This window comes from Oscillatoria salina IIICB1 (assembly GCF_020144665.1).
In the GTDB taxonomy this organism is placed as follows: Bacteria; Cyanobacteriota; Cyanobacteriia; order Cyanobacteriales; family SIO1D9; genus IIICB1.
Genome location: NZ_JAAHBQ010000043.1, coordinates 1 through 54,007 on the forward strand (window position 1 = coordinate 1; position 54,007 = coordinate 54,007).

Consider the following 54,007-nt stretch of genomic DNA (forward strand, 5'->3'; position numbering starts at 1 on the left):
TAGTGCTGGTTTATTTGGTTGAGAATTCCTCAACTGTTCGAGAAACGCATCCTCTCCTTGATTAACAGGGAGTGGGTTCAACAGTCCACCACCACCAGGAGTCCAAAGGAAAGGAGCCACTCTACCAGCCAAACTTCCTAATCCCGAAAGAAGTCCCGACCCACTTAAGCTCAAACCTGTAGCTTCTCGAACTAATAACCCCGATGGGTCAGTATAAATTAGAGGACTATTTTTGATATTAATCTTAGTCCCACGTCCCAATCTTTTTTTTATCTACTCATCTATTACTACGGTAATTGAAAAACCAGAAAGATGAAGCCGAACGTTTTCGTCCTTTTCTTCCTTTTTCTGCATAAGAGCGTTACCCTCTTTAATCGCCACAACTTTTGCACCAGAATCAATCGCCGTGTTTACTTCGTCTAATCCAAAAAATGAAAGACCTTCTTCTCTCGAAATTCTTAAGCCAACTTTTAGTTCTTTCAATTTACTTCTCCAAATTTCTTGATTGATTCAATTGACTTGGCTTCATCCCTAACCAGATTTGTTGTCCTGTTTCCTTAAATCCTAATACTACCGCATCAATAGAGGCACCTACTGCTGGATACTCCGAAGGTTTCATAACACCTTCGTCTTTAAAATCTGTAATTTGAACAAGACCTATAAATTCTATGCCTGGAAGTAAAACGAATACCCCAAATGGCCAATGTTTTGTAACTACCCCTGTCAACTTAGTTCCTACTTTTAAATATTTTTTGATTTCACTCCATGATTGTGTATTGCTCATTCTATTCAGAAAGTCTCCTTATGGCATTATTTAAAACATCGAAGTCTTCATGTGGAATTGGAATTTCTATTGATGGTCCGCCTTGGTACGGACGTTCATGTTGTTTAATTCGCGCATCATAGGTATCTTTTTTTATATCAACTTCCAAGACTCCTTCATCATAATATTGTGCATATTCATCAGCCAAACTCTTTTGTTTGGCAAAGTAAGCTAAATTATCTCCTCCAGGGTCTGAGAAATCTTCGGGATGAAATCCCTGGGTGAGCAGCTTCTGTCCCATGCCTGGTTGCGGAGCTTTGTAGATAGTCACAATGTCATCGTCATCATCACAATCATTAAGATTATCTATGTCTGGTAATAGAATTTTGGGTTCTTCTTTGAGCTTGGGTGGAAGACTACGACGTACAGGAGGAGGTAACAATTCTGGTTTATTTGGTTGAGAATTCCTCAACTGTTCGAGAAACGCATCCTCTCCTTGATTAACAGGGAGTGGGTTCAACAGTCCACCACCACCAGGAGTCCAAAGGAAAGGAGCCACTCTACCAGCTAAACTTCCTAATCCCGAAAGAAGTCCCGACCCACTTGAGAGCAAACCTGTAGCTTCTCGAACTAATAACCCCGATGGATCAGTATAAATTAGAGGACTATTATTTACATATCGATAAAGATTAACATCCCCACCATCAAACCCAATCGGGTCTTCACTAATAAACCGCCCTACCCCAGCATCATAATACCGCGCCCTGTAGTAATAAAGTTCTGTCTCCTCATCCAACTCCCGTCCGGTATAACCAAAACGGAAATCCACATTCGGATTCGTCTCACTCTCTACCTGACCAAAACTCTCATAGGTAAAGTGATTAACAACAGTCCCCTCACTATCAATTACATCCCGAATCGTCCCCTGATTGTCCCCTAGCCCCCAAAATACCTCTCCGTTAGCATTTTCGGTCACAAGAACCTGGTCAATCTCCGTTCCATGCAGGAATCTTTCTGTCTGATTCCCCTCCCCGTCAAAAACTAAAGCAATATGGTCGCCATCATAGACAAACCTTTCAACCTCAGCAACTCCCGCACCATCCCCATCCGCATCTACCGACTTACTAAGACGATGGTCAAACACATCATAAGTGTATTCAGCTTCAGCAGTGACATTAGCCTCTACATCCTTAGTCACTACAGCAACTAACCGATTGCGATAATCCCAATCATACTCAGTAACTTCTCCAGTGGCTATCTCAACCCGACGAATCCGATTTCCCTCATAATCGTATTCATAGTTATAAATTCCATCCGAGCGTAACTGATTGTTTTCTCCTGTCACATAACCTGTATTGACTCGATTTCCATTCTCATCATAGGTATAACTCTCATCTTCTTGGTAATTGTAATCCGCATTCACCAACTGGTCAGTTAAGTCATAACTGTACTCAGAAGTCCCATCGGGAGAAACTAACTCAATTAGACGATTCCCAGCATCATAAGTCCAACTGTAATCGGCAATAACTTCACTATTGTTACGATGAGTTAAAGTCGTCAACCGTCCCACCTCATCATAAGTATAATTACTTTCACCGATTAACTGCGTCCCCGTCAAGTCCCCATAATGAGTCATTCGGGTCATTTGGTCAGCAGCATCATAATCCATCTCCACCCGCTTCTCACTGACACCATTCCCAGACTGCGTAATCTCAGTGACGCGATTCAAATCATCATAGCTAAACGCCTCTCTACCCGCTTGTAATCCACCGATAGTATCCGTCACTGATAGCAAATTATCAACAGCATCATAGGCGTAGTTAAGAACGACTGAGGGGACATTTGAACTGCCAGTATTATCCACTTCCACTAAGCGACCCTTCTCGTCATAACGGTAGCTGTAAGTCGCATCGGGGTCGCTGACTCCAATTAACTGACTGGCTGCATCATAGCTGTAGTCAATAGTTCGTAGTGGATTGTCTTCTACATCTAACCACACTTCTGAGGTCTGACGGTTAAGGTCATCGTAGGTAAATTCAGTCTGGTGCTGGTTACGGTCGGTGGTGGCTACCAAGTTTCCTACTCGGTCATAGCTGTAGGTAGAAGTTATAGCGCGTAGCGCTATAAAATATTCATCATTCAGTCTCTATATAGAGGGCAAAAATCTCGATTATGCAAATTTGCTCAAATTATGGGGGTGGGTTAGTTAGCCAACGCACCCAAAGTTACTTATCACCACGAATCTTGAGTTAACTGAGCTTCTAAATTATCTGATTGATCTCTCGATGTTCGCTAACTCCTTCGTAAGCATAGCGGTTGTAGTCGTTATCCACGATCAGCTTTTCGAGATAAGTAACTCGCTCGGCTGAAGCAGGATGAGTATCAGACCAACTTGTCGCTCTGTTACCTTCTCTTTGAGCCATAATAGCCATGAAATTACGCAAACCATCAGCAGCATAGCCTGCGGGGTTCAAGACTCTCGTTCCCAAAATATCAGCCTGTTGCTCTTGAGCGCGACTGTTTGCCTTCGAGCCTAACTCCAGGATCTGATCTAAAGAAATAGGTGTATTTTTCGGGAGTAAATCCTTAATAACCTGAAACACAATTTCTTCAACCATTGTCTCGTAAGTATGAGAGAACACAGAATGAGCAATTTCGTGACCGATTAAACCAGCCAACTCAGCTTGGGTATTAATAGCTTTGATGGCTCCGGTATTGATAAATATCTTGCCTCCAGGAAAAGTAAAAGCATTTAGATCGGGATCTTTAACAACGTAGTATTCGTAGTCAAAATCGCGTCCCATGTAGGGTTCGAGTCTGCCACCAATGCCTTTGATGTAATTAAGTAGTTCGGGGTTTTCTACCAATTTTCCTTGCGATCGCAATTTCTCGACTTCAGCATTGGCTAACTGTTCTCCAAATGCTGACTCACCCTTAAGCAACAGACCAATCATATTAATCGCCGAAACGCCTTGCGCCCAATCTCCTTGCGAAATCCCAAAACCACCTGTAATTGCTTGTAAAATGCCGAGCGCGATCATCTGCGCTTTAACATCGCTCAAAAAACGACCCATATACTCGTCCGCCATTTCGGCAAATTCGGGAGCATCAGGATGGTCAACTAGAATCAAAGCAAATTGACGTGCAGCAATAGAAGCTTCGAGGTATTTTTTCTTAGCCGCGAGAATTTTAACTTTGGTTCTAATTACTTCTGGTTCGGCTGGATATAATTCTGAAACTTGCTCCATAATTTCCGTAGGATCGATATCTTTGAGATATCTTTCACAAGCTTCTTCATCTTCCAGACAAGCTTCGGCTAGCTTTAAATGAGCGGGAATAAATTGAGGATAATCCTTGATCAGCCGTTGCAAATACAAAAATTTTTTGCTATCGAGATCTCTTGTGATTCCGTCTAAAGCATTTTCCCACAGTCGTTGACCGCCGCCTAATTGTTCGATCTCAAAAATTGGCTCTGGTACTGTGGAATTGCGAGTCGGAGTAGGAAACGATGGTTTAGCTTGTCGATAGTAAGCCATAGCTTGTTCTTGGTTTCCTTCTTGCCAAAGTTGGTCTCCTTGAGCTAACAGTTGTAAACGATTAGCTTGGGCTAGTTCAACGGCTGATTGGGATCTAACTGGGGCTGGCAAAAGTAAGTTGAGGAATGTACTCAAGCTAAGGAATAAAACCATTCCTACAGCTAGCCAGCGTAAGTTTCGCGTCGGTTTCATCGCTATTAAGTCCTGAGAATTCAGTCAGAGGATTTTTGGCTCCTCTATAGCGATCTCGTAGAAAAATTTCTTTTTTTATGCGTAAGTTCCCTTTTTGTAATATTTTGTAATTTTTCTGGGTGAATGAGGGCGATCGCCCTCACGAAAATCTAATTCAAGTTCAACTTAATACCCAATTAACGAGCGTACGAACGGGAAAACCAGTTGCTCCGGCATTATTAACACCGCTTTCTCGATCTGCCCAAACTGGACCCGCAACATCGAGATGCGCCCAAGGTGTTTTCTCAACAAATTGCTGTAAAAATAACGCTGCTGTGATTGCACCACCTGCGCGAGAACCAGTGTTTTTCATATCAGCAATGGGAGACTTCATTAACTCAAAATAATTAGTTTCCAAAGGCATTTGCCAGAATTTCTCACCAGCTTTGGATGCAGCTTGTTTAATTTCGGCAGCTAAATTTTCGTCAGTACTCCACAAACCAGAAATATCATCACCGAGAGCGACAATACAAGCACCTGTAAGAGTTGCCAGATCGACGATCGCATCAACTGCTAATTTTTCGGCAAAGACTAAAGCATCAGCGAGAGTTAAACGTCCTTCCGCATCAGTATTATTAACTTCAATAGTTTTGCCATTAGAAGCCTTAAGAATATCGCCAGGGTGCATCGCCTTACCACTAATCATATTTTCCGTAGCTGCACAGATAAAATGGACTTCTACATCAGGTTTAAGTTGCGCGATCGCCTTAGCCGCACCCAAGGTAGCTGCACCTCCACCCATATCCATTTTCATCGTTTCAATACCGCTACCAGAAACTTTTAAATTCAAGCCACCCGAATCAAAGGTTAAACTTTTACCAACTATTGCTAATTTACGCTTAGGCGTACCTTCTGGTTTATAAGCCAGGTGAATAAACTTAGGCGGCAAATCCGAAGCTTGAGCCACACCTAAATATGCACCCATTCCCAATTGTTCGCAAGCTGATTTTTCAAGAATTTCACTCGTTAAACCATATTCAGCCGCAATTTCTTCAGCAGTTTCAGCCATTGTAATTGGCGTAACTTCATTAGCTGGTGCAGCCACCAATTCTCTCGCTAAAATTACCCCAGAACAGATCGCTTCCGCACGCTGAATTGCTTCTGGTTGAGAATTTAAACCAATCAGATGGACAGTTTCGAGTTTTGCACCTTTATCTTCCGGTTCCGACTTAAAACGGTTATCCAGATGCAAAGCAAGAATCATACCTTCCGCGATTACCTGCGCTGTCGCGGCTGCGTCATTCTCAACTACAGGTAAACTCACACCGAGAGTCTTACTTTTTTCCTTCTTCGCGATCCGAGCGATCGCGGCGGCTGCCTTTCGTACTGTATCTAACTGTAACTCGTCAGCTTTACCCAATCCCACTAAAATAATTTTCCGAATCGGACTGTTACTACCAACGCGAGTCACCGTAGTGCTTCCCGCTTTACCTTCAAACTCTGATTCCGCAATTAACTCTTTAATCGTACCGGACAGTTTCTCGTCTAACTGAGCGAGTTCGTCAGTGACTTCCACCGCTTCCTCGAATAAACCAACAGCTAACGCATCTCCAGTCCAATCTAATTGTGGCGTATCAACTGCTCTAATTTGCATTCTGGGCTTCTATCTTGAACTACCTTATTTAGTTTAGAGGCGATCGGCGATCGGGGATTAGGGATCGGGTTCAGTTACCAGTGAACAGTTATCAGTTACCAGTTTATTCCCTAATTCCTCCAAGTCTTCCCCATCTTCCCCATCTTCTCCATCTCCCTTGTCCCCAATCAGGACTGATAACTGACAACTGATAACTGATAACTGGTCACTGAAAACCCCAGTCCCCAGTCACCACCTCCCCAGTCACCACCTCCCCAGTCACCACCTCCCCAGTCCCCAACGAGTTGAAATTAACTTGTTAGGCTAAGGCAGGATAAAGATATCATGGCTAGTATTGGGCAAACGAAGGGCAATGCTTAAGGAACGAACTAACAAAAAAATTCCGCTAGCGCTAAGTTTAGGCTTAGTTCTAGCCGCACTATTGGGGACTACCACGTTAGCTTTAAGATGGACTGGCTTGTGGGAGCGCTATCTTGGTGGTGAGTCTACACCCAAACAAACCTTAGTAGAACAGCAAGCAGATGAAGAATCAGAGGTCCTACCGCTAGTATCACAGTCAGCCGGAGAACGAGCTTCCAGCTTAAAAGCGATCGCCTCTGGAAAAAAGTCTCTCGATCGCAGTCGCGCTCGTTATTTGTTGGCAACCGATCTAATTAAACAACAGCGCGGACAAGAAGCGCTCAAATGGTTAAACGGTCTAGAGAAAGAATATCCTACTCTCGCGCCACAAATTGCTTGGAAAAGAGCAGAAGCTTATCAACTAACTGGGGAAGAAGATCGAGCTGAAGAAAACTTCAAAAAAATTATCGAAGATTATCCCGAGTCGCCAGTCGCCGCCGAAGCATTATATTTACTGGGACAAACTGAATCAGAATATTTAGAACGAGCGATCGCCGAATTTCCCTCTCATCCTCGTACTGTGGAGATAATTCGTCAGAAACTTGCCGAAGACCCGAATCAACCGCAGTTGATGATAACTTTGATCAAAAATGCACCTCAAGCAGAGGGTATTGAGACAGTTCGCGCTCGTTTAACTGACAAATACGCAGGTGAATTAGCACCCTCAGACTGGGAAGCGATCGCTGATACTTATTGGGAACAAATGGAATATGGGAGAGCCGCAGAAACTTATCGCCAAGCAACTCCCAATGCTGAAAATGCCTATCGCGTAGCTAGAGGCTACCACATCCAAAAGAAAAAAGATTTGGCTAAAAGTGCTTATCGCCAATTAATCGCCGAATATCCTGATGCTCCCGATACGGCTCAAGGTTTATTCCATCTGGCTAGTTTATCAGAACCTCAAGAAGCTTTAGGCTATCTAGACCAAATTATCGAAAACTTTCCTCAACGCGCCCCAGAAGCTTTGGTGGCAAAAACTGAACTCCTCAACGATCCCCAACAAACAGCTCAAGCTCGTCAGTTACTCTTGAGTAAGTATCCAACATCAGAAGCAGCCGCCGAGTATCGCTGGAGACTAGCCAAGGAAAGTGCTAATTCGGGGAACATTCTCGAAGCTTGGGAATGGGCGGGTCCGATCGCTACAAATAACCCAGACAGCGATCTTGCACCAAAAGCTGGTTTTTGGGTTGGTAAATGGGCGCAACAGCTCGAACGTACTGAAGATGCTCAAAAGGCTTTTGAGTATGTCATCGCCCAGCATCCCCAGTCTTATTATGCGTGGCGATCGGCAGTGTATTTAGGTTGGGATGTCGGTGACTTTGACACGGTACGGGACATGATTCCGGAAGTCGCCAAGCCACAGTTTCTACCTCGACCACCCGCAGGTTCGGATCTGTTTAAAGAATTGTTTCAACTCGGTCAAAATGAAGATGCTCAAACTCTCTTTCAAGCCGAAGTCGGCGGTAAAGAGGAACTCAGCGTCGGCGAGCAATTTACCGAAGGCTTGATTTTGTTAACCGAAGGCAAAAATCTCCAAGCGATCGACCGGGTTTGGAGTTTGAAACTGCGAGAATCTCCAGAAGAACAAGCAGAATGGCAAAAATTACGCGAAACGCCTAAATACTGGCAAGCTTTATTCCCCTTTCCCTATGACGATCTAATTATTCAATGGTCTAAAAAACGAGAAATCAATCCTTTACTGGTGACATCTTTGATTCGCCAAGAGTCTCGTTTTGAAAAAGAAATTACTTCTTCTGCTGGTGCAGTTGGTTTGATGCAAGTGTTACCAAGTACGGCGGAAGATGTGGCTGGCAGAATTAATCTGGAGGAATATTCGCTAACCGATCCTTCTGACAATATCAACTTGGGTACTACTTATTTGGACTTTGTTCATGAGCAGTACAACAATCACTCAATGCTGGCGATCGCTTCTTACAATGCAGGTCCGGGTAATGTCGCTAGTTGGTTACAAAAATATAGTTTCTCCGATCCCGATCGCTTTGTCGAACAAATTCCTTTCCCGGAAACGAAAGGCTATGTGGAATCAGTTTTTGCTAATTACTGGAACTATCTACGCCTCTACAACCCCGAAATTGCTCAGTTAATGTCTCAATAGGGAATTGGGGATTGGGGACCCTTGGATTGGGGACTGGTGATTGGGGACTGGTGATTGGGGACCCTTGGATTGGGAAACAAGGACGATAAACTGATAACTGGTCACTGTTCACTGGTCACTGTTCACTGTTCACTGATAACTGTTCACTGATAACTGTTCACTGATAACTGATAACTAGCAATTATGCCTCCCACAGAAGTAGAAACAGCACCAGAACAAGATCGCTATCTCGATGAATTACCCAACGATGTCGAGATGTCTCTTTTTGACCACCTCGAAGAGTTACGACTGCGAATTTTTTACTCTCTAATCGCTGGTATATTAGGTGTAATTGGCTGTTTCTTTGCTGTTCGCCCAATTGTTCGTCTGCTTGAAGTTCCTGCCCAAGGAGTAAAATTTGTTCAGTTGGCTCCAGGAGAATTTTTCTTTGTCTCTTTGAAAGTAGCAGGATATAGTGGTTTGCTCATTGCTAGTCCTTTTATCCTTTATCAAATTATTCAGTTTGTTTTACCAGGGCTGACTCGTCGGGAACGTAGCTTACTCGGACCGATAGTTTTAGGTTCAAGTATTCTCTTTTTCGTTGGATTAGCCTTTTCTTATCTTGCTCTAGTTCCGGCGGCGCTGAATTTCTTTATCAGTTACGGAGCAGATGTGGTTGAGCAACAGTGGTCAATTGACAAGTATTTTGAATTTGTGCTGCTGTTAATGTTTAGTACGGGTTTGGCGTTTCAAGTCCCGATTATTCAGTTACTTTTAGGGACTTTGGGTATTGTCTCCTCACAGCAAATGCTGGCTGGATGGCGCTTTGTGGTTTTAGGAGCAGTAATTTTAGGCGCAGTGTTAACCCCTTCTACCGATCCTGTCACTCAATCTCTCCTCGCTGGGGCGGTACTGAGTCTTTATTTTGGCGGTATCGGTATGGTTAAGTTATTTGGTAAGTAGCGATCGCCACTCACTAATTCTTTAAACGATCCATTCTGACTCGATCTCACCCAAATCTAAAGGAATACTGACAGCTTTTCCCAGTCGAGGGCGATCGCGCGTCTTCTCAAGATACTCTTCCACTTGAGCAACTGCTCCCCACGCTTCTAAATAACTAGAAACTGCATTCAAATGCTCGATATATTCTATTTCACTCAAAGGAAACGAGGCTTGCTCTAAATACTTCCACATCACCTGCACGTAAATCCTGCCTTTAATCTTCCTAAGCTGGATATCATAAGATTTTCCCCATTTGTTGAGCAGCAATTGTTGCAGTTCTTGTCCGGTCATGTACACTAATTTTTTGATTTTAACAAGGTTTATTTACAATTTTTTATAATTAGATTTTACCTCGGCTAATAAGCATTGAATACGGCTTAAGCTTTACTTCTTAATGATGTTGACAAACAAAAGAACAAACCACTAAGGTAAATTTTCTGCAATAATAATCCAAGACCTCGTAAACCTTTTTAAACAACAATGAGAGAGCAAACCGACTTGGTTGTCCAAGTATAGGTAGCTCGCAGACACAGACAAACTTAAAAATACCAGCACAGGTTTGAGCTAGGTCTAAACTGAGAAAAAGGTTAAGAAATGCAAGCTCTAGCGCCGTGCTGGCTTGAGAAAAGTATACGATTCCCTAGGAGTTATGGCACAAATTTCCGGATCTTCCGATGTACCCGATATGGGTCGTCGTCAATTCATGAACTTATTGACCTTCGGTACAATCACTGGTGTAGCAGCAGGAGCGCTGTATCCAGTTGTCAAATATTTCATTCCCCCTTCTAGCGGAGGGACAGGTGGTGGTGTCACAGCGAAAGACGCTCTAGGTAACGACATCGTTGTCAGTGATTTTTTAGCGAGTCACAGTACAGGTTCTCGGACACTCGCTCAAGGATTAAAAGGCGACCCCACCTATGTGATCGTCACAGAAGACAAAGAAATAGCTAGCTACGGATTAAATGCAGTTTGTACTCACTTAGGTTGCGTCGTTCCCTGGAATGGAAGCGAGAACAAATTTATTTGTCCTTGTCACGGTTCTCAATACAACGCAGAAGGTAAAGTCGTGCGCGGTCCGGCACCTTTATCCTTAGCACTGGTTCACACTAATGTCACCGAAAACGACAAACTGGTATTTACAGATTGGGAAGAAACCGACTTCCGTACAGGTGAAGACCCTTGGTGGACATAAAAAGAAAGATTGACGTTTGCTTGTAATTAATTTAGATACTGAATTTTGATTTCCTTTACACCAGAGATGAGAACACCTTCAATCACAGCAATAGGGCGCATCCTCAAACAGAGTATCGCCAAAACAACAATCATTGCGATCGCAATGATTGCTTTTTTCTTCGCTAGCGACATCGCCCTACCTAATTCGGCGGCGGCTTATCCCTTCTGGGCGCAACAAACCGCCCCAGAAACTCCTCGCGAAACTACAGGACGAATTGTTTGCGCTAACTGCCACCTCGCAGAAAAACCTGCTGAAGTAGAATTACCTTTGTCTGTACTACCAGACACCGTATTTGAAGCTGTCGTCAAAATCCCCTATGACTTAGATAGTCAGCAAGTGTTAGGCGATGGTTCCAAAGGCGGTTTAAATGTCGGTGCAGTCTTAATGTTACCTGAAGGCTTCAAGATTGCTCCCCCAGAGAGAATTCCCGAAGAATTGAAGGAAAAAGTCGGGGATACCTACTTTATGCCTTATAGTGCAGACCAAGAAAACGTAATTTTGGTTGGTCCACTACCGGGAGAACAATACCAAGAAATTACCTTCCCCATTCTTTCTCCCGATCCCAAAACTGACAAAAATGTTTACTTTGGTAAATATCCCATTCACCTAGGCGCTAACCGAGGTCGCGGTCAAGTTTACCCTACAGGTAATCCAAGCAATAACAACGTTTTCAACGCTTCGGTAGATGGTACGATCGCCGATATTAGCTTTGAAGAATATGTCGGCTACTCACTCAGCATTGAAACTCCCGACGGGGAAACAGTCGTCGAAAATATTCCCCCAGGACCCGAATTAATTGTTTCTCAAGGACAGCTAGTAACTGCCGGAGAAGCCCTTACTAACAATCCTAACGTTGGTGGTTTTGGTCAAGAAGATGCTGAAATTGTCTTACAAAGCCCCAATCGCATCAAGTGGTTGTTGATATTTATCGCCGGAATTATGCTTGCACAACTATTGCTGATTATCAAGAAGAAGCAAGTAGAAAGAGTCCAAGCTGCGGAAATGAATTTCTAAGTTTCTCCGCTTCAATTTAGTTAAGACTACAAAAGCTTTAAATGCTTTTGTAGTCTTTTTTTTGAGAATTGTTCTGGATTAATACCTTTTTCGCGCAAATGCTGTAATAATTTTTGGTAGTGTTGTTGTTCTTGTTCGAGTTGCGCGATCGCCTCTTCAGCCCGTTGTGCTAATTCCACCTAAGTGAGAAACTTAACTCCATCAGGACGATAAATTACAGCTATTTGTAAATTGTAAAAAGATGAGGGACTAGGAACTAACGATCGCTACTAATTATCAACTATTAACGAGCAACTGCTAAGATAAAAAGTTTTCAGTAGAATAGGGAAAAACCAGCGATCGCTGCTGAGACTAAAACTTGGTAAAACCGCAAAAAAACAGAGATGAATACAATATTAGCAGGTCGTTATCAGGTCGTGAAACACTTAGGTGGTGGGGGTTTTGGTCAGACTTTTCTGGCGAAAGATACTCATTTACCAGGTCATCCTCATTGTGTGGTGAAGCAACTGAAGCCAAAAATTGAGGATGCAGCTACCCTAGAGGTAGCCAAACGTCTTTTTGACCGCGAGGCAGAAACATTATATAAATTAGGCGATCGCGATCGCATTCCTCGACTGTTGGCTCACTTTGAGCAAAATCAAGAATTTTATCTGGTTCAAGAATATATTCCAGGTATTTCTCTCGACGAAGAAATTACTCCCAGTAAGCAGTTAAGTGAAACTCATGTCAGAACACTTTTAACCGATATTCTTGAAGTGTTAGCATTTGTTCATCAGGAAAATGTCATTCATCGCGATCTTAAACCTGCTAATCTGATTCGCCGCGAAAAAGATGGCAAAATAGTTTTAATTGACTTTGGCGCGGTTAAGTACAGCACGCAAGCAAGTAGTCTTCAAGGAGAAACCAGTTTAACGATCGCGGTAGGTTCTCCTGGTTATATGCCGAGCGAACAACAAGCTTTTAAACCTCGTTTTAGTAGTGATGTCTATGCGGTGGGAATTCTGGCTTTGCAGGCTTTAAGTGGTTTATCAGCCCGCGATCTACCTCAAGATGACAATGGAGAATTTGTTTGTCATTTATTACCCAATCGTACCCCAATCGATCCTAATTTCGCCGCAGTAATTGAAAAAATGGTGCGCTACGATTATCGTCAGCGCTATCAAAATGCTGGGGAAGCCCTCGCTGCACTGAAACAACTACCACCACTAGAGCAACAAGTAGGTTACGATACACCAACTATTTGCACTCCGGTTGCACCAAAATCACCGACAACCCCACAAAATAGCGATCTACCAACTCAACCTTTAGTACCTGCTAAAGCTGTAGTTAATAGCGACTTACCGACACAAAAATTAGCTCAACCGGAATCTAACCCAGAGGTAAACAGCTACACACCAACAGAAGTAATTAGTCAACCAAAAACCGCACCTCAAACTGAGAAAACCCCAAGCAAAAACTGTCCGAAATCCTTTCCGAAACCTTTAGCGATCGCAGGTATGGTAGCAGCAGTGGGTTTAAGTTTATTCCTGGGTACAACTTATCTATTTTCTGAAGATCCAGAAGCGTCTGTCGAGATTGCACGAGAGACTAACTTAAGCGCAGACGAACTTTTACTCAAAGCAGACGAATTGCGTAAAGCCGAAAAATATCTAAGAGCGATCGCCACTTACCAACAAGCGATCGCCCTAGACTCAGAAATTCCTGAAGCTTATTGGGGACTTTGCTACAGCCTGAACCAAACTTTAGCATCTCGACGCGCCCTCGAAGCTTGCAATCGCGCCCTCGAACTCAACCCTAACTATCCCGAAGCATTTTGGAGTAAAGGTACAGCCTTAGCAGACTTACAAAAACCAGCAGAAGCGATCGACGCTTACGATCGCGCGATCGCCCTCGAGCCTAATTTTGCTCAAGTTTGGAATAATCGCGGCACTGCTTTAATGGAACTAGAACTTTACCAAGAAGCTTTAACAGCCTTTGAGAAAGCAGCCGAGATCGATCCTAACTTTGTGGACGCTTGGGCAAACCGAGGTGGAGCATTATGGGCGCTGCAACGCTACGACGATGCGATCGCTTCTATGGATAAAGCACTGGAAATCAATCCCAATCATCCCAATGCTAACGATTTACGTCAGCAAGCCAGACGCGAACTGGGACGTTAACTTCCTCTCAATCTTAGTTGGACTTTAATCCCGACTTTGAGACAAAGAAGGAACCAAAGCCCAACTACAAACTTTTTTTAACTTCTGTTTGTTACCACAGCGCCCGAATTGGTTGTGGAGTTGTCGTTGTTGTGCGAGTTTGCGTTAGCGCCAAAACACGAACCCGCAGATTTCTCGGAAGTAACACCCGGTTAACAGTATGGATAACTCCATTACTAGCTTCAATATCTGCTTCAGTCACCCTCGCATCATTAACAACTACACCACTGTCACTCGTATTGATAGCTACACCACCACCAACAGTATTCAAACCACCACTTCTCAAATCGCTAGCAGTTTGCTTCCCTTGGACGACATGATAAGTTAAAACTTGTCTGAGTAGGGGTTTGTTTTCTGGTTTGAGTAGCGCATCTACAGTTCCTGATGGTAAAGCTTCAAAAGCATCATTAGTCGGAGCGAAAACAGTATAATTTTGACTACCAGACAAAGTTGTATCCAAATCGGCGGCTTCAACGGCGGCAGCAAATGTACTTAAGTTTTCATTCTCTTTGGCGACTTCTACCAAGTTGCCGACATTTCTGGTTTGAGCCAAGTAGGTGTCAATTTTGGTCGAGTTTGCTGGAGCATTGAAGAGAGGCTGACGAGATTCTACCTCCGCTAAAGCACTAGTGCTAGGAAAAGCACTTAAGCCGACTACCGCAGTTAAAGCAGTTAATTTCACGAACAATGATAAGTGGGAAACCCGTTTCATAGTTTGCAAGCATTTTCTCTAGTTTTGTTCACGATTTTACCTTATAAATCAAACTTGTAAATTCTTGACAAAAAATTTAATCGAGATTAGAGATTTTCCTCTCACTATAATGTCCAATAAGCTAATTTTACTTATCGATCGAAGAGGTTAGATTAATTCGATCTGAGGAAAGAAGCGCGTAAGTTAACTAGACCCTAGTTGATTATTGACACATAGCTTTTTTTGTGTAACTAAGATCTCCCATCAAAGACAATCTTACTCGGTAAAATTTCCTGTTTGTACTTCCATACTCTTGAATTAGATTAGATTTACAAAGCACAAGCCGAGATGGATGATTAAAATTCGAGCTAATCTGGAAATAATAGCTAGTAAGTGTGAGGGTCGGAAGTGCGTTATTTAATTTCTGCTCCAGATACGCCAGAAGAGGGAAGACATGAGTTAAAAATTGGTGTAAACACGATCGGACGCGCTCCAGATAATAGTATCGTGGTTATGCACGGCAGTATATCCCGTCACCATGCTGAAATCAACTTAACTGAATCTCGCTGTACGATCCAGGATCTCCAAAGCAGTAATCATACTTTTGTTAATGAGGTAAAAATCGATCGCTGGGATCTCAAAGATGGCGATCTGATTCGTTGCGGTAATGTGATTTTTAAGTTTGTTACTCTTCCTCTTTCCGCAGTAAATAATCGGGAAGAGGAAGAAATTCCAGCAACTATTGTGCGGCAATTTACTCCCGAACCTACCAGCGTAATGATGCAAGATTTGCTCGATGAGGGACAAGTTGCTGGTTCGGTTTTGCGAATTAAACAACATAACCGAGAACAGCGATCGCTGGATAAGTTACAAATTTTATTAGAAGTTAGTAAGGAGTTATCTTCTCCGGAAACTTACGATGGTTTGCTTTTCAAAATTCTCGATTTACTTTTGCAAATTATGAATGTAGATCGAGCCGCAATTCTCTTAGTTAATGAAACCAGGAAACAGTTAGAAGCGAAAGCGGTTAAATCTCGTCCTGGAGTAACTACTGATTATCAATTTTACAGTAAAAAGATTACTAATACAGTCCTGGAAAGTGGTAAAGCAATCTTAACTGCTGACGCGACAAGCGATAATCGTTTCAGTGGTTCTGAATCGATTTTAGCACAAGCAATTCAAGCTTCGATGTGCGTACCTTTAAAACCGCGAGATCGAACAATTGGAGTTTTGTATGTAGATAATTTGTCTGTCTCTAATCTTTATTCTGATGAAGATGTAGAATTTTTAACAGCCCTAGCTAATCAAGCCGCGATCGCGATCGATAATGCTCAACTTTTCCAAAAGATGCAAGCGGAAGCCAAGCTACGCGGTAAACTCGAACGTTTCTTTCCGGAAACTATTAGTAAAAAAATTAAAGAATCAGAAAATTTAGCTATTACTGAAGCCGAAGTTACTGCTGTTTTTTCCGACATTAGTGGCTACACGAAAATGTCTTCCCAAATGAGTCCTCGTCAAGTAATTGAAATGCTCAATCAATACTTTCAAATTATGGTCGAGGAAATTGTTTTTCCTTATGAAGGTACTTTAGAAAAATACATCGGCGATGCTCTTTTAGCAGTTTGGGGTGTTCCTTATCAACGCCCAGATGATGCCGATCGCGCTGTGCGTGCTGCCATTGAAATGCAACGGGCTGTTGGTCGCTTTAATAACAGTTGGATGCAGCAAGGAAATCAACCGATTTCAATTCATATTGGTATTAATACAGGTAAAGCCGCCGCCGGAAATATTGGCTCTAAAAGATTAATTCAGTTTGCCACAATTGGCGATACAACTAATGTCGCTAGTCGGGTTTGTACGGCGGCGGAAGCTGATGAAATTATGATTTCTCAAAGCACTTTTGATAAGCTTAAAGACCAAACTATTCCTTTAGAAAAACTACCTCCAGTTATGGTTAAAGGAAAAGATGAACCTCTACAGCTTTATAAGGTACTTTGGCAACAAATAAAATCTGTAGCCACCAATGTTTCTTGAATATAGCAATTATTAATTCTAACAATTTCGTGTTAATTTTAACTAAGTAGTTCTCATGAACTAAGAAAATTATGGTTTCCGAACTGCAATCTCCAAATCAAACCGAAGTCATCTATCCTGAGAGTGATGGTAAGCCGATGGCGGACAATACCAAACAGTTTCGCTGGATTGTCGTAATTAAAGAAAATTTAGAATGGCTTTTTGCTAGCGATCGCGATGTTTTTGTTGCCGGGGATTTATTTTGGTATCCAGTGGAAGGAAATAACCGGATTGTTAGCGCTCCCGACACAATGGTAGTCTTTGGGAGACCGAAAGGCGAGACTCCTTCGGAGACGCTTCGCGAACGCCCCTGCTACAAACAAGGGGAAGAGGGAGGAATCGCACCGCAAGTCGTGTTTGAAATTCGTTCCCCGACAAACAGCCGCACAGAAATGGACAGAAAGCTGTTATTCTACGATCGCTATGGGGTTGAAGAATACTACATCTACGATCGCGATCGCCAGAGTTTGAGCGGTTGGTTACGAGCAGAAGAAGGGTTAGACGCGATCGAGGAAATTAACGGCTGGGTTAGTCCTCGTTTGGGTATTCGTTTCGATCGTCTGGGGAAGAGTTAATAATTTATCGTCCCGACGATCGACAGTTTTTCTCTTATGGTCAACTTCTCGAACAAGAGAAACAACGAGCCGAACAAGCAGAGCAACGACTTCGAGAAACCGAAGCAATGCTACAACAATATCGAGAACGTTTTGGCGACTTACCTGAATCTTAGAGATAATTTCGTGGTGGCGATCGCTTTTATCCTTCCAGCGATCGCCACAGATCTTGCTCCTACTTACGTTCGGGATGTTCTTCAGCTTCGCAATGAATTTCCCATTGATTAATCAGAGTAATCATTTGATACAAGCGACCCAAATCTCTCTGATTAAAGTAAAAAACAATTCGAGGTAAATCGACAGTTTCGTCTCCCGCTTCTTCTGGTAAAGCCTCACTTTTAGTAATTTTTCCTTTGGTGAGAATATCGCTAAACTTATCGTTCAACTCCTCAACTTGTGCGTTTAAAAGTTCGTGATTGAGACGCATGACAAACAACTCACCCACATAGCGACTCGAATGATAAACTCGGTAAAACTTATCGATCGCCGCACAAGCAATCTCAACATCATCAGTAATCGTGTAGATACTCGGATCTTCCGGACTGACTAAACCTCTTTTAACTAAATGTTGGCAAACATAGTCATGCCAAGATGTCCAGTAGTCACCACCAGGTTTATCGATTAAAACTAAAGGTACAGGGCCATATCTTCCCGTTTGACAGAGAGTTAAACATTCAAAAGCCTCATCCTGAGTTCCATAACCCCCAGGAAAAAGCGCGATCGCATCACTTTCGCGCAGGAAAAACAGTTTCCGGGTGAAAAAATACTTAAAGTTAATTAACTTTTCATCCCCCTCAATAAAAGCATTTGCTCCTTGCTCGAAAGGTAATTGAATATTCAGCCCAAAGGAATGTTCTCTACCTGCTCCCTCATTACCCGCTTGCATAATTCCCCCACCCGCACCAGTCATCACCATATAGCCTCGCTTACTCAAGTAGCGAGCAAAATCCACTGCCATGAGGTATTCAGGAGTGCGATCGCCAATACGCGCACTACCAAAAATTGTCACCTTACGCACGTGACGGTAAGGATAAAAAATTGCAAACCCGCGCTCTAAATCTTCTAGAGATGCCGTCAAAATTTTCCAATCGAGGCGATCTATTTCTTCTGAAGCAATACGCACCAGCACGGCTAGCGCTCGTTGAATTAGTTTACTGTGTTTGACGTTCGGTAACTGCTCAATTAATTTAACTAATTCTGCACTTACAGAGTCCAAACTATGTTGTTCTGAAGGAGATAAGGGCATAAAAGGCTATTTTGCTGGCGGTCTTCTATTTTAGCGAAATTTAGAGGGATTGGAAGGGAGAGGATAAACTGCTAACTGGTAACTGCTCACTGATAACTGTTCACTGTTCACTGCTAACTGAACCCAATCCCCGATCGCCAATCGAGAAAACTGAAAAAAAGAACACAGGCTTCTCGCCTGTGTCAGAAGATCGCCAAGCTTTGAGTAGTTGCCCCGCTTAAGCTTAGAGGTACTTTTCGATCGTATTTGCCAAAGTAGTTTTCGGGACTGCACCAACAACCATATCTACTCTCTGCCCACCTTTAAAAATCATGAGTGTGGGAATGCTACGAATACCATACTGACTGGCTACTTGGGGATTCTCGTCTGTATTGAGTTTAACAACTTTGAGTTGTTCCTGATACTGTTCGGCAATTTCATCGACGACAGGTGCAACCATCCGACAAGGACCGCACCAAGGTGCCCAAAAATCAACTAAGACTGGAACTTCACTTTCGAGAACATCTTGTTTAAAAGTGGCATCCGTAACTGTTGCGGCTGCTGACATATCTGGAAATCCTTAACTAACGGCTATCTAAAGTTTATTTGCAATTTTACCATTCCTGTCGGCAAAGGTTTGCATAACCTAACGTTTGATTACTAGAAACGACAAAAAACGGCGATCGCGCTCTTCATTGACACAAAAATTGACCATTATTCGTCAAAAAAGTATATACTTTACGGAAAGTATGGGGCGGTACGCACGAAGTACCTCGGCGTAGCCATTGCGCTTGTTAACTGAGTGTAGCAAAAAAAAACCGCCCGAAGATTTCTTCGGACGGAGTGTGGTGTGAGGAGTGAACGGAAACATTTGTCTCCGCTATTTCTATTGTAAGCGACAGCTTTGAGTTTTCGCTTCTTTGGCTAGGAAATCCGGAAAAATTTTTTTAGAATAGCACAGATTAGCTAGTTTCGGTAGTCCCAGTTTCAGGTTTTTGCGAAAGTTAGTTGTTTTGCTCTGAGCTTTCTTCACGATTTGGAGTAACTGGGATCTCACCAGACAACTGTAAAATTTTGCTGTCTAATTTGCGGGCAACTTCTCCTACTGCTACGGGTGAGGCTTCTTCGTCAAGATACATTACGGCAGTAAAAGCTCCTACTGCGTTACGGCGAAAACTTGCCATGTCCATCCGAAAAGGTTTACCTTGCATCTTCACTGCCATTGTCATACCCGTTGAGGCATTTGCTAAGTTACTAAGCTGTGGCAGTACCGCATAGCTAGTAATTTCTACGGCACCAATGCTTTTGAGTCTCTCGCGCATTTGGGCTAGCATGGCTTGCTGCGCCGCCGGTTGCTGCAATTGTTGTAGGTTGGCATCAAAGTTTTTTTGCGCGGCTTCTGTGACTAAATCGCCAGTGTAACCGAGAACGACTTGAAACTCATCGGGATTGACAAAAACAAAGAAATTTTCCGGCTCTAGGCTATTTCCTCCCAAGTCGCCTCGGAAAAATTGAAACTGTGAGGCGATTTGTTCAGTTAGTTCTGGGGGAAGTTTCTGAAACCCGGAGGGTAAGTCTTCTAAAGTTAGAGCTACCACTGGTAAGCTTGGTGCTGGTGCAGTTTGTGGTAACGTTTGTACGGGATTTTCTGAATCGAACTGGGCAAGGTGAAAAGGTATTTCCGCTTTGGCACTAACAGCACTAAAGAAGATTCCTGTCAAGAGGCAAAGGGTGAAAGAAAGTTTTTTTGCCATTTCAATTTAGATCGTAAAAAACTTTATATTTGACTATCGAATTAGTGTAAATGTGCCGCGCGGTCAAGGAGTGAATCAGAGATGTGGGATAAATTACAGAAAACGCCAGGACTGAGATTAGTGGTTGCTGCCGCGATCGCCTTTTTTCTCTTAACTCTCTTTCTCACTCTCCACCGACACTACAGCTTTTACTCTTCTTACGATCAGGGTATCTTTAATCAAGTCTTTTGGAACAATCTTCACGGTCGTTTTTTCCAAAGTTCTCTCTCTTCTCAACTTTCCACCAATGTTGTCCATAATGATGAATTGCCGACGGTTTATTATCATCGTCTCGGACAACATTTTACTCCAGCACTCTTGACATGGTTGCCGATTTATGCACTGTTCCCCAATCCAGCCACCCTCACAGTTTTGCAGGTTATTTTGGTTACGGCGGCGGGTTTAGTTTTATACGCTTTAGCCAGACAATATTTAGCACCGAACTTAGCAGGATTAATTACAATTAGTTTCTACTGCGCCAACGCGATTTTAGGACCTACTTTAGCGAATTTTCACGACCTTTCCCAAATACCTTTATTTGTCTTTACTTTACTCCTAGCAATGGAAAAACGCTGGTGGTGGTTATTTGCCATTTTTGCCATCTTAATTTTAGCAGTTCGCGAAGACAGTGCGGTAATTTTATTTGGAATTGGAGTTTACATGGTAGTGAGTAAACGCTTTCCTCGTTTAGGATTAGCAATTTGCACTCTCAGTTTTAGCTATATTTTATTCCTAACTAATTTAATTATGCCGCTTTTTTCCGATGATATTTCCCAGCGATTTATGCTCGAAAAATTCGGTCAATATGTCGAGGGAGACGAAGCTTCTACTTGGGAAATTATTGGGGGAATGATTAGTCAACCTTGGCTATTATTAGTTGAGTTAGTCACTCCTGTAGATCGGACTTTCAACTATTTATTAGGTCACTGGTTGCCCTTAGCTTTTATTCCTGCAATAGCACCCAATGCTTGGATTATCGCCGGATTTCCTTTAATGAAACTATTTCTCGCCAAAGGACAATCAGTTTTAGCAATAAATATTCGCTACGCCATGACAGTTGTTCCAGGATTATTTTACGGCACAATTATTTGGTGGTCAAAACATCCTAACTTAGGGAAAAAAAGCTTATTTCGTCGCTTTTGGAGCTTTTGTCTGTGTCTTTCTTTAATTTTCACCTTTACCTCTAGCACTTCTGCCTTAAATCGTGCTTTTTACTTTCTTTTACCAGATTCATTTGAGCCGTGGGTGTATATTTCCTTACCAAAACAATGGCATCATGTCAAGAAAATGCGACCTTTACTAGCAAAAATTCCCGCCGAAGCCAGTGTTTCAGCTACCACTTATATTATCCCCCATCTTTCCAGCCGCCGGGAAATTTTACGCTTACCTTTATTAGCCTTGCGTAACGATAACCGAGAAATCACCAAAGTAGATTATCTCATTGCCGATCTTTGGCGATTACGAGAATATCAACCTGCTTTCAACCAAGAATGGGAAGAATTACGCGATCTCACCAACTTAATCGACTCAGTAACCAAACAAAAAGAATACGGCATAATCAACTTTCAAGACCAAGTAATCCTACTCCAAAAAAACACCAAATCCAACCCAGAAGCAACAGCAGCCTGGTTAAAATTACGACAACAAATCCAACCAATCTTACAACAATCAAGAGACTAAAAATAACTTCCTTTGCGTCTTTGCGCCTTTGCGCGATAAAAACCATGAAATGGCAAAAACAACCAGCAACCAAAGCAGTAATTCTCGTAGCGATCGCGTTTTTTCTCTTAACCCTAACTATCTCACTTCATCGCTACTACAGCTTATACAGCAATACCGATCACGGCATTTTCAATCAAGTATTTTGGAATAGTAGCCACGGCAAACTTTTCCAAAGTTCCCTTTCTTCCTCCCTATCTACTAACGTTCAACACAACGACGAACTTCCCACAGTTTATTATCAACGTCTCGGACAACATTTTACACCAGCACTCTTGCTTTTTGTGCCGATTTATGCGCTCTTTCCATCACCAGCAACCTTAAATGTTTTGCAAGTAATCTTGCTTACTGCTGCGGGCTTAGTTTTATATCTTTTCGCCAGAGAATATCTTCAACCCAATCTAGCAGCAATGGTAACAATTAGCTATTATGCAGCTAATGCCGTCATGGGGCCGAGTTTAGGTAACTTTTTCGATTTGTGTCAAATCCCGCTTTATGTATTTAGCTTATTATTAGCCAAAGAAAAACGCTGGTGGTGGTTATTTTGGCTGCTAATAATTTTCAGTTTAGCGGTGCGAGAAGATACAGGCGTAATTTTATTTAGTATTGGTGTATATTGGGTTTTAAGTAAGCGTTCCGTGCAACTAGGTTTAGCCGTTTGTACAGTTAGTTTGGTTTATATGATAATTGTTACTAATTTCGTCATGCCGCTATTTTCTGAGGACATTTTTAAGCGGTTTACGATCGAAAGATTCGGGCAATTTGCGGAAGGAGAAGAAGCTTCGACACTAGAAATTTTCTGGGGAATGATTAGTAATCCCTGGCGATTAATGGTAGAATTCGTAACTCCCTGGGGACGAAAAATTCAGTATTTACTAGGTCATTGGCTACCCGTAGCTTTTATTCCTGCTATTTCTCCCGCTACCTGGACTTTAACAGCATTTCCTCTGACACAATTATTTTTACAACAAGGAGATTCTCCTTTGTCAATTAATATTCGCTATGCCGTGGCAGTAGTTCCGGGAGTATTTTATGGGACAATTATTTGGTGGTCGCAACATCAAGAAAAGTTTCAGCCAAGAATTAGGCGTTTTTGGGCATTTTGCCTGGTGCTTTCTTTATTTTTTACCTTGACTTCTAATCCTCATCGAGCGTTATTTTTTCTTGTCCCCGATTCAATCGATCCTTGGATTTATAAACCTTTGACAGTGCAATGGCAGCACGTCGATAAAGTTAGCTCCTTGCTAGAGAAAATAGAGCCAGATGCTAGCATTTCAGTCACTAGATTTATTTTGCCCAAACTTTCCAGTCGTCGTGTAATTTTACGGTTTCCAGATTTCCAGTATCGAGACGATAATCAAGAAGTGGGTGCAGTAGATTATGTGTTAGTGGATTTGTGGCAGGTAGAATACGAAGCCATTTTTGAGAGCAGGCGTGAGGAATTAAAAGATAGAATTGATGAGATTGAAAAATTGAGAGCAGATGAAGATTATGCCCTAATTGGCTTTACTGAAGGTGTAGTTTTATTGCAAAAATCAGTTACACCAAAGCTAGAAGCTGAAACAAGATGGCAGAGTTATCAAGAAAAAATTGCGAAAATTTTGTCGGAATTTGGAGAAACTGGGGATTGAGCAAAGCCCAGCCCCCGAAAGTCTGCTGGCAATCTGTAATAATATGTAAACTTTTAAGTTTGAGGATAGCTGCTGATGAGAATTCTAGTGCTAGCGTGGGAATTTCCACCCCGCATTGTCGGGGGAATTGCTCGTCATGTGGCGGAGTTGTATCCAGAGTTGGTGAAATTGGGGCATGAAGTTCACTTAATCACGGTGGAGTGCGGCGATGCGGCTCGTTATGAAGAGGTAGAAGGAATCAAAGTGCATCGGGTTCCCGTGACTCAGGGCGATAATTTTTTCCACTGGGTGGTAAATATGAATGAAAGCATGGGTACTCATGGGGGTAAGTTAATTTTAGAAGAAGGACCGTTTGATTTGCTCCACGCCCATGATTGGTTAGTTGCGGATGCGGCGATCGCGCTGAAGCATACTTTCAAGATTCCTCTAATTGCCACAATTCATGCTACGGAATATGGTCGTCATAATGGTATTCACAATGACACTCAAGGTTATATTCACTCTCAAGAATATCAGCTTGCTTTTAATGCTTGGCGAGTAATTGTTTGTACTTCTTATATGCGCCAGGAAGTGGAACGAGCGCTGGATACTCCTTGGGATAAAATTGATGTGGTTTACAATGGTATTCGCCCGGAGAAAAAGGAACTCGATCCTCAATTTGACTATTGGAGTTTCCGTCGTCGCTTTGCTGCTGATGATGAAAAAATTGTTTATTATGTTGGTCGGATTACTTACGAAAAAGGCATTCAGGTACTTTTAAATGCTGCCCCGAAGGTGCTTTGGGATCTACAAAATCAGGTGAAGTTTGTGATTATTGGTGGTGGCAATACTGATTATTTGAAACGCCAAGCTTTTGCTTTAGGTATTTGGGAAAAATGCTATTTTACTGGTTTTATGCCGGAACCAGATTTAGATAAGTTTCAAACTGTGGCTGATTGTGCGGTTTTTCCCAGTCTTTATGAACCTTTTGGGATTGTTGCTTTGGAAAGTTTTGCCGCGCGGGTTCCTGTGGTTGTTTCTGATAGTTGCGGTTTTCCGGAGGTGGTACGACATACGAAAACTGGGGTTGTAACTCATGCAAATAATCCCCAATCTGTGGCTTGGGGGATTTTACAAGTGTTGCAAAATCCTGATTATGCTCAATGGTTGGTTGAGAATGCTTATGAAGATTTAGAAAGACGTTTTAGTTGGGTGAAAATTGCCAAACGTACTGAAGAAATTTATCGTCAAGTTTTGGCGGAACGCAATCAGGTTGAATGGTAGTTTCAATTGTTTATTGGTTAAATATATGGTTTGGATTCGCCCTTTTACGAAGTTTTTTCTATTCTTAATAAACTGCGCGCCATCATGTTAATTAGCAATGAAGAAAATTAATTTTGTCTGTATTTGAGGATACATTTGCTGTCGATTACTGTTAAATTATCTTCAGTGAAAACTGCGCAAGAAGATTGTAATTTTGCTAATAAAGGTGTTTCTCCTTTTTGAAGGCGATTTATGGTTTGCTGAGTTATTGGTTTATATTGTTCGATCCAGTTGCGATCGCGTAAAAATTCGGCTGTAAATGCTGAGTCATCAATAACCCAAAAGTCGATGTTATATTTTTCTATGAAAGCTGCTATTTCGTCCCAGTTGGTACTATAATGAGCTTTAATTAAGTCGATTACTCGCTGACGGTATTGATTGTAGTAGCCTAAATGGTAGGGAATTGCGTATTCACGACTTACTAAAATCGATCTTTGAGCAAAGCTGGGAATGTTGTCGGCTTCGTTGGCAAGGGAGGCGATGAGAATATCTTTGGGTTGCTGTTGTAAGTAGGTGTATAATCCGGGAAATTCGCCTGTTTTATATTTGGTAATTGGAAAATCGTTGCTAGTGTTGGTATAGAAAATTAAGCTAATTCCGAGGAAGAAAGTAAAGATAAATGCGATCGCGATTCTTAATTGAGAATTTTTCGCTTTTGTTTGCGCCCAAAGTAGAATTCTATCAAGAATAATTGTCAAAGCGATTCCCGTAGCTAAGGCAATAATAATCCGAAAAGTATAACCAGTATAGCGTCCGGGAAGATGCAATTTGAAGAGAAAAATATGGGCGAGAATAAACATTCCTACTGATGCTAGCAGCAGTTGCGGTAAGAGCAAAATTGGGGATTTAAGCTGCTTGACAAGGGGAAATTTAGCGGAAAATTTAACTAAAACAGGTAAGAATAAACCTACAAGCAAAGTTACAGGTGTAAATAGCGATCGCGGAAACATCCCGCTACGCCCTCCGGAAATGTAAAAATACCAAGCATTGTCGTGAAAAAATTCCGATCGCCCATCGTCAAGAAATTCTGGCATTTGTTTTGCTTGGGCGACAGTAACTACAGGGGCAAAATCTGAGCTAGCTAAAGCATAAGGTAACATGACCAGGAAAGCAACTACTAATCCCCACCAATAAATTTTATTTTCGCGCCAATTTCGCCGCCAACCGGATTTTAGCAAGCGTAGGAATAACAAACCAGCAGCTAAGAAAACTCCTTGAGGATAGAATAAATCCAAAAGTGCGATCGCGACTAAACAAGGTAGTAAAGAATTTCTTGCTAAATAATATAAAAAGGCGAACAATAAAGGATAGATAAATGCTCTTGGCGTACCGGAAATCAGATCGTCTTTATACCAAATTGTTTGATTGAATAGCAAACTAGCAATAAAACCCGTCATGGGTATGGGTAACATTTCCAGACAAAGGGCAAAACAATAACTGGTAGTAATTAAACCTAAAATTAGCGGTAAAATTTTATTCAACCACAGAGGATTTATCCCCAATTCGGCTGCTAAACGATACAAAAGAGTATAACCTGCCGGAGCTACCGACTGAAAATAATCGGCAATTAGATCGTGAGGAAATAATTCTGAATCGAGAAAGCGTAACATCCAAAAAACGTGCTGTCTCGCATCATCTTGAACTACATATTCACTACTAAAAGCTTTTTGTAAGGCTAAGATTGCATAAATAGCTGCGAATGTCAAGCTCAAACTCAACCAAAAAATTGCGCGCGGATGAGATAGTTTAGTTGTCGGTTTAATGAAAAACTGATGTAATTGCGCGATCGCCATTTATTCGACTAATGCTAGCATCTTTACTAATTGGCAGCATTATAACACTTTTTCAGCTAATAATTACTTAGATTTCAACTGACGCAACCTTGGTAAATATTGCCCTAAAAAAGGCAAACCACCAATCGCAGGTAGCAGATAACGAGAAGTACAAAGTATTCCCAAAGCCGCAGCCGTGGTTGCTGCAAAATAAGGTTCGTAAAAAGCAATTAAAGCCGCATCGCGAGTCCCGACACCAGCAAAAGTTAAAGGCAACAAACCTGCTAAAATTGCTAGAGGAGAAAGGGCTAAATTAGCTAGAAAAGGAGTCCAAGCATTTAAGGTGAGAATAAATAACCAAATTTGAAGTAAATGTAAAAACCAAATAAAAATCGAGGTTAAACTCACTTTCAATAACTGCTTTTTGTCGCGCCAGAAATAAGCGTGCATTTCTCGCCAAGAAGATTGCAATTTTTGTAATTTTAACCGCAAACTTTTCTGGGGTGCAATACTTCTTGCTACCAAAAAGAATACATCGGCGAAAGAGCGATAACTTAGTAATAATACCCCAACTATAAAACCGCCAGCGACACAAGCAGTCATCAACCAAAATAACCAATCTTTTTGGGGATATAATAGCAAACCAAAAGCACACCACAGCAATAAAGAAAGTAAATCGCAAGCTTTTTCAAAGACTACCAGCGATAAAGCTAAACCACCTGCTAAATGTCCCCTTTGCTTCAGAAAATAAGCTTTAGCAATGTCGCCCATTTTGGAAGGCAAAATCATGTTTAATACGCTAGCTGCGAGGATTAAGCGATTGGCTTCACCAAAACCTAATCTCGCCTTTTTCGGCATTAATTGTTGCAATCGCCAAGCGGTAAATGTAGTTAACGGAATTACCATTCCCAAACTAATTAGCAACCACCATAAGTTACAGTTTTCTAAGACTTCAATTAAGCCTTGGAAGTCAATTTTACCATAAATTATTGCGAGAATTACCAAGCTAACTGCCAAAGAAATTAAACGTTTCATTAACTTTTATCTGACTTCTAAATTGGAATTTGCCGTTACTGAAGTGATGAGAATTCGATCGTTAATTATTTCAAAGAGAATTGTTTCTTCGGAAGTACTAAAAATCTTTAATTCATCGACAATTCCCGTTTCGGTAACATTTAAAGTGGCTAAGGCTGTTTTACCATTGGGAGATACTTTAATCTCTAGATTATCGTAAGTTTGCTGATAATTTTTTGTCGTTTTAAAAGATTCTCCGAGATAGAAAAGATACTCGTCTCGATTGAAAATAAAGTTTTGTGAACCTGTCGGCGATCGCAGCGACATTTCGATGGTAATTTCTGGTGCAAGATATTTACTAATTTCCGCTAAGTTTTGATTATTCGCCGCTTGAGTTAATTCAGCAATTATCTCTTCAATTTCCCTTTCAGTTATAGTTGATGTTTGGGCGATAATTTGCTTAGTTTGAGTAGCAGAGGCTGGGCTAAGAAAAAAGCTTTGATTTTCTGGGAAAGGTGAGAAGAGAGATAACCCGGTAATGATACTAGCTAAAATTGTTGGTGTTTTAATTACAAAAATCATCTTTTTTGGGAAATAATTAAGATAAATTTCAGCTATTTGTGGCAATCAGCGCTAAAATTATAACTTACGTTGTAATTGTAAAGATTGTCTGGGAGCAAGTTGTTTGACTTTTGAGGTAAGATCGAGCCAAGGTTGTAATTGACCAAGTTGAAAAGTGCGACTCATGACTACATAAATTGAAGTTTGATCGCCGCCAATTTTTACACTCTTGACATTTTGCCAATTTTGTGAAACGAGTTCGTCTTTGACTATCCATTGATTATTTTCCCAACGCAATAAACGGTGAAATTGAAACGGTGCTTTTTGTTTACCAGTAATTAAGATTTTTTGCAAGATTTTGCGAATCAAATTTGGGAAAAAACGCCCAAAACTAAGCATCACGACGCGCAAAATTATTAACTTGATTGGTGTCATTTGAGTTTGTTTAGCCCAACCCAATTCACCTCGAATCGAGATTTCGTTTGCTGACACATTTACGGTATAGTTATCAATTAAATGAGCAACGGCATTTTTGAGTTTTCCCTTTTCTCGTACTACCAGAGAAAATTGCGTATCAGAAGCTACTAATTTTTGGTTGCGAAAGAGTTTGAAAACGCCACCTTTATTCAAAGCTAAGTATAATTCAATATTGTCGCGGCGATCGATAAGTAGTTGCGCTTCTTGCAACCAGATGCGACAATCGGGACGAGGAGAAATTTCCGGTCGATTGGGGATAAAATCACGCCACGCAAGGAGATAATTCCAGGTATGATGTCCAATTATGCGATCGTCAGCGTAACAAGGTGCAAGATTGTTACTAAGTCCGATTAAAAAGCGATCGTTAATTGCTAAAGCTGGGGGATACCATTTCCCGACTAATTCAAAGCCGTGGGGAAAGAAATTATAAGTATTGCGACTACTATATTCTCCCCCATAAGAACCATCTGGATGAATAAATTCTGCGGCTAAATCTACGGCTTTGATTAAGGCTTCTTTGATTCTCAGATCTTGAGTTAGTTCGTAAATTCGTGCTAAACAAGAAATAGTTAAAGTATGATAACCAGGATCGCAGCCTTCGTATTCTTGAAACCAACCTTCAGGATTTTGCCAGTCTAAGATTCTTTCTAAACGTAAGCTTTTTTGACGATCCCATTGAGTGGTTTGTAATTGTTTGGAAAGTAGTTCTAAACAAAGGACAATTAAAGCTTGATGATTAGTTAATCGTCCAGTTTCATGATGATTTGCTAACCAATTTGCGCGGGTAATAAAAAAATCGATCGCCGTTTGGTTATTCAATTCTAATTCAGTATAACTGTCTATGCAAGCTAGTAGAGAAAAAGCTGCTGCACCGCCAGCCCTTTCAAAAGGAAAATAGTCATCGCAAGAACCATTTTCATGAGAACTATAGGCGGCGTAAAGTATTCCTGCTTCTACCCATTGAGGGATTATTTGTTGTTGATAAAAAGGATTATCGGGGAGATTTGTATTGTAAGCTAGGGCGAGAGGTAAGACAAACTCTTGAGACATTCCACTAGGAAAATCAATAAGTTTGTACTGCCAAAAAGTGCGATCGCAACAACCATAAGTAGGACTGTGCGGATTGCGATCCATGAGAGTTAAAATGTTAGGTATCTGAGCAAGTGCTGTTTTAGCAAATAAGTTTTTTATCATACCAGTTTGTTTTGATTATCATCAGCATTTTGACGACGCAGACGCAATTGAATATCTTCCAAAAGTCGTCTGTTTGCTGCCATTAAATCGGCGACTAAACCAAACATCCAAAGCTGAAAACCGATTAAAATGAGGATGGCAGTAAGGATTAAACTAGGAATGCGAGTTCTTTCGGTACCGAGGAAGAAATAAATTAGCCAACGTATGCCTAATAAAAAGCCTAAACTAAAAGGTATGCTGCCTAAAATAAAGAAAAACCGCATCGGTTTGTAAAGCATAAAGATGCGGAGGATGGTAAATAGCGATCGCCGGACGTATGAGGGTATACTTTTAACTAGGCGCGATTTCCGTAACATCGGATTAACTCGAATTGGTACGGAGGTTATCGCAATTCCTTTTTGTCCTGCTTGAATAATAGTTTCTAAAGTATAAGTGTAGCTATTGAAAACATTAACTTGCATTGCGGCTTCTCGACTAAAAGCGCGAAATCCGCTTGGCGCATCTGGTATTTTAGTATTACTAGCGAGGCGAACTACCCAACTACCTAATTTTTGCAGTAACTTTTTAATTGGGGAAAAATGACGAATTTTTTGGATGGGTCTGGCACCAATGACAATTTCGGCTTGTTGGTGGAGAATAGGTTTAATTAATGTGGGAATATCGTCAGCACAATATTGATTATCGGCATCGGTATTAACAATTATATCCGCACCAGCTTGCAAAGAAGCTTCTAATCCAGCCATAAATGCTTTTGCTAGTCCTTGATTTGAGGGAAAACTGATAATACGATCTACACCATAAGCTTTAGCAACCTCGACTGTGCGATCGCTACTACCGTCGTCAATAACTAACCACTCAATAACATCTATACCGGGTAACTGTCTCGGTAATTCTTGTAAGGTTATCCCTAGGGAAGTTTCCTCGTTATAGCAAGGAATTTGGATAATTAGTTTCATTGTTGATTGGGAATTAGGGACTGGGGATTGGGTTCAATTATCAGTAAACAGTGAAAAGTTTATTCGCTAATTGCTTCTTGTCTCGAATCTTTACTGAAAACTGATAACTGATAACTGCTAACTGCTAACTGATAACTGGTAAATGCGGCTACGTGACAACTATTAACTGTTCGCTATTAACGTCAATCTAGGCAATTTATACCACAATCTGCCGAAAGTGGATCGAGAAGTTTTTTCCTTTGTCGAGTTTCACTGTTAGTAGCAGCGATCGCTACCCATCTCTATGCACACTAAATCTTTATTGTCAATACTTCGTTAGCAAGATATATCCACTTTTTCGCTCAATTGTAATTAAAGTAAAATCAAAACCAATAAGTAGCAACTTAATAATAATGCACTGAAATTTTAGCAACTGTTCACAATGCTTTTAGTTGGCTAAATTTGCTTTATTTCGCAGTTGAAGAAAATATTTTTTATAGTTACTAGCTTACGGAGAAAATCTGGCAAAGAAATAATAAATTTAATTGCCAATAAATCCAAATTGTGCTAAAGTTATTACTCGTAAATATTGCTAAGAAAAGGAGCGGTGTTGGTGCAAATGTTTAGACACCGTTGGTCGATTGCCTTGATCGCGATCGCGTTTTTCGGTAGTGGTGGAAAAGTCGCAGCCGAAGCCTGGAAAATAGGAAACAAAGAAGACGCGATCGCAGACGAATATAACTCAATTAAACTGGTAGAACTAGAAATCTCACCAGAAACATTCAGCTACCCAATTACAATAACGCAACTTCCTAACCCAGTTCCCCCCAGAACGCCCGAACAACCCACACCAACATTACCAACACCAAGAGAAGAACCCCTCGAACCTACAACTCCTATCCCAACAGTTCCAGAAATTCGTCCCGAAATTCCGGGAACAATAACCGTAACTCAATTTGAATTTGTCGGCAATACAGCCTTTAGTGACGAAGAATTAGCCGCAGTTTTAGCAGATTTTACCAACAAACCTCTAACATTCGCCGAATTACTGCAAGCCGAAGCAAAAATTAACGACCTTTATACCCAAGCAGGATATCTCAATTCAGGCGCATTTATTCCTGCCGAGCAAACATTAAACCCCGAACAAGCAACAGTTACAATTGAAATTATCGAAGGAGGAATCGAGGAAATAGAAATAACCGGAACCAATCGCCTCAACTCCAGTTATATTCGCAGTCGTTTAGCAGCAGCAACCGCAAAACCTTTAAATAGAGAAAGTTTATTATCAGCCTTACAACTGTTACAATTCGATCCATTAATTGAAAACTTATCCGCAGAATTAGCCGCAGGTTCTCGTCCAGAATTAAGTTTACTTTCAGTGAGAGTAACCGAAGCAGACTCATTTAAATTAGAAACATTTGTGGATAATAGTCGCGCGCCCAGTGTAGGTAGCGTGCGCCGAGGTGTAAGATTAACTGAAGGGAATTTGTTGGGAATTGGCGATCGCTTCTTTGCTTCCTACACCAACACCGACGGTAGCAACGCCTACGACTTCAGCTACAGCATCCCAGTGAATGCTCGGAACGGCAAAATCATTCTCGCAGGTGGCTTCACCGACACCGAAGTTGTCGAACCCCCATTCGATCGCATCGACATCACTGGCGACTCGCGCTACTATGAATTTACCTTTCGCCAACCCGTCATTCTTACTCCCACGCGAGAATTTGCATTAGGAATCACCGCCTCGCGTCAGGAAAGCGAAACCGAACTTTTAGGAGTCAATTTTCCTCTCTCCGCCGGGTCAGATGACGAAGGAAAAACGAAAATTTCCACATTAAGTATCTTTCAAGAATATAGCCAACGCAGTCCGCGATCGGTCTTAGCAATTCGTTCCCAATTTAACATTGGACTAGATTTATTTAACTCGACAATTAACGAAGAACCCCCCGACAGTCGCTTTTTCTCCTGGCGAGGACAAACCCAATATATTCATCTTTTAGCCCCAGATACTTTATTTCTCATTCGTTCCGATCTACAATTAGCGTCCAGAGCGATCGTACCTTTAGAACAATTTGGCTTAGGTGGTTTCCAAAGCGTTCGCGGCTACCGTCAAGACTTAATTTTAGCTGATAGTGGTTGGTTCGCCTCCACGGAATTACGCTATCCAGTTTTGCGTTTTGCTAGGAATGAAGGAGTAGTGCAAATTGTTCCTTTTCTCGACTTTGGTATCGCTTGGAATAACGGCGAAAAACTCGATCCCGACCCAAATTCATTATTAGGAATTGGTTTAGGTTTACAAGTAAATTGGCACGACCAACTTAGCGCCCGTTTAGATTATGGCATTCCTTTAATCAAGGTGGAATCAAGCGATCGAACTTTACAAGAACAAGGCTTATATTTCTCCGTAATTTATAGTCCTTTCTAAAGTTTGCTAGAACTCATCACCTTATAGAAACTGAAATTCAATGTATCTATATAAATCAATATTTTACAGTTTGCAAACAAAAAACTATTCCCAAATTGAGAATAGCTTGCGCACTATTAATCGTTAACTTTATTTTTTTTTTCAAGTTACTAAACTTCCCAGAAATTACGAACTAAAAAATCCTTCGTGGATCAATCCTTCAGCCTCCCAGATATCATCCTCAGTAAGGTTTAAAGACATACTACGAGACCATGCTAATAACTTAGCTTCTGTCTCATCAATTCGACCATCATCATTCAAACTAATCATATTCATGAAATCAAAGAACGCATAATTTGATTCCTCATACACGCTACGACGCAATACATCAGTCGGCACGAAGGGGGGAAAGCCTCCTTCTTTTACTTGTTTTCCTACCTCTTTGAAATTTGCTCGATCTTCAGGACTTAACATTTTTATCCTCCTAATTATTTACTAAAGTTTTTTCGAGTACAGTTCCAATTTATTCTTGGTCTTTAATAAGTTGAAACACACAACTGTCTTGAAATTCTGTTTCAAATTTTTCCACAAACCTTTTATTCTTCGCCCATAATCATTACCATCGTGCCACAATCGACTGGACGATCTGGAGTTGATGTTAAATATATACAATGATATGGAGAGACCTCAATAATCGCAACTGAGATATTGAAGGTTTGCCAAGGAGAACCATAAATAGTAGCTGTCGCTACTGGATTCTGAGAAAATGGTTGCTGAAACTCAATAAGGTATGTTCCCTCACTAATTTTACGTGATGAGCAAATATCTGGTGTACCCCATTGCTTATTTCCGTTCCGATCGATAAAGGCGGAAATCTGTCTCATAGTGGCATTTCCTCTCAAAAGTGGTGATTTTTGACCATAGCTAATATAAAACAGAAAACTAAAGCTAAAAATAAAAATTTTCTTAAGAAATTTATGTGGTATTAACAGTAAGTAGATGCAAATCGAAGGTTAACTTTACCAGACAGGAATAAACAAGTCAAGTTACTAATTTTTCCGGCTATTTTTGGCTTGATCAATCAGAAATACTAATCAGCGATCGTTAAAGTTACTTTACTTTTTCTTAGTTTTATCTTAAACTTTTCGCTTAGAAACTGAATTAACTATTCCCATGTTGAAGACAATTATCTCGATTCCTAATTAATATTTTGAGTTATCAAAAGAACAAGACTTTAAGAAGCTTTTTGTGAAAGTTTATTCAAATTAACGCGAATTTACTAAAATTGAAGACTTGAACACTTCCCTAATTTCGGCTTGATCGATCAGAAATACTAATCCGCAATTGTTAAAACAGCTTTTCTTTTTTTTAGCTTAATTTTAAACTTTTTGCTGACAAAATCACTAAAAAATTCTATTTTACGCAACTTAATCTTAATTTTTAATTAAATTTTAGAGTTTACGATCTTTTCATTTGTTCTTCGGCTTGAATAGCAGCTAATCTTTTCGCTTTTTTATCCATTTCTTCCCCAACAACTGCATTAAGTTGGTCGCCAATTAACATTACCAAAGAACTCATGTGTAGCCAAACCATTAAAACAATTACTGCACCAACTGCCCCATAAATTTTATTATAATTAGCAAAATTAGCCACATAAAGCCGAAACAAAGCTGACAATCCTGCCCAAGAAAATGCAGCTAACATTGCTCCTGGTAAAATCGGTCTTCCCTCTTCCCAACTACTGACACCAAAACGATAAATAAAAGCAAAAGTTAAAGCGACGATCGCTAAAGCCACGGGCCACCTAATTAGATGCCAAATTCCTAATAATAAAGAAGTGACATTTGGTGCCAGAATTGCTTCCATCAGCAGATCGCTAATAAATACTAAAAAAGAAGCTACTACCAAAAGCGCGATCGCTGCCATTGTGAGAATAATCGAAATTAATTTCGCTTTCCAATATGGTCGCCTTACTTTACGCGGAATTTGATGAATTTGATCGAGAGCATTCATTGCAACACTTAGCGCCCCCGACGAAATCCAAATAGCAGCAACAAAACTAATAGAAAATAAACTTTTATTTTTTCTTTGGGTAATACTTTCAACAAAATCCCTGAGTAATTGCCATGCTAAATCTGGTACTATTTCTCGATATTCGCTGACTTTCTCGCGCAGTGTAAACTGTAACGAATCTTCAAACAAACCGACTGCGGTGACGATCGCCAAAATTGCCGGAAATAAAGCTAACGTAGCATTGTACGCCATTTCCGCAGATAAGCCTGATAAGCGCCTTTCCGTAGCCCGGGAGAACGTTTTTTTCAGCGTCCTCCAGTTAAAATGTCTAAAAAAACCACAAAAGTGAACGGGTCGCATAATCCCCTAATTTTGGCGATAATCTGTTATATGCCCAGCTTGCCAGATTTTCCAACTTTACACCAATCTCTTAGTCAGTTTCCCAACTAGACCATCAGGAATTTTGGCGGGCTAAAATAAGCTAGGAGCGAGATAAAATGAGTCAAGAGGTAGTACAGTGGTTGGCTGAAATTCGGGCTTTGAGAGAGCAAATAGCCCAGTTACAAAACGATCTTAGCCAGGCTGACGAGAGTGCAGCTAATTGGCGACGGCGCTACTCAGATGAAGCCCAACAACGCCGCACTGAAGCGAAACTCGCTCAGCAGGAAATTAAACGCTTAAAAGCGGAAATTAAAGATTTGCAAACTAGAAGCTTACGTTTGAAAACTGAGCAGACTGAGAAAATGACTGAGATTGAAGAGGAAGTTTCTCAGTTACAAACGGTTGACGAACTCAAGCAAAAATTAATTGAGGCGATCGCCGAACGCGATAACCTCGCTCAAGCTTTAAAATTAGAACAGGAAAGTCACGAGCAAACTCGCCAAAGTTTGACTGCGGTTATTGGTGACACGATCGATCGGTTTTCTCACCAAAGGAATCAGGAGTAATTAGGGATTGGGGATTGGGGGAAGAGGGGGAGGGGGAAGAGGAGGAGGGGGAAGAGGAGGAGGGGGAAGACAAGGGAGACAAGGAGGAATTTGCAGCAAAGTTTTCCTAATCCCCAGTCCCCAGTCCCCAGTCCCCAGTCCCCAGTCCCCAGTCCCCAGTCCCCAGTCCCCAGTCCCCAGTCCCCAGTCCCCAGTCCCCAGTCCCCAGTCCCCAGTCCCCAGTCCCCAGTCCCCAGTCACCTAAAATCCCATAATCTTGGCTACGGCGGCTGAATTTGCCTTAACTCCTGCATTAAGCTGACTTTTACTGTGTTTGATTGCTGTATCGGGATCTTTTAATCCATTCCCCGTCAACACACACACCACATTTGCACCACTGGGTACTCGCTCTTTTACTTTCAGTAAACCAGCTACGGATGCGGCGGATGCGGGTTCGCAGAAAATACCTTCTTCTGAGGCGAGTAGCCGATAAGCGTCTAAAATTTCTTCATCGGTGACAGCATGAAACTCACCTTGACTAGCTTCAGAAACCGATCTTGCTTTTTCCCAATTCGCGGGATTACCAATTCTAATTGCTGTGGCGATCGTCTGAGGAGATGCAACTGGCTTACCGCTAATCAATGGGGCTGCACCTGCGGCTTGAAAACCCATCATTTTCGGTAATTTGCTACTTTTTCCTACTTGCTGATATTGACAAAAGCCCATCCAATATGCTGTGATATTCCCCGCATTGCCAACGGGAATACACAACCAATCAGGAGCATCGCCCAAAGCATCAACAACTTCAAAAGCGGCGGTTTTTTGTCCTTCGAGGCGATAAGGATTAACCGAATTGACCAAAGTTACCGGATGAGTTTCCGCCAGTTCCCGGACTATTTCTAAACAATCGTCAAAATTACCTTCAATTGCGATTACTTCCGCCCCATAAAGTAAAGCTTGCGCCAACTTCCCCAAAGCCACATAACCATCAGGGATCAACACAAAAGCTCGCATTCCCGCACGACGAGCATAAGCAGCGGCGGCGGCGGAAGTATTCCCCGTAGAAGCGCAAATCACCGCCTTTGCTCCGGCTTCTTTGGCTTTCGAGATCGCCATTGTCATACCTCGGTCTTTAAAACTTCCGGTAGGGTTTAAACCGTCAAATTTAACCGCCACCTCTACACCACGACCAATTTCAGCAGCGATCGCGGGTACGGGGATCAAAGGCGTATTTCCTTCTAACAGCGTTACCACCGGAGTAGACTCGCTCACTGGCAAATAAGGGCGATAAGCCTCAATTAAGCCCAGCCAACGCTTGCTGGTATTTTGCTTTGGTTCAGATAAGTTAGCCGCAGATAGCCTCAAAGCCACAAGCCTCGTTTAATTTTCAATAAATAAATCTAATTTTTTTAGCAGGAGACTTCCTGCTCGTTGAGATAACTATTAGTTCTTCTTAGTTTACCAGGTTGGGGTCAATCCGATCCCAGCAGAGTTAAGTTCTCCAACAAGCTCATCATCGATTACAGTCTTGGCTTCTTACAGATTAAGCTAAGCGCTTGCGATCGTCGGCTCGAAGTTCAAGAGAACAAACCAACTTGAGCGGGGATTTTAGACAAGTGTTTGGCACCAATCACCAATCCCCAGCTTACCCTTTATCGCGAGCGGTTAGCCGTTACCGACTTTTCTGAGCGAGAATTTGACTTGCGTTTGCGAATTTTGGGTCGTTCTACTTTTGGCACTTCCCAATCACCATTCATCCAATCAGGACAGCTAGAATCGTAAACCATCTGTAAAGCGGCGGCAGCGATCGCATGGGGATCGTATTCATCGCTTAACTGACGCACGATTGGCAAGAAAGAAGCCATCCGTTCGCCCATTAACACTTCTTTCACCTGAGCTTGCAGTTTGTCAATGCGTTGTGCTTCAACTTCTGCACGAGTAGGAATTTTGCGGACGACCAGGCTTTGACGTACTCGGCGTTCGATTTGCCGCAACATCCGACGGTCTACAGGCTGAATCAAAGAAATTGCCGTTCCTGTCTTACCTGCGCGACCTGTACGACCGATCCGATGAATATAAGTTTCGCTATTATCCGGCAAGTCAAAGTTTATTACGTGGCTCAAGTGTTCCACATCCAAACCCCGTGCCGCAATATCCGTAGCCACTACCCAGCGTACTTGACCATCACGAAAACGCTGTACTAAGCGTTCCCGTTGATTTTGAGAAAGATCCCCGTGGTATTCATCCACACTATGACCTGCGGCTTGTAACCTACTAGTAATTTCCGATGCCGAACGACGAGTCCGCACGAAAATCAAAGCTGCTTCTGGATCTTCAATCGTCAAAATCGGTTGTAAAGCTTTCATCTTCGTCCAACCGCGAGGAACCATATAGACTTTTTGCTCAATTTTCGCAGGTGCAGCTTGAGGTTGATCCACCGTCACCGTTACCGGATTGTCCAAAAACTGCTTCACCAAATCGCGAATTTCGCGCGGCATTGTCGCTGAAAAACAAGCTGTTTGGCGTTGTGTGGGTGCTTGGGACAAAATCTTCTTCACATCATCGATGAAACCCATGCTCAACATTTCATCGGATTCATCTAAAACTGCCCACTCAACCTGACTTAAATCCAGTTTTTTGCGATCGAGTAAATCGAGAACTCGTCCAGGAGTACCAACTACAATTTGAACTCCCTTGTCCAAACTGCGGATTTGGCGATCGATCGATTGACCACCACAAACTGTTAACACATAAAGTCTGCGTTCCCAGGAAAACTCTTTAATTGCGGCAGCTACTTGCTGTGCCAATTCTCGTGTTGGCGTTAAAATCAACGCTTGTACTGCCTTATTTTTTATGTCAATCCGTTCTAAAATTGGCAGCGAAAAAGCCGCCGTTTTTCCAGTACCTGTCTGGGATTGTCCGACCACATCGCGACCTTTAAGTAATTCGGGAATTGCCTGAGCTTGGATTGTTGTCGGAGATTGGAAGCCCAGTTTTTCAAGTTGCTCGCAACGAGAGTCAGAAATGCCCAGACTTTGGAATGTAATTGTCATATTTTGTTCTTGGTTGTTCGTTTGCCTGTGTACAGTTAGTGCCTAACTTGTGTTGAGGTAGTTATCTCGCTGATGCCTGTTTCCGGTTGATTGACTAATTTTTTGCTCTTAGTGGAGCTAACTAATCTGACGACAAGCTTGCGCTCGTTTTTACGCGACCGTAAAGGTCGTAAATATCGGCATCAGTAATTTCTACTTGCGCGATCGCTCCGAGCGTTGCTTCACCTTCTACAAACACCAGTCCGTCTACCTCTGGGGCAAAGCGTGCTGAACGACCGATTAATTCTTGGCTATGGTAATTTTCTTGTTCGATTAAGACATCTACTATTTTTCCTACCGATCCTTGATTTTTCTTAGCTGATATTGGTTGTTGGATTTCCATCACAATCGAGCGACGCTCGTCCATTACCTCTTGGGGAACTTGGTTGGGGAGGTCGTAAGCTTCCGTTCCTTCTTCTCTCGAAAAGGTAAATACGCCTACGTGGTCAAATTCGTGACGCTGGACAAATTCTACCAGATGTTGAAAATGCTTTTCTGTCTCGCCCGGAAATCCGACGATTAATGTTGTTCGCATCACTGCGTCCGGGAGCGCCTCTTTAATTCTCTCTATAATACGATCGTTTACCTGTCCTTGCCAAGGACGGTTCATGGCTCGCAGAATTTCTGGGTGAGAGTGTTGCAGGGGCAAATCCAGGTAGGGCAGCACGTTAGGGGTTTCTTCGATCGCTGAAATTACTTCTGGTGTTAGCCCGGTGGGATAGGCGTAATGGATTCTAATCCAGGGAATGTCTATTTTGCCTAATGCCCGTAGCAGTTCGGCTAGTTTCGGTTTTCCGTACAGATCGAGACCGTAATTGGTGGTAATTTGCGAGATGAGAATTAATTCTTGAACCCCTTGGGCGGCAAGTTCTTCGGCTTCGGTAACGAGCGACTCAATCGAACGCGATCGCTGTTTGCCCCGCAGATGGGGAATAATACAAAAGGCACAGCCGTAATCACATCCTTCGGCTACCCGTAAATAAGCTACCCCTTCGGTTGTAGTGCGATAGCGGGGAGTTGTCTCGTCAGCTATGTAGGTAGGTTCTGGGGAAACTTCTTTAACTCGTTCTCCCGTCTCCACCCGCTCAATTACCTGGACTATTTTATTGTAATCGCTGCTGCCCACGACTGCTACTGCTTCAGGTAACTCCTCAAGCAATTCTTCGGGGAAGTGCTGAACCATACAGCCTGCGATAATAATCTTTTTCTTGGCTTCTGCTAGTTCTACCAAAGTCCGAACCGATTCTTCTCGCGCTGCTTGGATAAAACTACAGGTATTGACGACTACATAATCTGCTAATTCTTCATTCGTATCTATCTGATAGCCTGCCTGTGCTAGCAGACCTAATATATGTTCGGAATCAACACGGTTTTTTTCACAACCTAAGTGAGAAAGTGCAATTGTTGGCTTTTTGCCCATTCTTTTATTTATCAATCAAATTTGTCAGTATAGGTTTTGCCATCTACGCCTAACGACGCTAGTTCCGAGCGCCGATAATTATCTTTTTTGCTATTTTCAGAGTTATTGGCTCTAGTCGTTCTTTATTGTAAAGAAAAATTTCACCAATGGGTTAGTTTTTACTCGTTCGGTTTTCCGTTAGCTATAACTCAAAAAAATAAGCATATACCATATATAATAGTATATGTCAAGAGATAAATAATAATTGGTAACTAATAACTACTAACTGGTAATGGAGATCGCGCTAATCGATAAAATTGTAACCAACAGCGCCGCTTTTCGATCTTCATCTCATCACCGAATGAGTAAAGAGGGTAGCGGCAGATTGTATTGGCGGTGCGTTCAGGTTAATGTGAAAGCGTGGATTTAGAACAAATTTTCAAAACACCGAATCCGATTATTGGCGTTGTGCATTTGTTGCCGTTGCCAAGTTCTGCTCGTTGGGGAGGTTCCCTCAAAGCAGTAATGGATAGGGCGCAAATGGAAGCAACAGCATTAGCGGCGGGAGGCGTAGATGGTATTATCGTCGAAAATTTTTTTGATGCGCCTTTTGTCAAAGACGAAGTAGACCCAGCAGTAGTAAGTGCGATGACGCTGATCGTGCAGCGTTTAATGAATTTAGTGATGTTACCAGTGGGGATCAATGTTTTAAGAAATGACGCCAAAAGTGCGCTCGCGATCGCCAGTTGCGTTGAGGCTCAATTTATTCGAGTAAACGTCCTCACTGGGGTGATGGCAACCGATGGAGGTTTAATTGAAGGTAACGCTCATCAATTAATGCGTTATCGTCGGGAATTAGGCAGCAATGTCCAGATTTTAGCAGACGTGCTGGTAAAACACGCCCGTCCCCTCGGCTCGCCAAATCTGACTACAGCAGTACAAGAGACAATCGAGCGAGGTTTAGCCGATGGCGTAATTTTATCGGGTTGGGCAACAGGTAGCCCACCGAACTTAGAAGATTTAGAGCTAGCAGTGGCGGCTGCCAAAGGAACCCCAGTTTTCATTGGTAGTGGCGCAGATTGTGACAACATCGGTAAACTGATGCAAGCTGCCGATGGGGCGATCGTCGCTAGTTCCCTAAAACGACACGGGCGAATAACGGAACCCATTGACCCAATTCGCGTGTCTCAGTTTGTAGAAGCTGCTAGAGAAAGCGTAAACTCGAAGGAGGAAGAAGTAGAAACACAAACCGTGTCTTCAGTCAAGCTTCCTTCTTGATGAAAGTCATCACTGTAACTACATAGGGAAATTTTTGAAGAAAATGAGCCGCCGACGTTCTACTCCTTGGATTCAACGCTGGTCGCGTCCGATAATTGGTGCGATCGCGATCGTAGGTGCAATTTTAACTGCTTATCTGACTGTGGTTAAACTCACTGGTGGTGAGGTTACTTGTGCTGCTGATGCTGCCGCCTCAGCTAGTAGCTGCAATGATGTCCTCAATAGTCCTTATGCTACGGTTTTTGGTCTGCCACTGTCTTTGTTTGGTTTTCTTGCTTATACCAGTATGAGTGTGTTTGCTCTTGGTCCTATAGCAATGAAGGGAGAAGGCAATAAACGACTCAAAAATCAACTCGAAAATTGGACTTGGTTACTACTGTTAGCTGGTGCGACATCGATGAGTGTCTTCAGCAGTTATTTGATGTACATTCTAACTACTGAAATTCAAGCAGTGTGTCTTTACTGCATCGGCTCGGCTCTTTTCTCCCTGAGTTTGTTAATTCTGACAGTTATTGGTCGGGAATGGGAAGATTTCGGACAAATTTTCTTCACTGGTACTTTAGTTGCAATGGTGACGTTGGTAGGAACTCTGGGAGTTTATTCTGGTATTAACTCTCCAGAAGTTACCTCATCCTCAGGTCAGACTGTTATTCCTGTAGCTACTACACAACCAGTACCGCCTTATGGTTGGGAAATTACGACTACCTCTGGCGAAGCAGAAATTGCCTTGGCTAATTATTTGACCGAGATTGGCGTGAAGAATTACGGTGCTTTTTGGTGTCCCCACTGCTACGAACAAAAACAATTGTTTGGTAAGAAAGCATTTGCGGAAATTGATTACATTGAATGCGACCCTCGCGGGGTAAATCCTCAACAAGAAGTTTGTCAAGCAACGGGGATTAAATCTTATCCAACTTGGGAGATTAAAGGTCAGTTATACCCAGGCGTAAAAACTCTGGATGAATTAGCTGAATTGTCTGATTATCAAGGTACCAAAAACTTTAAATACACAATGCCAGAAAGTTAACAGTTAGTAGCGATCGATACTCGCATCTACTAGTTAGTTAAGCAAAGACAAACAACTGCTTGCCGATCGCTGGAAATAGACGGCAAGCTCGGACAGGGTGCAAGCCTAACTAAAGTTAAATCTGAGGTTAGGAATTCGCTATGAAGGTATTGAAGATATTCAACTAATCAGCAAATAATCGTACTTGTTAGTTGGAAAAGTGCAAAAATTAGCAAACCCTGTCGTTTGATTACAGTAAATGAAAAAAAAGAGTTTGCGAGTAAGGCTGAAGCGGTGGTTGAGCGGCGATCGCCGCATATTACGCCGAGTATTACTGAGTGCTTTCAGCGTTGCAGGTGGAGTAATTATTTTGCGTTTGAATGGGTTGTTACTGGCTGGAGAATTAGCAGTTTACGACCAAATGTTCCGTCTGCGCGATTGGCGCGATCGCCAAACTTTCGACGATCGCTTTTTAATTGTTGAAATTAACGAGGAAGATATTCAACAGGTGGGAAAGTGGCCCATTCCTGATGGGGTGATGGCACAACTTTTGCAGAAATTAAATGCTTCACAACCACGGGCGATTGGTTTAGATATTTATCGGGATTTGGCAGTAGAACCGGGACATGAAGAATTTGTTGAGGTTTCTAGTCGAATTCCTAATCTGATTGGCATTGAGAAACTCGAAGCTAAAAATACTCCTGCTGTGCCACCACCGCCACAATTGAGTGAAAAAGATGGGGTGGGATTTAATAATGTGGTGACAGATGCTGATGGTAAAGTGCGTCGCTTTTTGCTTTACTCTCATCAACATGGCAAACTACACACCAGTTTTGCTCTCAAATTAGCTTTACTTTATCTTGAGTCTGAAGCAATTACTCCTCAACCAGCAACGATAAATCCGGATTATTTACAACTGGATAAAGGAGTTTTTCGCTCTTTTAAAACCAATGATGGTGCTTACATCCGAACTGATGCTAAAGGCTACCAAGTATTAGCAAATTATGTCCATCCCGCTAAGTTTCGGAAAGTGTCGATGGGTGATGTTTTGTCCGATCGAGTATCAGCAGATTTAGTACGCGATCGCCTAGTTTTGATCGGTTGGACGGCATCAAGTGTTAAAGATTTCTTTTTGATCCCTTACAGTACTAGTTTCTCTCAAGATCCTCAACTGTTTTCTGGGGTAGAGTTACACGCTAATTTTATTAGTCAAATTCTCAGTGCGGCAATTTCAGGTAGATCTTTGATGAGAGTTTTGCCTGAATTGCTAGAATGGCTCTGGATTCTTGGCTGGGCTTTGGTTGGAGCAATAATAATTTCTTCTTCGCCAAATCCGCTCCAGGGTTCTGTTGCTCTTTCAATTGCTGCTGTTGTTCTCACTGGTGGTGCTTATCTAGCTTTTTTAGTTGGCTGGTGGTTGCCTTTGGTTCCACCTTGGTTGGGATTGATCGGTTCTGCAATGGTGGTTACTAGCCAGTTGGCTCATCAACAAGAAGAACTTAAACGTTCTCAAGAATTTCTCCAAAGTGTGATTGATAAGATTCCCGATCCAATTTTTGTTAAGGATAAAGATTATCGCTGGATTATTCTCAATCAGGCTTTTTGTGATTTTAGCGGTTATTCGTTGGGGGAATTATTGGGTAAAACTGACCGCAATATTTTTCCGGCGAATGAAGCTTATGTTTTTTGGTCTCAAGATCGCTTTGTGTTTGAGAATAATACTGCTTGCGAAAATGAAGAGAAGTTTACTGATGCTCAAGGGATGACGCATTTAATTGCGACGAAAAGGTCGCTGCATCAGGATGCGGCTGGTAATGTCTTCTTAGTTGGGGTAATTCGCGATATTACTGAACGTAAGCGCCTGGAAGAGCAATTAAGGCAGTTGGCGGCTGATTTGAGCCGCCATAATGCGGAACTTAAACGTTCTGCACAACGCTTGCACCAAGATGCTTATTATGATTCTCTGACGGGTTTGGGGAATCGTAAATTCTTCTACGAAAGTTTGGCAAAATCTCTGGAATGGGCGCAAAGAAGTAAGCAACTGGTGGGTTTGTTGTTTCTCGATTTGAATAAGTTTAAACCTGTTAATGATACTTTCGGACACGATGTTGGAGATCTGTTGCTGAAAGAGGTGGGCGTGCGCTTAACTAAAAGCTTACGCAGCAGCGATGTGGTTTCTCGTCTCGGTGGTGATGAATTTACGGTCATTCTTCCAGGTATTAAGCAGGGGGAAGATGCTGAGAAGGTGGCGCAAAAGATTACTGCGGCTATGTCGGAATGTTTTTTTATTGGCGAGCATAAGATTTGCGTAACCGCTAGTATCGGTATTAGTGTCTATCCGGATGATGGGGAAACTATTGAGGAATTAATTAAGCAAGCTGATGCACAGATGTACAAATTAAAACAACTTAAGTGCGATCGCGCTTAAGTTTTTCTTACTTGGGGTGCAAGCTGAGTTGTCAGGATATTCTGTCTTTTTGCTCTTTATCTCTATTTGATTTTTTGTGGTAATTTCTAGGTCGTTAAGTATCTTTTTTGACGAAAATTTGGCGCTCGAGGAAAATTTAGTGCTCAGGTCATCTCCTGGTTTTCTCTGAAAGTTAAGTTATACTTGATGAAGGGTTTAAAAACTTGACAACATTTTCTTTATATAGTAGAAATTTCTTTCAGTAAAAATACAGAGAATTTGGTTTTTGCTCTTCCCAAAACTGGGGATCGGTGAATATACTGAAAGAAGAAAGGGTTTGCTCTTGTAAGAATTATGTTTACTTATTTTCGGATCGTGGCAACTGCGGCAATATCTTTGACACTGGTAATGGGTTTCAGCGATTTGAAAGCAAATGCACAGTCATGTTCGTGCGATCGCCTATTTTCCCCAACGCTCACACCAATTACCGCAAATTCCGAAGGATATACGCCACCAGACAACGGTAGTCCTGACAATAGTCAAGGTGCTGGCGGTAGATAATTAAAATTTGTAAGTTATTTGGAAGTTAATTGTTTGATTGAGTTGGCGGTGAGATCCACCAATGCTCCTGTTTGACTAAAGTATGAAGTTGCCAAGCTGTAGAGGTTTCGGGATAATCGCTGCGATAATGTCCCCCACGACTTTCGGTGCGAAAAGCGGCACTTTTGAGAATTAAATAAGCAATATCGAGTAAGTTAAACGTTTCTGCGTAATAACGTAAGTTTTTTTCGGTTTGTGCGGATTGAAATTGAATTGTCTGGGTAGGTTTTTGAGCGAGTAAAAGTTGGCTAGCAGGGTGGGTAGCTAATTGTTGTCGCCAAGAAACAATTTGGGCGATCGCCTCTTCCATGATTTTCTGCGATCGACAAATTCCTGCACTTTGCCAAACTAACTTTTGCAGTGGGGAAATTAATTCGCCCAACTTTGCTAAGGAGTTTTCTAACTCATCAGAAAAGCTACTCATCTGTGTCTCAAGATTAAACTCTTTGTCAGCAAAATCTAAATCTACTTCTAACTTAGATAACTCAGCCGCATAGACGATACATTCCAACAAAGAATTACTCGCTAAGCGATTTGCACCATGAACTCCAGTGCTAGCAGTTTCGCCGATCGCGTATAATCCAGGAATCGAAGTTTGATTCATTTTATCTGTGGCAATTCCTCCCATCCAATAATGAGCGGCTGGTGCAACAGGTATTAACTCCTGAAAAACATCTATTCCCCAATGCTGACAAACTTGAATAATATTCGGAAAGCGATGACGAATTCGTTCTGGATCGATTGGGCGTAAGTCTAAATATACACGAGCGTTGGCGGGATCGGGGGCAGTTTTTTGCAAATGAGTAAAAATTGCTCTACTCACCACATCTCGCGGAGCTAATTCTCCCGATGGGTGATAATTAAAAGCAAAGCGAGAGCCACTTTCATCAACTAAATGCGCTCCTTCGCCCCTAACTGCTTCACTGATCAGAAAATGAGGCGCGCCTGGTACAGTTAAAGCTGTGGGATGAAATTGGACGAACTCTAAATCGCGTAAAACAGCGCCAGCCCGCCAAGCTAGCGCCACACCATCGCCTGTACTAACCGCAGGATTAGTAGTTTGGGCAAAAACTTGACCGCCGCCACCCGTAGCGAGGATTGTTGCAGGCGATCGCAGCCAGAAAACTTTGCTTTGATATAATAAACTCACCCCAAGACAGCGATCGCTTTGCTCGTCAATCCACAAACTCAAAGCAAAGGCATTGGTAATTACTTGAATATTTTCTCGTTGTAAGACTCGTTCGGTGAGCGTACTAACGATCGCTCTCCCAGTAGTATCAGCCGCGTGAAGTACGCGAGGGCGAGAATGTGCCGCTTCTAACGTCATCGCCAAGTTTTTACCTCGGCGATCGAAAGCTACTCCCAAATTTACCAGATTGGCGATCGCCGCCGGAGCCTTTTCAACCAAAAACTCAATCGCATCGACTTCACCAAGACCCGCACCTGCTTTAATCGTATCTTGGAAATGTAGCTGAGGAGAATCATTCGGCGCGATCGCGGCAGCTATTCCTCCTTGCGCCCAATCACTTGCACCCGTTTTTAAGGTATCTTTAGTTATCAACCCTACTTGTAAATGTTGTGGCAAGCAAAGTGCAGCATACAAACCCGCCGCACCAGAACCAATCACTAGTACGTCAAACTGAGTAGGAATAGACGGTTGGGAAGTAGAAGTAATTTCCAAGGCAGACAAATCTAAGTTTTTAGTTAGTGTAGCTCTTTCCTAAGTGATAACCCACCCCCTTGAGGGAGTGGGTTGGAAATAATTTGCGATTAAACTTTAACAGTGCGCGATCGCACTTTCCTGACTTTAGTAGTTACCGTTGTTAAAACGGTCGCCTCCTTCAACATAAACCGATGAAGGTGTGGTAACTGTAAAGTTATCCAAATTAGCTTGGAGTCTTTCTTTCTGAGTTTCGCTTAGTCCAGGAATGTTGAGAACATCTTCTACCTTTTGATAAGGCGCATTCGTAACAATTTTCTGGGCTAAAGTGGGGTAAAAACCGCGAAACTGACGGAAAAAACGCACGTTAGCGTTGTTTAAATCTACTTTTTTTCCGTACTCAGTAGCTAGTTTGGCGTCAGCAGGATTTATTAATGCTACTTCAGCTAAAACTGGAGATGATTGCAGGGTAACGCTGCTGAGATTGACTGCGATCGCCTTTGGTTGTCCTAGCATCGCCAAGCAACCTACGCTTACCAGGAGTATAGCGAGAATGCGAACCAATTTTTTCATGAACTTGACTCCTCCTAACATGGCTCTTCCTACTTGAGATTAGTGATATTTATTCTAATGGTTAACTTTTGTTTTCTATCGTTTAATTTTATCTCATTTTTCGCCCAGCTAACGGCTTATTTACTTAATTTACTCTCATTTTTCCACTACTGCCTTAACAGTTTGTCAAAAAATTATTAATTTTTCTACCTTTGTCAATTATTTTTCATAAAAATTAACTAATTAGTTTGAACTCGCCGCTAAATCAAGGGATTCTAGCGATCGCCGTGGGAGCTTTGAAAGTTGCGGACTAGGTAAACTGTTGACTGAGAGCAACGGGATTGTGGACGGTAATTTTCTTTTTGTGAATCGAAATCATATTTTCTGTCCGTAAGTCTCCTAACAAACGGGTGACAGTCACGCGAGTAGAACCAATTGCTTCAGCGATCGCTTGGTGGGAAAGCTTGAGATCGATTCTAATTCCATCTTTAGTCGGGACACCAAAATCGCGACAGAGAATTAACAGAAAACTGACCAACCGCGAACCCATATCTCGGTGCGCTAAAGTTTCGATCATCATTTCTGTCTGCAAAATCCGCGAAGATAATCCCCGCAACATTAACATTGACAGTTCGGGATTGTTTTTCAGTGCTAGCTCTACTTGTTCGATCGGAGCCGAAAGTAGTTCCACTGGTGTAAACGCCACCGAATGATAAAAGCGATCCGATCGCTGACCCGTAATCAGCGATAATACGCCAAAGACACTGTTTTCGCGCAACAACGCCACCGTAATTTCTTCTCCCGCCTCGTATACTCTTGATAACTTTACGGCTCCTTTGAGTAAAAAATACACCCTTTCTGCCGGATCGCCAGGGAAAAAGATGGTCTTCCCCCGCTCAAAGCTTTCCACTACGGGCGGATAAGACTCTCCTCCGATTTGACGGAATACAGATGCTAGGGATTTCTCTTGGGTCACTGCGAGTTCCATTACTTTCTTCCACGCCTGAGAAACTTTTGCTTTTTCATGATTTACAAAACTTGATATCCCGACTTAGAGACAACTCTTAATCTACTTTTGGGGACAAGGTTTGTGTTACTGAATACATTTTACGCTGTAATTTTTCTCAATTCCTAAAATTACAGTAGCGATCGCCATTGCAGTTGGCTCGTATGCTGACTACCCTACCTCATGGTACGATCCCACAGGGAAACATCCCACTGTTAATAACTTACTCTAAACAAACTGTTAAAATAGACCGCTATGCTCGATTTAACTGGAAAAAAGGCTTTTGTCACCGGAATCGCTAACGATCTTTCTATTGCTTGGGGAATTGCTCAACAGCTACATCAAGCGGGAGCAGAAATCGGTGTAAATTACTTACCTGATGAAAAAGGACGTTTTGAGAAAAAAGTTCGCGAACTAGTCGAACCTCTCAATCCGACTGTGTTTGTACCTTGTAATGTCCAAGACGATGCCCAAGTTGATGCAGTGTTTGAGACAATTAAGGAAAAATGGGGCAAACTGGATATTCTCGTTCACTGTCTCGCTTTTGCGAGTAAAGAAGATTTATCTGGCGATTTTAGTTCTACATCCAGGGCTGGTTTTACTACCGCTTTGGAAATTAGCACCTATTCGCTGACAAGGTTAGCAAGTGCTGCAAAACCTTTAATGAGCGAGGGAGGAAGTATTGTTACTCTTACCTATCTTGGTGGAGTGAAGGTAATTCCTAACTACAATGTTATGGGTGTAGCTAAATCAGCCTTAGAAATGAGCGTCCGCTACCTTGCGTCGGAATTAGGATCGAATAATATTCGAGTTAATGCTATCTCCGCAGGACCGATTCGCACCCTCGCTTCTTCCGCAGTTGGTGGTATCCGGAAGATGATTCGTCATGTTGAAGAAGTTGCTCCTCTGCGACGCACTGTAACGCAAACAGAGGTAGGTAATGCAGCCGCATTTTTGTGCAGCGATCTTGCTAGTGGAATTACTGGTCAAGTTCTCTACGTTGACGCAGGTTACGAAATAATGGGTATGTAGGTTATTGGGGACTGGGGACTGGTGACTGGGGATTGGGGATTGGGGATTTCAGTTACCAGTTATCAGTTATCAGTTATCAGTAGAAATTGGAGACAAGGATGAGGGGGGAGACAAGGGAGATAAGTGGTTCGCCATTTAAACCAACATATCAGCAATTGCGAAAAGGTTGTAGCGATCCCATCTTGGTTGCTAACCATACCCAATTTAAATTCCTGTTAGCTTAAACTATAAACTGTTCACTGTTCACTGGTAACTGCTAACTGTTCACTGCTAACTGCTAACTGTTCACTGCTAACTGGTCACTGTTCACTGTTCACAGGAAAAGACTTATGCAAACACGCGATCGCGCAATTTCTGAAACTAATCCACCATTACAACAGTCTCGCACTGCTTCGGTTCGACGCACTACAGGCGAAACTGATGTCCGAGTAACTGTTAATCTTGATGGTCAAGGTGAATGTTCGGCTAATACTGGTATTCCTTTCCTCGACCATATGCTTCACCAAATATCTTCTCATGGTTTGCTTGACCTTGATGTCCAAGCTACGGGAGATTTAGAAATTGATGACCATCATACTAATGAAGATGTTGGTATTACCATAGGTCAGGCAATTTGTCAAGCACTTGGTTCTCGTAAAGGAATTCACCGTTTCGGTCATTTTATCGCGCCTCTTGACGAAGCTTTAATTCAAGTTGCTTTGGACTTTTCGGGAAGACCACATTTGAGTTACGGTTTGGAGATACCCACCCAGCGCGTGGGGACTTATGACACTCAATTAGTCAGAGAATTTTTTGTGGCGATCGCCAACCACTCGCAAATGACTTTACACATCCGTCAATTAGATGGCATTAACTCTCATCATATCATCGAAGCTACCTTTAAAGCCTTCGCCAGAGCAATGCGAATGGCGCTAGAAATCGATCCCCGTCGCGCTGCGAAAATTCCTAGTTCCAAAGGCGTATTGTAAGATTAAATATACAAATGTTTGCTACGCATCACAATCTTGTAGAGAGGTTGCACGCAATTTCTCTACACAATTTATGTAGCAATTTCTTGACCATTTCAGCTAAGTAAAATATTTAGGCGAATTATCAAAAAGTTCCTCAAAAATGCAATAGGAAATTGAGGAATTTTTCGCTATTTAAGAAGAAGCAACTGATAATTTATTTTCTGATGAAATCGAAACGCTTATGTAGAGACGTTTCAGGCAACATCTCTACTAAAAAAAATAATTTCGCGAATCAAGGAAATTGCCACATTATAGAGAAGATCTCAGTAACATAGAAATATCAAAACTTGCTCTCGTGAAACAGCCATGTCTGAGACTAGCTTCGCCGAAATCGATGTAAAATTACCTCCAACTGCGGCAGAACTTCCCTCTGAAGATAATATTCCCATGGAAACACAGCGCCACAAAATGCAAATGGACTTGCTGATCGATACCACAGAAATTTGGTTAGCGCAAAGGTCAGATGGTTACGCTAGTGGAAATATGTTCGTCTACTTCAGTCTGGAACAAATTCGCAACCGAGATTTTCGCGGTCCAGACTTCTTTGCTGTTTTGGGAGTACCGAAACGCGAACGTTTAAGTTGGGTGGTTTGGGAAGAAGGAAAAGCGCCAGATGTGGTGATTGAGTTACTTTCTGAAAGTACAGCGCGGTTTGACAAAAATGAAAAAAAGCTGATTTATCAAAATCAGTTGCGCGTACCGGAATATTATTGGTTTGACCCTTTTAATCCTGATGATTGGGCGGGTTTTTATCTCCAAGGTGGAACCTACCAACCTTTGCGAGTTAATGACCAAGATCGGTTGGTGAGTCGTTCTCTAAATTTAGCTTTGGTGCGTTGGTACGGGAATTATCGAGGTGTGGAGACGACTTGGTTACGCTGGGCTACTTTGGAGGGAGAATTAATCCCAACTTTAGCTGAACAAGAAAGACAGCAAGCTGAACAAGAAAGACAGCAAGCTGAACAAGCGAGACAGCAAGCTGAACAAGAAAGACAACGCGCCGAACAAGAAAGACAACGCGCCGAACAAGTAGAATCTCAGTTAGGACAAATTGTGCGGAGAATGTTGTCACAAGGAATGAGTTTAACGCAGGTAGCTGAGTTAACAGGTTTGGCTGAATCTCAGATAGAGAAACTGGGGAGTTAGTGTTTGCTGGTGAAAGATTGTCTCACAGCATGGATAGGAATAATTCAAAATCGCTTTCGCGCGAAAGCGCCAATCGCCAAAATTACTCTCCTTTTATTGGGAGCAACTTTTTTTGGTTTCTGTTTAGATAAAATTAATTTTCCGGTAGCTTGGTTACTCGGTCCGATGATTCTGGGAATCAGTTATGCTCTTAACCGAGGTTCTCCTCAACCCTTACCTAAGCTTTTCTCGACTGTGGGAAAATCAATTATCGGTGTTGCTACTGCGGCGCGTTTTTCTTTGGAGACATTAGCTACAGCGACAAATTATGCTTTACCGTTGTTGTTATGTATTTTTATCACGGGTAGTTTAAGTCTCTTTAATGGCTATTTATTAGAGCGTTGGGCGGGTATTAATCGAGCAACGGGTTTTTTAGGTTCGACACCAGGTGCAGCTTCAGCGATTGTTGCGATGAGTGAAGAAATGGGTGCAGATGCGATCGCGGTTTCTGTGCTGCAATATGTGCGAGTGGCGATCGTTGTCTTATTCATTCCTCTGGCGGCTAGTTTACTTTTTCCTGCTAATTCTGTCACCCAAGTACAAGCTACAACAACAATTTATCCCACTAGCGGAGTGCCAATACCAATAAGTTGGAATCTTTTAATCTTAGCTGTTTGTGCAATTATTGGTGTTTGGGGAGGAAGTCGCTTACGCTTACCTGCTTCACCGTTTTTAGGTCCGTTTCTAGTGGGGCTAATTGCATTTTCGGGACTCCCTTATCAATTACAAATACCACCATTTTTGTTCGCTGGCGGACTTTTGGTTTTTGGGCTTTTTATTGGACTCAAATTTGACTTTCATACAGTTCGCAAACTTTTCAAAGCAGTTTTGATTGAGGTTGTTTTAGTCATTGTCCTGAGTTTGATTTGTCTGGGAGTTGGCTATGGGTTTCATTTAGTTACTGATGTTAATGTGGTGACGGCGGTTTTAAGTTTCACTCCTGGAGGAATTGAGGCAATGATTGCTACAGTTGTGCAGTTGGGAGGTGATGTGGGCTTAGTTGTGATGGCACAAATGACGAGAATGTTGATTGTTTTATTACTTAGTCCCTGGTTGGTTAGTTTTGCGCTTAAAAGTGCGGCAAAAGCTAATTTTCAGAAGGAAAAAGATTAGGTTATTGGGCAATTATTTGTAGATATTACCAGAAAAACTGGGTTTAAAGCCTCGCCCTTTAGCGGAGCGGAGGGCGACTTTTTAGAAGTGTAGTACCAAGGAAATATTTGTGGTAAAATTTCTCCAAACAGAAGGAGGTTATGTTAATTGTTTGGCTGTCAACAAAATCTGATTAAAAACTCAGAACAACTGCCATTCATCGAGTATCTTTGCCGAACGAACCGCTAATAAACTTATTAACTGTGGAATTTATTTAG

The 54,007-nt window shown here is 42.0% G+C and carries 44 protein-coding genes and 2 pseudogenes; 20 read left to right on the forward strand and 26 right to left on the reverse strand.

The annotated features are described in order from the left end of the window. The 6 genes and pseudogenes from G3T18_RS14055 to G3T18_RS14080 form a co-directional block, all read right to left on the reverse strand. A pseudogene (locus tag G3T18_RS14055) lies at window positions 1-261 on the reverse strand (hypothetical protein); the annotation flags it as partial. Window positions 262-273: 12 nt separating this feature from the next. Beyond that, window positions 274-483, reverse strand: a complete 210-nt coding sequence (locus G3T18_RS14060) for a hypothetical protein (protein WP_224411196.1) — start codon at window positions 481-483, stop codon at window positions 274-276. Between the two features lies 1 nt (window position 484). Beyond that, a complete protein-coding gene (locus G3T18_RS14065; protein WP_224411197.1) occupies window positions 485-784 on the reverse strand; it encodes a S1 RNA-binding domain-containing protein in 300 nt (99 codons plus the stop codon). Between the two features lies 1 nt (window position 785). Then, on the reverse strand, window positions 786-2,837 hold the full coding sequence (locus tag G3T18_RS14070) for an RHS repeat domain-containing protein (RefSeq protein WP_449868038.1): 2,052 nt from the start codon (window positions 2,835-2,837) through the stop codon (window positions 786-788). 187 nt (window positions 2,838-3,024) lie between these two features. Beyond that, window positions 3,025-4,491, reverse strand: a complete 1,467-nt coding sequence (locus tag G3T18_RS14075; protein ID WP_224411198.1) for a M48 family metalloprotease — start codon at window positions 4,489-4,491, stop codon at window positions 3,025-3,027. Window positions 4,492-4,651: 160 nt separating this feature from the next. Further along, on the reverse strand, window positions 4,652-6,124 hold the full coding sequence (locus G3T18_RS14080) for a leucyl aminopeptidase (protein ID WP_224411199.1): 1,473 nt from the start codon (window positions 6,122-6,124) through the stop codon (window positions 4,652-4,654). A gap of 352 nt (window positions 6,125-6,476) precedes the next feature. Here G3T18_RS14080 and G3T18_RS14085 point away from each other — a divergent pair, with 352 nt between their 5' ends. After that, entirely contained in the window at window positions 6,477-8,639 is a 2,163-nt protein-coding gene (locus tag G3T18_RS14085) for a lytic transglycosylase domain-containing protein (protein ID WP_224411200.1), read from the forward strand. Between the two features lie 183 nt (window positions 8,640-8,822). After that, window positions 8,823-9,581, forward strand: a complete 759-nt coding sequence (gene tatC / locus G3T18_RS14090) for a twin-arginine translocase subunit TatC (protein WP_224411201.1) — start codon at window positions 8,823-8,825, stop codon at window positions 9,579-9,581. Window positions 9,582-9,602: 21 nt separating this feature from the next. On the opposite strand, the gene G3T18_RS14095 is transcribed toward tatC, so the two are convergent. Further along, entirely contained in the window at window positions 9,603-9,911 is a 309-nt protein-coding gene (locus tag G3T18_RS14095; RefSeq protein ID WP_224411202.1) for a DUF3067 family protein, read from the reverse strand. Between the two features lie 358 nt (window positions 9,912-10,269). Here G3T18_RS14095 and petC point away from each other — a divergent pair, with 358 nt between their 5' ends. Further along, a complete protein-coding gene (gene petC / locus G3T18_RS14100) occupies window positions 10,270-10,812 on the forward strand; it encodes a cytochrome b6-f complex iron-sulfur subunit (RefSeq protein WP_224411203.1) in 543 nt (180 codons plus the stop codon). A gap of 66 nt (window positions 10,813-10,878) precedes the next feature. Next, a complete protein-coding gene (petA, locus tag G3T18_RS14105; RefSeq protein ID WP_224411204.1) occupies window positions 10,879-11,868 on the forward strand; it encodes a cytochrome f in 990 nt (329 codons plus the stop codon). Between the two features lie 26 nt (window positions 11,869-11,894). Here the strand turns inward: petA and G3T18_RS14110 are convergent, their stop codons facing one another. Beyond that, a complete protein-coding gene (locus tag G3T18_RS14110) occupies window positions 11,895-12,047 on the reverse strand; it encodes a hypothetical protein (RefSeq protein ID WP_263480417.1) in 153 nt (50 codons plus the stop codon). 204 nt (window positions 12,048-12,251) lie between these two features. On the opposite strand from G3T18_RS14110, the gene G3T18_RS14115 reads away from it, so the two are divergent. After that, a complete protein-coding gene (locus tag G3T18_RS14115; protein ID WP_224411205.1) occupies window positions 12,252-14,027 on the forward strand; it encodes a protein kinase domain-containing protein in 1,776 nt (591 codons plus the stop codon). A gap of 91 nt (window positions 14,028-14,118) precedes the next feature. Here the strand turns inward: G3T18_RS14115 and G3T18_RS14120 are convergent, their stop codons facing one another. After that, window positions 14,119-14,778: a fasciclin domain-containing protein gene (locus G3T18_RS14120; protein WP_224411206.1), complete on the reverse strand. Its 660-nt coding sequence runs from the start codon at window positions 14,776-14,778 to the stop codon at window positions 14,119-14,121. Window positions 14,779-15,165: 387 nt separating this feature from the next. Here G3T18_RS14120 and G3T18_RS14125 point away from each other — a divergent pair, with 387 nt between their 5' ends. Further along, complete coding sequence (locus G3T18_RS14125) at window positions 15,166-16,791, forward strand: adenylate/guanylate cyclase domain-containing protein (protein ID WP_224411207.1); 1,626 nt, start codon at window positions 15,166-15,168, stop codon at window positions 16,789-16,791. Between the two features lie 71 nt (window positions 16,792-16,862). Then, window positions 16,863-17,560: pseudogene (locus G3T18_RS14130) on the forward strand (Uma2 family endonuclease). A 59-nt stretch (window positions 17,561-17,619) separates the two neighbouring features. On the opposite strand, the gene G3T18_RS14135 reads toward G3T18_RS14130, so the two are convergent. The 3 genes from G3T18_RS14135 to G3T18_RS14145 form a co-directional block, all read right to left on the reverse strand. Further along, on the reverse strand, window positions 17,620-18,690 hold the full coding sequence (locus G3T18_RS14135; protein WP_224411208.1) for an LOG family protein: 1,071 nt from the start codon (window positions 18,688-18,690) through the stop codon (window positions 17,620-17,622). A 223-nt stretch (window positions 18,691-18,913) separates the two neighbouring features. Continuing rightward, the gene (gene trxA / locus G3T18_RS14140; RefSeq protein WP_224411209.1) at window positions 18,914-19,237 is read right to left on the reverse strand and encodes a thioredoxin; all 324 of its coding nucleotides are present in this window, start codon (window positions 19,235-19,237) and stop codon (window positions 18,914-18,916) included. Window positions 19,238-19,673: 436 nt separating this feature from the next. Continuing rightward, window positions 19,674-20,423, reverse strand: coding sequence for a hypothetical protein (locus G3T18_RS14145; protein ID WP_224411210.1), 750 nt, complete (start codon window positions 20,421-20,423; stop codon window positions 19,674-19,676). A gap of 81 nt (window positions 20,424-20,504) precedes the next feature. On the opposite strand from G3T18_RS14145, the gene G3T18_RS14150 reads away from it, so the two are divergent. The 3 genes from G3T18_RS14150 (at window position 20,505) to G3T18_RS14160 (ending at window position 25,075) form a co-directional block, all read left to right on the forward strand. Continuing rightward, window positions 20,505-22,142, forward strand: a complete 1,638-nt coding sequence (locus G3T18_RS14150; protein ID WP_224411211.1) for a DUF2079 domain-containing protein — start codon at window positions 20,505-20,507, stop codon at window positions 22,140-22,142. A 44-nt stretch (window positions 22,143-22,186) separates the two neighbouring features. Continuing rightward, complete coding sequence (locus G3T18_RS14155) at window positions 22,187-23,812, forward strand: DUF2079 domain-containing protein (RefSeq protein WP_224411212.1); 1,626 nt, start codon at window positions 22,187-22,189, stop codon at window positions 23,810-23,812. 75 nt (window positions 23,813-23,887) lie between these two features. Next, window positions 23,888-25,075, forward strand: coding sequence for a glycosyltransferase family 4 protein (locus G3T18_RS14160; RefSeq protein WP_224411213.1), 1,188 nt, complete (start codon window positions 23,888-23,890; stop codon window positions 25,073-25,075). 107 nt (window positions 25,076-25,182) lie between these two features. Here the strand turns inward: G3T18_RS14160 and G3T18_RS14165 are convergent, their stop codons facing one another. The 5 genes from G3T18_RS14165 to G3T18_RS14185 form a co-directional block, all read right to left on the reverse strand. Further along, the gene (locus G3T18_RS14165) at window positions 25,183-26,907 is read right to left on the reverse strand and encodes a glycosyltransferase family protein (RefSeq protein ID WP_224411214.1); all 1,725 of its coding nucleotides are present in this window, start codon (window positions 26,905-26,907) and stop codon (window positions 25,183-25,185) included. 63 nt (window positions 26,908-26,970) lie between these two features. Continuing rightward, on the reverse strand, window positions 26,971-27,921 hold the full coding sequence (locus G3T18_RS14170) for a lysylphosphatidylglycerol synthase transmembrane domain-containing protein (RefSeq protein WP_224411215.1): 951 nt from the start codon (window positions 27,919-27,921) through the stop codon (window positions 26,971-26,973). Window positions 27,922-27,927: 6 nt separating this feature from the next. Continuing rightward, a complete protein-coding gene (locus G3T18_RS14175) occupies window positions 27,928-28,482 on the reverse strand; it encodes a hypothetical protein (RefSeq protein ID WP_224411216.1) in 555 nt (184 codons plus the stop codon). Between the two features lie 57 nt (window positions 28,483-28,539). Beyond that, the gene (locus tag G3T18_RS14180) at window positions 28,540-30,132 is read right to left on the reverse strand and encodes a hypothetical protein (RefSeq protein ID WP_224411217.1); all 1,593 of its coding nucleotides are present in this window, start codon (window positions 30,130-30,132) and stop codon (window positions 28,540-28,542) included. Beyond that, window positions 30,129-31,088 (reverse strand): glycosyltransferase family 2 protein, encoded by a 960-nt coding sequence (locus G3T18_RS14185; RefSeq protein ID WP_224411218.1) that lies wholly within the window; start codon window positions 31,086-31,088, stop codon window positions 30,129-30,131. The genes G3T18_RS14180 and G3T18_RS14185 overlap by 4 nt, the downstream gene beginning before the upstream one ends. Window positions 31,089-31,686: 598 nt before the next feature. Here G3T18_RS14185 and G3T18_RS14190 point away from each other — a divergent pair. Then, entirely contained in the window at window positions 31,687-33,492 is a 1,806-nt protein-coding gene (locus G3T18_RS14190) for a ShlB/FhaC/HecB family hemolysin secretion/activation protein (protein ID WP_263480419.1), read from the forward strand. 165 nt (window positions 33,493-33,657) lie between these two features. Here G3T18_RS14190 and G3T18_RS14195 read toward each other — a convergent pair whose 3' ends face one another. The 3 genes from G3T18_RS14195 to G3T18_RS14205 all read right to left on the reverse strand — a co-directional run bounded on the left by G3T18_RS14195 (window position 33,658) and on the right by G3T18_RS14205 (window position 35,844). Next, entirely contained in the window at window positions 33,658-33,945 is a 288-nt protein-coding gene (locus G3T18_RS14195) for a hypothetical protein (protein ID WP_224411219.1), read from the reverse strand. 122 nt (window positions 33,946-34,067) lie between these two features. After that, a complete protein-coding gene (locus G3T18_RS14200; protein WP_224411220.1) occupies window positions 34,068-34,355 on the reverse strand; it encodes a hypothetical protein in 288 nt (95 codons plus the stop codon). A gap of 574 nt (window positions 34,356-34,929) precedes the next feature. Beyond that, the gene (locus tag G3T18_RS14205) at window positions 34,930-35,844 is read right to left on the reverse strand and encodes a YihY/virulence factor BrkB family protein (protein ID WP_224411221.1); all 915 of its coding nucleotides are present in this window, start codon (window positions 35,842-35,844) and stop codon (window positions 34,930-34,932) included. A gap of 137 nt (window positions 35,845-35,981) precedes the next feature. On the opposite strand from G3T18_RS14205, the gene G3T18_RS14210 reads away from it, so the two are divergent. After that, window positions 35,982-36,431, forward strand: a complete 450-nt coding sequence (locus tag G3T18_RS14210; protein WP_224411222.1) for a hypothetical protein — start codon at window positions 35,982-35,984, stop codon at window positions 36,429-36,431. 240 nt (window positions 36,432-36,671) lie between these two features. Here the strand turns inward: G3T18_RS14210 and thrC are convergent, their stop codons facing one another. The 3 genes from thrC to rimO form a co-directional block, all read right to left on the reverse strand. After that, entirely contained in the window at window positions 36,672-37,781 is a 1,110-nt protein-coding gene (thrC, locus tag G3T18_RS14215; protein WP_224411223.1) for a threonine synthase, read from the reverse strand. A 281-nt stretch (window positions 37,782-38,062) separates the two neighbouring features. Further along, complete coding sequence (locus G3T18_RS14220; protein ID WP_224411224.1) at window positions 38,063-39,463, reverse strand: DEAD/DEAH box helicase; 1,401 nt, start codon at window positions 39,461-39,463, stop codon at window positions 38,063-38,065. A gap of 121 nt (window positions 39,464-39,584) precedes the next feature. Continuing rightward, window positions 39,585-40,922 carry a 30S ribosomal protein S12 methylthiotransferase RimO gene (gene rimO / locus G3T18_RS14225; RefSeq protein ID WP_224411225.1) on the reverse strand — a complete coding sequence of 446 codons (1,338 nt, stop codon included), beginning with the start codon at window positions 40,920-40,922 and terminating at the stop codon, window positions 39,585-39,587. A gap of 399 nt (window positions 40,923-41,321) precedes the next feature. Between rimO and btpA the strand changes: the two genes are divergently transcribed. The 4 genes from btpA to G3T18_RS14245 all read left to right on the forward strand — a co-directional run bounded on the left by btpA (window position 41,322) and on the right by G3T18_RS14245 (window position 46,153). Continuing rightward, entirely contained in the window at window positions 41,322-42,179 is an 858-nt protein-coding gene (gene btpA, locus G3T18_RS14230; RefSeq protein WP_224411226.1) for a photosystem I biogenesis protein BtpA, read from the forward strand. Window positions 42,180-42,222: 43 nt separating this feature from the next. Next, window positions 42,223-43,206 (forward strand): vitamin K epoxide reductase family protein, encoded by a 984-nt coding sequence (locus G3T18_RS14235; RefSeq protein ID WP_224411227.1) that lies wholly within the window; start codon window positions 42,223-42,225, stop codon window positions 43,204-43,206. A 238-nt stretch (window positions 43,207-43,444) separates the two neighbouring features. Further along, the gene (locus G3T18_RS14240; RefSeq protein ID WP_224411228.1) at window positions 43,445-45,613 is read left to right on the forward strand and encodes a CHASE2 domain-containing protein; all 2,169 of its coding nucleotides are present in this window, start codon (window positions 43,445-43,447) and stop codon (window positions 45,611-45,613) included. A gap of 333 nt (window positions 45,614-45,946) precedes the next feature. Then, window positions 45,947-46,153, forward strand: a complete 207-nt coding sequence (locus tag G3T18_RS14245) for a hypothetical protein (protein ID WP_224411229.1) — start codon at window positions 45,947-45,949, stop codon at window positions 46,151-46,153. A 25-nt stretch (window positions 46,154-46,178) separates the two neighbouring features. On the opposite strand, the gene nadB is transcribed toward G3T18_RS14245, so the two are convergent. From nadB to ntcA, 3 genes are all read right to left on the reverse strand, one after another. Beyond that, the gene (nadB, locus tag G3T18_RS14250; RefSeq protein ID WP_224411230.1) at window positions 46,179-47,882 is read right to left on the reverse strand and encodes an L-aspartate oxidase; all 1,704 of its coding nucleotides are present in this window, start codon (window positions 47,880-47,882) and stop codon (window positions 46,179-46,181) included. Window positions 47,883-47,999: 117 nt separating this feature from the next. Further along, window positions 48,000-48,425, reverse strand: a complete 426-nt coding sequence (gene psbU / locus G3T18_RS14255; RefSeq protein ID WP_224411231.1) for a photosystem II complex extrinsic protein PsbU — start codon at window positions 48,423-48,425, stop codon at window positions 48,000-48,002. 289 nt (window positions 48,426-48,714) lie between these two features. After that, window positions 48,715-49,392, reverse strand: coding sequence for a global nitrogen regulator NtcA (gene ntcA, locus G3T18_RS14260; RefSeq protein ID WP_224411232.1), 678 nt, complete (start codon window positions 49,390-49,392; stop codon window positions 48,715-48,717). Between the two features lie 273 nt (window positions 49,393-49,665). Here ntcA and fabI point away from each other — a divergent pair, with 273 nt between their 5' ends. From fabI to G3T18_RS14280, 4 genes are all read left to right on the forward strand, one after another. Then, a complete protein-coding gene (gene fabI / locus G3T18_RS14265; RefSeq protein ID WP_224411233.1) occupies window positions 49,666-50,442 on the forward strand; it encodes an enoyl-ACP reductase FabI in 777 nt (258 codons plus the stop codon). A 329-nt stretch (window positions 50,443-50,771) separates the two neighbouring features. After that, window positions 50,772-51,410 (forward strand): imidazoleglycerol-phosphate dehydratase HisB, encoded by a 639-nt coding sequence (hisB, locus tag G3T18_RS14270; protein WP_224411234.1) that lies wholly within the window; start codon window positions 50,772-50,774, stop codon window positions 51,408-51,410. 348 nt (window positions 51,411-51,758) lie between these two features. Continuing rightward, on the forward strand, window positions 51,759-52,598 hold the full coding sequence (locus G3T18_RS14275) for a Uma2 family endonuclease (protein ID WP_224411235.1): 840 nt from the start codon (window positions 51,759-51,761) through the stop codon (window positions 52,596-52,598). 9 nt (window positions 52,599-52,607) lie between these two features. Beyond that, window positions 52,608-53,750, forward strand: coding sequence for an AbrB family transcriptional regulator (locus G3T18_RS14280; protein WP_224411236.1), 1,143 nt, complete (start codon window positions 52,608-52,610; stop codon window positions 53,748-53,750). The last annotated feature ends 257 nt before the right edge of the window (window positions 53,751-54,007 follow it).

Bases quoted from the DNA above. Each gene is read 5' to 3' on its own strand.
- G3T18_RS14065 (WP_224411197.1), bottom strand. From the start codon at position 784: ATGAGCAATACACAATCATGGAGTGAAATCAAAAAATATTTAAAAGTA.
- G3T18_RS14075 (WP_224411198.1), bottom strand. From the start codon at position 4,491: ATGAAACCGACGCGAAACTTACGCTGGCTAGCTGTAGGAATGGTTTTA.
- G3T18_RS14080 (WP_224411199.1), bottom strand. From the start codon at position 6,124: ATGCAAATTAGAGCAGTTGATACGCCACAATTAGATTGGACTGGAGAT.
- G3T18_RS14085 (WP_224411200.1), top strand. From the start codon at position 6,477: ATGCTTAAGGAACGAACTAACAAAAAAATTCCGCTAGCGCTAAGTTTA.
- tatC (WP_224411201.1), top strand. From the start codon at position 8,823: ATGCCTCCCACAGAAGTAGAAACAGCACCAGAACAAGATCGCTATCTC.
- G3T18_RS14095 (WP_224411202.1), bottom strand. From the start codon at position 9,911: ATGACCGGACAAGAACTGCAACAATTGCTGCTCAACAAATGGGGAAAA.
- petC (WP_224411203.1), top strand. From the start codon at position 10,270: ATGGCACAAATTTCCGGATCTTCCGATGTACCCGATATGGGTCGTCGT.
- petA (WP_224411204.1), top strand. From the start codon at position 10,879: ATGAGAACACCTTCAATCACAGCAATAGGGCGCATCCTCAAACAGAGT.
- G3T18_RS14115 (WP_224411205.1), top strand. From the start codon at position 12,252: ATGAATACAATATTAGCAGGTCGTTATCAGGTCGTGAAACACTTAGGT.
- G3T18_RS14120 (WP_224411206.1), bottom strand. From the start codon at position 14,778: ATGAAACGGGTTTCCCACTTATCATTGTTCGTGAAATTAACTGCTTTA.
- G3T18_RS14135 (WP_224411208.1), bottom strand. From the start codon at position 18,690: ATGCCCTTATCTCCTTCAGAACAACATAGTTTGGACTCTGTAAGTGCA.
- trxA (WP_224411209.1), bottom strand. From the start codon at position 19,237: ATGTCAGCAGCCGCAACAGTTACGGATGCCACTTTTAAACAAGATGTT.
- G3T18_RS14145 (WP_224411210.1), bottom strand. From the start codon at position 20,423: ATGGCAAAAAAACTTTCTTTCACCCTTTGCCTCTTGACAGGAATCTTC.
- G3T18_RS14150 (WP_224411211.1), top strand. From the start codon at position 20,505: ATGTGGGATAAATTACAGAAAACGCCAGGACTGAGATTAGTGGTTGCT.
- G3T18_RS14155 (WP_224411212.1), top strand. From the start codon at position 22,187: ATGAAATGGCAAAAACAACCAGCAACCAAAGCAGTAATTCTCGTAGCG.
- G3T18_RS14160 (WP_224411213.1), top strand. From the start codon at position 23,888: ATGAGAATTCTAGTGCTAGCGTGGGAATTTCCACCCCGCATTGTCGGG.
- G3T18_RS14165 (WP_224411214.1), bottom strand. From the start codon at position 26,907: ATGGCGATCGCGCAATTACATCAGTTTTTCATTAAACCGACAACTAAA.
- G3T18_RS14170 (WP_224411215.1), bottom strand. From the start codon at position 27,921: ATGAAACGTTTAATTTCTTTGGCAGTTAGCTTGGTAATTCTCGCAATA.
- G3T18_RS14175 (WP_224411216.1), bottom strand. From the start codon at position 28,482: ATGATTTTTGTAATTAAAACACCAACAATTTTAGCTAGTATCATTACC.
- G3T18_RS14180 (WP_224411217.1), bottom strand. From the start codon at position 30,132: ATGATAAAAAACTTATTTGCTAAAACAGCACTTGCTCAGATACCTAAC.
- G3T18_RS14185 (WP_224411218.1), bottom strand. From the start codon at position 31,088: ATGAAACTAATTATCCAAATTCCTTGCTATAACGAGGAAACTTCCCTA.
- G3T18_RS14190 (WP_263480419.1), top strand. From the start codon at position 31,687: ATGTTTAGACACCGTTGGTCGATTGCCTTGATCGCGATCGCGTTTTTC.
- G3T18_RS14195 (WP_224411219.1), bottom strand. From the start codon at position 33,945: ATGTTAAGTCCTGAAGATCGAGCAAATTTCAAAGAGGTAGGAAAACAA.
- G3T18_RS14200 (WP_224411220.1), bottom strand. From the start codon at position 34,355: ATGAGACAGATTTCCGCCTTTATCGATCGGAACGGAAATAAGCAATGG.
- G3T18_RS14205 (WP_224411221.1), bottom strand. From the start codon at position 35,844: ATGCGACCCGTTCACTTTTGTGGTTTTTTTAGACATTTTAACTGGAGG.
- G3T18_RS14210 (WP_224411222.1), top strand. From the start codon at position 35,982: ATGAGTCAAGAGGTAGTACAGTGGTTGGCTGAAATTCGGGCTTTGAGA.
- G3T18_RS14220 (WP_224411224.1), bottom strand. From the start codon at position 39,463: ATGACAATTACATTCCAAAGTCTGGGCATTTCTGACTCTCGTTGCGAG.
- rimO (WP_224411225.1), bottom strand. From the start codon at position 40,922: ATGGGCAAAAAGCCAACAATTGCACTTTCTCACTTAGGTTGTGAAAAA.
- G3T18_RS14235 (WP_224411227.1), top strand. From the start codon at position 42,223: ATGAGCCGCCGACGTTCTACTCCTTGGATTCAACGCTGGTCGCGTCCG.
- G3T18_RS14240 (WP_224411228.1), top strand. From the start codon at position 43,445: ATGAAAAAAAAGAGTTTGCGAGTAAGGCTGAAGCGGTGGTTGAGCGGC.
- G3T18_RS14245 (WP_224411229.1), top strand. From the start codon at position 45,947: ATGTTTACTTATTTTCGGATCGTGGCAACTGCGGCAATATCTTTGACA.
- psbU (WP_224411231.1), bottom strand. From the start codon at position 48,425: ATGAAAAAATTGGTTCGCATTCTCGCTATACTCCTGGTAAGCGTAGGT.
- ntcA (WP_224411232.1), bottom strand. From the start codon at position 49,392: ATGGAACTCGCAGTGACCCAAGAGAAATCCCTAGCATCTGTATTCCGT.
- fabI (WP_224411233.1), top strand. From the start codon at position 49,666: ATGCTCGATTTAACTGGAAAAAAGGCTTTTGTCACCGGAATCGCTAAC.
- hisB (WP_224411234.1), top strand. From the start codon at position 50,772: ATGCAAACACGCGATCGCGCAATTTCTGAAACTAATCCACCATTACAA.
- G3T18_RS14275 (WP_224411235.1), top strand. From the start codon at position 51,759: ATGTCTGAGACTAGCTTCGCCGAAATCGATGTAAAATTACCTCCAACT.